Below are 57022 nucleotides of genomic sequence, written 5' to 3' on the forward strand. Positions count from 1 at the left end.
CGCAGCGCCTGGTTGGCCAGCACGGCGGCGTCGGCGCGGGCCCGGGTCGCCCCGATTTCCATGCGCGCGATGTAAGGGCTGCGCCGGCCTTCGTCCGCGGGCGCGATCAAGGTCAGCCGGCTGCGCGCGCGCGTCGCCGCCACGTAGAACAGGTTTTCTTCCTCGCGCGCGGCCCGCAAGGGATGGGGGAATTCGCCGACGGCCAGGAAAGGCAGGATGACGTGATCGAATTCCTTGCCCTTGGCCGATTCGACGCATTCGAGCAGCACCAGGTTCTTGCTACGGCGCGCGGCCACGAAGGCGTCGGCCGCGCCGATCCAGGCGGCGAAGTCCCGCAGCGAGCGGCCGGACGCCCGCGCCGCCGCGACGAAGCCCTGGACCGAGCGCGTGACCACTTCGGTGTCGTAGGGATGGACATACAGTCGCTGGGCCAGGTTTTCCACCGCCACGTCGGCGCAGATCCGCAGCAGCGCTTCGTGCGCGGGCGCGTCGTCCGGCAGGCCGCGCACATGGTCGACCGCGGCGGCCATGTGGCGGCGCGCGGTCTCGGCGCCCACGCGCTGGATCTGGTACTGGAAAAAAGTCTTGAGCAGTTCCGGCTGCTTGGCGATGTCGCGCTTGGCCTGTGCCAGTTCGTCGTCCGTCATCGGCACCTCGCCGAACAGCGCCAGGGCCGCGACGATGGCTTCGCGCACCGGCATGGCTTCCACCGTATGCAGGTTGTCCAGGGCGATCGCCAGCATGCCGCGCAGGAAAAGGATTTCCTCGCGCCGCAGGTAGCTGGGCATGGTCTGGGTGCGGTAGCCGATGTCGGCCTGCATCAAGGCGTTCTCGATGGCGATGGACTGGTGGCGGTCGCGCAGGAGGATGGCGCAGCCGTCCAGCGGACGCTTGTCCGCTTTCCAGCGCCGTAGCGCCGCGACGACCTGCGCGGCGCCGGCTTCGGCGCTATCTTCGTCAGGCGTTCCGCTCGGCGTTCCGTCCGGCGCGGCCGGCCCTGCATAGGTCAAGACGTCCAGGTCGGTCTTCACCGGCAGGCCCGAGCGCACCGGCTTGCGCTTGAACGCTTCCATGGCATGGGCCAGATGCGGCCCATGGCGCCACGTCACCGTCAGCGGGTAGTTCACCGTGGCCGGAAAGCGGGCGGCGAAGCGATGGTCCAGGTACTGTTCGTCCGCGCCCAGGCGCGAATGGATCACCTGGTCGCGGTCGCCCGCGCCGACGAAGTACACGCCCTCGCGCGCGAGCAGCGTCTCCAGCACGGTATAGGCGGCCTCGTTCAGGTCATGTAATTCATCGGCCACCACCAGGCGGCAGCCAGGCAGCGCGTCGGCGCATTCGGGAAAATCGCGCAGCAGGCGCGCCAGGTCGTAGGTGGCGTCCCAGGGACCGCGGAATTGCGGCGTTTCGCCGCCGTCCTGGCGCAGTCTTTCGAACTCCTGCGCCCACAGCAGGTCGGTGAGCGATATGCCGCGGTCTTCCGCGACGTGGGCCAGCGGCTGTTCCTCGTCCTCTTCGCCGGTCTCCAGCGCCAGCCGGGCCTTCAGGTTCAACAGGTTGTCCAGGAACTGGCTGACCGCGCTGTCGTGGGTGCGTATTTCCAATTGGTTGGCGTAGGCCGGATAGGCATCGGCCAGGCCCTCCAGCGCGTCGAGCGCCGGCGCCTTGAGTTCGCGCGCCGACAGCAGTTGCTCGGGCGCCTCGTCTTCCAGGCGGGTCAGCACCCGCTGCGCGAACTCGTCCATGGTGAGCACCGTCAACTGCGCCACGGTGGCGGCCGGCAGGCCGACTTCCTGAAGCCGGGCGCGCATCACCTGGCGGGCCTCCGGCGTGAACGTCAGCGCCAGGATGGCCTGCGGCGACAGGCCGCGGGCCAGGGCCTCGCCCACCCGCAGCGCCAGCGTGGTGGTCTTGGCGGCGCCGGCGTTCGCGTGCACCAGGCAGACGCGCTGGCGCGCCAACTGGATGTCGCGTTGCTCGGGCGTGGGGACCAGGCCGGCGGGGATGAATTGAGGCGTGGGACTGTCGGTCATCGGGGCAAGGGGTGTGCGGGTGGGGAAGGGCGGCTTGGCGGGCGATCAGAATTCCACGAACTTGCCGATCACCACGCCGCAGATGGTGGCCGACGCGTCGATTTCGATCAGGCGGGGGCCGGGCCAGTCCGGATTCAGCGCGCGCAGGTACTTGTGCTCGCCCTCGACGACCAGTTGCTTGAACGTGGCTTCCTTGGAGTCCTCGAAGCGCACCACGACGTTGCGGCCATGTTCGGCGGCGACGTCGGGATCGACGAAGATGATGTCGCCGTCCTGGAACTTGGGCTCCATGCTGACGCCGCGCACGCGTAGCGCGAAGGTGTGCGGACCATGGCGGCGCGGGCAGGCATGCCAGATGTCGGCGTCGCCAGGGGCGTAGTTGTCGATGACCTCGGTCAGCGCGCCGGCCTGGACCCAGGAGATCAGGGGCACCTGGCCCTGCATCGGCCGCGTTCGAGCCAGATCGTAGACCGGGGCGGCCGGTTCGACGCTGGCGGTTCCGTCGGCGGACACATCGGCGGTGAGCGCGGCCTGCCGGACGGCGGCATCGGCGGGCGCGGCCGGGGAGGGCGCGGGAATCGCCTGCCTGGGCGGCGCGGACGTGGGCGCTATGTGCATGGACGGGGATGGGGACGGCGACGAGGTGAGCGCCGCGCGCATGGCCGACGGCGTTGCGGGGAGTCGCTGCGGCGTCGTTCCGTCCGAACGCGGGCCGGCGTGGTCCGTATCCAGCCAGTACAGGCCCAGCCCGAAGGCCTGCTCCACCTTGCGCGCCGTGCCGTCGCCGATGTCCTTGGCGCCCGAGGCATAGCGGCTGACCAGCGAAGGCGTGGAATAGCCGAGCGCGTCGGCGGCTCTCGTCTGGCTGCCGCCGCACAGGCGGGCCACGACGTCGATGAAGTTCAGGCGGCGGATTTCTTTGGCGGATCGCATGGCGCGATTTGACCTCAAATTACCGAAAAGGTAAATACCCGGATGGGTAATTTTTAACTTGTTTTATGACCGTTAAGGTAATAGCATTTTTTCCTTGCCGGCGAAGACCCATGGGCGTTGCCGACGGCATTGCCGGCGTGGTGAACGGCGGACGCGGGAGGCCAGGACACGGAGATCGCCGTCTCCCTGGGCTGCGTGATGGAAGGCAAACAAACCCTGCCGGAAGGGCAGGCGAAAACAACGGATAAGGACCGGATGGGTAGAAGGGGCTGGTGATGGATGGTTCACTCAACGACAGCGTACAAATCGCCGCTTGGATCAAATGGGTCTTCGGCAGTGGAGCAATGGGGGCGCTGGCCTCGGGTTTCTTCCTGCTCGCCCGGCGCATGTGGCGCAGCGACCGGATCGACGCCGTGGACACCTCGGAGAGCACGCGCTCGACCAAGGCGCTGGGCGATCTCACCGTTTCCCTGTTCGAAGAGAACCGCAAGCTGCGGGCGGAGCTGGATCACAAGAATGCGATGCTCATCGCCGCTTACCGGGAGATCCTGGGGCGGGATCATGCATCCATGCCGGCGGCAACGGACGCGTGGGAGGCTGCGGAAGTGGCGGATGGGGCGGCCGGCACGCATGCCGCGCCTCCCTGAGCCGGGCGCCGGCCGGTCGGCGGCGCCGGTTCGCGGCCGGGATCGCGGCCGCGGCCATGTGGATCGCATGGGGACGATCCACGCGGCCGGCGTGGCGGGGTCAGTCCTGGCGGCTGGTCACTTCCACCAGGTGATAACCGAACTGGGTCTTGACGGGACCCTGCACCTGGTTGACCGGGGCGCTGAACACCACCTGGTCGAATTCCGGGACCATCTGGCCGCGGCCGAACGTGCCGAGGTTGCCGCCGTCGCGCTTGGACGGGCAGCTAGAGTGTTCTTTCGCCAGTTGAGCGAAATCGGCGCCGTTTTCGATGGCGGTCTTCAGTTCCTTGGCTTTTTCCTCGGTCGAGACCAGGATGTGGCGGGCGGAGGCGAAAGGCATGGTGTTCTCCTTCAAGATGGAAGGGTGAGAGTAACAAAAAAGGCCCCCACGCCGCGCCGCTGCACTGTCTCTGCGCCCAAAGGCGAGAATTTGCCCCGTCCCTATGTTCAGTAATTAATAATAGGTGCCTTATCAATGCGCACATCGTTGCGGCGTCGGAGGGTAGTCATGCAGTGGGAGCGTTTATTGACGCCGCAGCGGCTGGGCAAGCGGGCCGCGCCCGAGCCGCAGGATCCGCGCAGCGAATTCACGCGCGACAACGACCGCATCGTGTTCTCGTCGGCCTTTCGCCGCATGCAGGACAAGACGCAGGTCTTTCCCCTGGCCAAGAGCGACTACGTGCGCACGCGGCTGACCCACAGCCTGGAAGTGGCGTCGGTGGGCCGTTCGCTGGGCATGCGCGCGGCCGAGCGCATCCGGCGCGTCTGCCCGGACGCGGCCGCCGTGGTGCGGCCGGACGAGGTCGGCATGATCGTCGCCAGCGCCTGCCTGGCGCACGACATCGGCAACCCGCCGTTCGGCCACGCGGGCGAATCGGCGATCCAGGAATGGTTCAGCCGCGCGCCCGAAGGACGCGAATTCCTCTCCTGCAGCGGGATGAGCGCGGCCGAACGGGCCGACCTGGAGGCCTTCGAGGGCAATGCCCAGGGCTTCCGCATCCTCACCCGCCTGCAGTATCCGCAGCAGCGCGGCGGCATGCACCTGACGGCGGCCATGCTGGCGACCTTCGCCAAATACCCCGGCGCGTCGACGGCGGCCGACCCGGCGGGCGAGGCCGTGAGCCGCCACAAGTTCGGCTACATGCAATCCGAGGCGGACCTGTTCGAGGAAGTGGCGGCGATGACGGACCTGCCGCGCCGGCCCGGTCCCGTCGCGGCCTGGCATCGGCATCCGCTGGCCTTCCTGGTCGAGGCGGCCGACGACATCTGCTACCACGTCATGGACATCGAGGACGGCTACAAGGCCGGCGTGGTGAGCCATGAACAATTGCTGGCCCTGCACCAGCCCTGGCGCGACGCGCATATCGACGGCCGCGCGCAGGCCATGGGCACGGACGCGCAAAAGGCGGAGTTCTACCGCGCCAAGACCATAGGCAAGCTGATCGACGACGTCGTCGACCGGTTCGAGGCCTGCCTGCCCGGCATGCTGGACGGCAGCTTCGATCGCGAGCTGATGGTCGGCATTCCCCGGGCCGCCGAATTCAAGCGCTTCAAGGAGGTCGCGCGCGAACGCGTCTACCGCCACCAGGCCGTGCTGGAAATCGAGGCCTGCGGGTTCGAGGTCATCAGCGGGCTGCTGTCGGCCTTTCTCGGCGCGGTGGAGGACAACGCGGCGCGCGGCGAGCAGGGCCAGAGCGTGCGCACCCGCACGCTGTTGCACCTGATGCCGGGCGCGCACCGAGAGTTCGCGGCGCTGTCGCCCTACGAACGCGCCCTGTGCGTGACCGATTTCGTCTCCGGCATGACCGACACCTACGCGGTCGAGTTCTATCAACGCATCCGGGGGATCTCGCTGCCATGAAGCGCATCGTCGTCGGCCTCATCTTCTCGTTCCTGATGTTCTTCGTGGCGCTGTGCTTCTTCGGCGCCGCCCGAGGGAACGACACGCTCCATTTTCCCGGCATCGGCATCGAGCCCGCCGAACTGGGCAAGCTGCTGTTGCTGGCCGCGCTGCTCATCCTGCCCTTCTGGCTGACCTTGCAGATCGACGCCAGGCGCCGGACCCGCCTGACGCGCTACGCCATCCTGGCCAGCCTCGCCGTGCTGGCGTTCTTCCCGCTCCCGTTCCAGGGCGAGTTGCGGCACCCCGCGACGAATCGCGACGGCACGCCCATGATCGACCAGACCTTCAACGACGGCCGCCGGGTCCAGGCCTTCGACGGCCTGTTCGGCTACGCGCCGTTCTGGAACTCCTATTACGTGCGGCCTGCCCGCCACCCCGACTACGACCGCCGGAACAACGAGACCCGCGACCTGCAGGAAGGCAACGCCTTCTGGGGCAAGCGCACGAGCTACCGGCTCTATCCCGACAACGAGAAGGACGACCGCGAGTGCCGCGAGGCCGTCGCCTGGCATCTCCTGGGCTTCTATTACGACGATCGGAAAGACCGGCGGATGCCGTTCGAGATGTCGCCGAAGACGGATCCGCTTTGCCGTCCGGTGCAGGTGCCGGAGGGACTGGTGCGCCGGGACAGGCCCGTCATCGGGATCCCCGCCCTGCCCGGCGGCTGAGGTCTTCTAGCCGCCGCGGTACGCCACGTATCGGTCCAGGACCGCCAGCAGGAGCAGTCCGAGGACCCAGGCCGCGAGCACGCCGCGCGGGGGCAGCAGGCCGGGCAAGGCGGGCGTTTCGGCTTCGGGGGCGCCTTGGGCAACCTGGGCGGCATGGCCGGGCATGCCGCCATCGCCAACCACGCCGGCCGCACCAGTTACGCCGGCCGCGCGGTTGCGCAGGTAGGCGCGGTAGGCCGTGCGCTGCCAGCACCAGATGACCTGCGGGATGACGAAAAGGAAGTTCAAGGCATTGAGCGGCGCGCCCATCGCGCCCATGAACAGGACGACGAGCAGCGTCTGCGGCAGGTTGGCGGCGTCCCGCCATGAACCGGTGATCGTCATGGCGACGGTCGCCAGCAGCCCGATCGCGATCCAGAACGCGAAGTACCCCACCAGCCCTTGCCACAGCGCGATCGGGTAAATGAAGTCGCGCAGCGCCGCCTCCCGGTCCGCGGCGCTCGCCCCGGGCCGGCCCCGCAGGCGGCGGCGCCAGGATCGCCACCAGACCCGCCCCGCACCCAGCAGGCCGCCCAGGCTCAGGAATATCGTGAGGATCTGCGGGCCCCGATCGTCGTCGGGCTTGGGGGCGAGGAGGCTGTCCAGCAGGCCGCTCAGCGGACGGCCGTCCCACGTGTTCAGCAGCACGCCGAAGGCGAGCGCCACCGCGCAGGCGCCCAGCAGCCAGATCAGGATCAGCTTGGGCGCCAGCCGCTGGCGGGCGAAGGTGGGAGCGAAGAGGGCCATGGGGCCGTACTTTACCCCGCGTCCGGGTCCGGCCGCTTGGGTTAACCCTATAAGGGTATTTGCTGGCACAGCCAGACTTGTCCTTGCAGCAGTAATTACTTGTTTGCCAAGGCGGCGCCCGCAGGCCGATGATGATTTCATACGGCGGCGCATCACGTCCCCGTCCAGCGGACCGGTTCCCCTGGGCAAGCCGCCGCTCCACGTCTTCGAAACACGGCACAACATGGCAAACACGCAGGCAGCATGCAGGGCGGGCGTAGACATCGGTGGCACGTTCACCGACGTCGCGTTGGAATACGAAGGGCGGTTGTCCACCGCCAAGGTGCTCACGGACTACGAAAAGCCCGAGCGGGCCATCGTCCAGGGCTTGAAGCTGGCTGCCCAGGAAGCCGGCATTTCCCCGTCCCTCATCCGGTCGATCGTGCACGGCACCACGCTGGCGACCAACGCGCTGATCGAGCGCCGCGGCGCCAGGACCGCCTTCATCACCAGCGACGGCTTCCGCGACGTCATCGAGATGCGCAATGAAGGCCGCTTCGAGCAGTACGACCTGGCCATCCAGTTGCCCGCGCCGCTGATCCCGCGCCGCGACCGCTTCGCGCTGAAGGGCCGCCTGGACGCCAGCGGGCGCGAGCTGGTGCCGCTGGACCTCGACGGCCTGGACCGCATCATCGACGAGATCCGCGCCGGCGGCTTCACCAGCGTGGCCGTGGGCCTGATGCACAGCTACCGCAACGGCGCGCACGAGCGCACGGTGCGCGAGCACCTGCTGCGCGCGCTGCCCGGCGTGGCCGTCTCGATCTCCAGCGAAGTTTCGCCGCAGATCCGCGAGTTCGAGCGCTTCAACACCGTTTGCGCCAACGCCTACGTCAAGCCGCTGATGTCTTCCTACCTGAACCGCCTGGCCAGCGCGCTGGCGGAAGAGGGCATGCGGTGTCCGCTGTACCTGATCCACTCCGGCGGCGGCCTGATGTCGCTGGCCAGCGCGGCGGAGTTTCCCGTGCGCCTGCTGGAGTCGGGCCCGGCGGGCGGCGCCATCTACGCGAGCCACGTGGCCGCGCGCTACGGGCTGGACCGCGTGCTGTCCTTCGACATGGGCGGCACCACCGCGAAGATCTGCCTGATCGAGGACCTGAATCCCAAGACCGCGCGCACCTTCGAGGTGGCCCGCACCTATCGCTACAAGAAGGGCAGCGGCATGCCCATCTCCATCCCGGTGATCGAGATGGTGGAAATCGGCGCCGGCGGCGGCTCCATCGCCCACGTCGACGACCTGAAGCAGGTCCGCGTCGGCCCGGAAAGCGCCGGCTCCGAGCCGGGTCCGGCCTGCTATGGCCGCGGCGGCGAGCGGCCCACCGTCACCGACGCCGACCTGGTGCTGGCCAAGCTGGACGCCAAGCGCTTCGCCGGCGGCTCCATCACCCTGGATACCGACGCCTCGCGCAAGGCCATCGACGCGCACGTGGCCCGGCCGCTGAACGGCGAGACCGTGCAGGCCGCCTACGCCGTGGCCGAAATGGTGGACGAGAACATGTCCAACGCCGCGCGCATGCATGCCGTCGAAAGCGGCCGCGACCTCAGCGAGTACGCCATGATCGCCTACGGCGGCGCGGCCCCGCTGCATGCCGCCCGCCTCTGCGAAAAACTGGGCATGGACCGCCTGCTGGTGCCGCCGGGCGCCGGCGTGGGCTCGGCCATCGGCTTCCTGCGCGCGCCCTTCGGCTACGAGTCGCTGCGCAGCGCCGTGATGCGCCTGAGCCGCTTCGACGCCGAAGTGGTCAACGGCATGATCGCGGAAATGAACGAAGAGGTCTCCAGCTTCCTGCATGAGACCGGACACACCGGCGCCACGCTGCGCGAGCTGCGCGCCTACATGCGCTATGCCGGCCAGGGCTGGGAAATCCCGGTGTCGGCGCCCATGGCGGTGGTCGACCAGGCGGGGCTGGAGGTGCTGCGCGCCAACTTCGTGCAGGCCTATACCCAGTTGTTCGGCCATGAAGTGGCCGGGCTGGACGTGGAGGTGGTGAGCTGGTCGCTGTCGCTGCGCAGCGAAGTGCCGCCGCCCGAGCGCGTCAAGGCCAGCCTGGGCGAGGCCGCCGCCTCGCGCAAGGACTATCCGCCGATCGACAGCCGTCCGGTCTTCGACGCCAAGACCGGCGACTTCCTGGACTGCGCCATCTACGACCGCGCCAGCCTGCCGGTCGGCCTGCGCCTGGACGGTCCGCTGATCGTCACGGAAAAGGAAACCTCGTCGTATGTCAGCCCGGGCTACAGCCTGATCCTGCAAGAGGACGGTTGCCTGCTGATTCAACGTGCACAGAAGGAAGCTGCGTAATGAACGTGAGCAAAAAGGGCGCAACCGCCATCCGCGTCCGCGAACAAATCATGTGGAACCGGCTGATCGCGGTCGTCGAGGAGCAGGCCGTCACGCTGGTGCGCACGGCTTTCTGCACCAGCGTGCGCGAGGCGGGCGACCTGTCGGCCGGCGTCTTCGACGCGCAGGGCCGCATGATCGCCCAGGCCGTCACCGGCACGCCGGGCCACGTCAACTCCATGGCGGAGTCGGTGGGACACTTCGTCGCCAGGTTCAGCGGCAAGCTGTCGCCCGGCGACGTGCTGGTCACCAACGACCCCTGGATGGGCACCGGACACCTGCACGACATCACCATGGTCACGCCGGTTTTCCGCGGCGCGACGCCGCGCCTGATCGGCTTTTTCGCGTCGACGGCGCACGTGGTGGACATCGGCGGCCGCGGCTTCGGGCCGGACGCCGGCGAAGTCTACGAAGAAGGCATCTGCGTGCCCCTGATGAAATTCCACAAGGGCGGCGAAGTGAACGAGGACCTGATCGAGATCCTGCGCAGCAACGTGCGCGAACGCGACCAGGTGATCGGCGACTTCCATTCGCTGGTGGCCTGCAACGACACCGGCCGCCGCCGCCTGGAAGCCATGATGGACGAGTTCGGCCTGGACGACCTGCAGGAGCTGGCGGAATTCATCTTCGAGCACAGCGAACGCGCCACGCGCGAACGCCTGGCGGCCTTGCCGGCCGGCAGCCACGCGTACGAGATGCGCGTGGACGGCTACGAGCAGCCGATCGACCTGCGCGTCAGCGTGCAGGCCAGGGACGGCGCCATGTACGCCGACTTCAGCGGCACCTCCGGGCCCAGCCGCTACGGCATCAACGTGCCGCTGACGTACACCAAGGCCTATGCCTGCTATGCCTTGAAGTGCGCGCTGGCGCCGGACATTCCCAACAACTGGGCTTCGCTCAAGCCCTTCGAGATCACCGCGCCGGAAGGATGCATCCTCAACGCGCCGCGGCCCGCGCCGGTGGCCGTGCGCCACGTGCTCGGCCACCTGATCCCCGACGTGGTGCTGGGCGCGCTGCAGTCCTACCGCCCGGACCTCATCCCGGCCGAAGGCGCCAGCGCCCTGTGGAACCTGCAGATGCGCTTTACCGGCGTGCGGCCCGACAACAGCCAGTCGCGCCATGAAATGCTCATTTTCAACACGGGCGGCACCGGCGCGCGTCCGGCCAGCGACGGCCTGAGCGCGACGGCCTTTCCCAGCGGCGTGCACACCATGTCCTCCGAGGTCACGGAAAGCATCGGGCCCATCATCGTCTGGCGCAAGGAACTGCGTCCCGACTCGGGCGGCGCCGGCAAGTGGCGCGGCGGCCTGGGCCAACGCATCGAGATCGGCGCGCACGACGGCTATCACTTCACGCTGAACGCCATGTTCGACCGCGTCGCCTATCCGGCGCGCGGGCATGAAGGCGGCGGCAGCGGCGCGGCCGGCATGGTCGGCATGGACGACGGCGCCGTCATGCAGGCCAAGGGCACGCAACTGATCCCCGAAGGCCGCCGGCTGGTGCTGGACCTGCCGGGTGGCGGCGGCTACGGCGCGCCGGCCACCCGTCCGGCCGCGCTGGTGCAGCGCGACGTCCGCGACGGCTACATCAGCGAAGCGCAGGCGCGGCGGGACTATCCGCACGCCTTCGAGTAAACGGTAAACCGGCATGCCGGGAAGCGGGCCGGCCGGCCCGCTTCGTATTGCGTCCAAGGTCCGGGCACGGGGAGTGCCCGAGCATAAGGGGAACACGATGGCTATCAATGCAGCGCAGGCATCCAATGAGCTGCGGTTCAAGGGCGCGCGCGGCGGCTCGGACGCGGACGTCCAGGCCGCCGCGCCGCGCAAGGTCGGCAAGGAAGAATTGAATCGCGTCGTCCTGGCCTCGGTGGTGGGCAGTTTCGTCGAGTGGTTCGAATTCTCGGTCTACGGCTACCTGGCGAGCGTGCTGGGCAAGGTCTTCTTTCCGGCCAGCGCGCCCGGCACGCAGCTCATCGCCTCGCTGGCGGCCTTCGCCATCGCCTTCTTCGCGCGGCCGTTCGGCGGCATCATCTTCGGCCCCATCGGCGACCGGCTGGGCCGCAAGCAGGTGCTGACCGTCACCATCCTGATGATGGCGGTGGCGACCTTCGCCATCGGCCTGATTCCCTCGCACGACACCATAGGCATGGCCGCGCCCGTGCTGCTGGTGCTGCTGCGCCTGCTGCAAGGCATCTCGGCGGGCGGCGAGGGCAGCGGCGCGGCCATCTACGTGGCCGAATACTGCTCCGACAAGCGCCGCACGGCGATCACGAGCTGGATCGAGGTCGGCTGCATCAGCGGCTTCGCGTTCGGCGCCACCATCACCACGGTCCTCACCACCTTCTTCACCCCGGAACAGATCTTCGCCTGGGCCTGGCGCGTGCCTTTCCTGCTGGCCCTGCCGCTGGGCGGCATCGGCCTGTACATCCGCAAGCGCCTGGAGGAATCGCCCGCTTTCGAGGCGGTCAGCCAGAACAAGAAATCCCACGCCAACGCGGGCTGGAATTACCTGTTCTCCAAGTGCATGCGCCTGGTGCTGGTTTCCTGCGGCATCATCATCGTGACCAACGTTACGCTGTACACGGTCACCACCTACATTCCCACCTACCTGATCAGCACGCTGACGATAGACGCGAAGTCCGGCTTCCTGATGTCGCTGGGACCGCAACTGTTCCTCATCGTCATGATCCCGGTCATGGGCGCGCTGGCCGACCGCGTCACCCGCAAGCGCCTGATGCTGGCGGGCAGCTTCGGGGTGCTGGTTCTGGCGATTCCCTGCTTCAATATGCTGGTGTCGGGCGACTACGCGGTCAAGGTCGCGGCCTTGCTGGTCCTGAACCTGTGCCTGGCGTCGCTGCTGGGCTGCATCTATTCGATCATTCCGGCGCTCTTTCCCACGCAGGTGCGCTTCACCGGCATGGCCGTCAGCTACAACGTGGCGGTGGCCCTGTTCGCCGGCACCGCGCCCATGCTCAACGCCTGGCTGATCCAGCAGACCGGCAACAAGATGATGCCCGCCTATTACCTGATGTTCGGCGCGGTGCTGGGCATCGTGGCCCTGTTCTACAGCCGCGACAACACCGGGCAGCCCATGCCGGGGGACGAGCCGCGGCCGGAGTAGTTGGCTGGACTGGTTGGCTGGAGCCGCAGCCGCCGGCCCGCCTCCCTTCAGGCGTCGGCGTATTGGTCCGGCCGGCACTTCGACGCGTAGCCGACCACGCTTTCGGTGCAGACTTCCTCCAGCAGCCAGCGGGTGAACTGCATGAGGATGGGCGAGTGCCGGCGGTCCGGGCGCACCAGCAGGCTGAAGCGCGGGATGTGCCCGGCGGGTAGTTGCTTCAGCAGGTCCAGGCCGAAGGGCGCGACCAGGCGCCCGGCGTCGACGCCGCGCACCGCGTCCGCGTAGGAAATCAAGCCCACGCCCAGGCCCGCCAGCACGGCCTCCATCATGGCGGCGTGCGTATGCAGCATCATGATGGGTTGGGAAGGGCGTTGCGTCACGCCCAGCAGCTTGAGCGTGTCTTCCCACAGCGAATTGGCCACCAGCGGCACGACCACCGAGTGCTTGAGCAGGTCCTCGGGTTGTTCGACCGGCAGCCGTTCCAGCAGCCCCGGCGTCGCCACCAGCACTTTCAGGTCGTCGATCAACGGCGTTTCGACGAAATCGGGCGGCGCGCCGTAGCTCCAGTGGATGGCGGCCTCCAGCCCCTTGTTGTTGAACTCGTCCAGCTCCACGCCGATGGCCATGCGCACGTCGATGTCCGGCACCGACGACGTGAAGCGTCCCAGGCGGGGCACCAGGAATTCGGTGGCGAAATACGGGCTGACGTAGAGATAGAGCTGCTGCTTGGCGGTCGCCGGCTGGATGGCGTCCACGCCCTCGGCGAAACGGTCCAGCCCGTCGCGCACGTGCTTGTAGAACTGCTGGGCGGCGTCGGTGGGCGTCAGGCTGCGCGCGCTGCGCTGGAACAACTGCTGGTCGAGATGAGATTCCAGTTGCTTGAGCTGCAGGCTCACCGCCTGCGGCGTCAGGCAAAGCTCCCCCGCGGCCTGGCGTATCGAGCCGTGGCGCATCACCGCTTCGAAAATACGCAGGGTGTTCAGGGGAGGCAGGCGGTAACGCATGGTCGTGGCTGAACCTCGTCCCGCGTGGAGCGGGACTGGGACGGGAGTCGCGGATTACGGATTCCGATCATAGTCGGAAAATGTCCCGCGCCGCGGCGGAACAATCGCCGCGATTATCGGCGGGGCGGCGGGATATTCGTTCGTCCAGGCGCACAGGCAAAGGCCGGCGAGCCCGGTACATTGCGCGGTCCTGGAACTTTCGGAGGCTAGTCCCTTGCGTGCTATCGGTTCTTTCGGCGGGGTGAAGCGCGGGCCGGCCGGCTCCGGCGCCGACGCCGCCGTCCATCTTGCGCCGGCAATATTCAAGGACGTCCCGGGCGCCAAGGACGTCCCGGGCGGCGGCAGGAAATCGCTGGTCGCATGCCTGCTGGACGCCGTGGCCAGGCGCCCGGCATCGGTGTCGAAGACCTGGTCCCGGTATCGGGCGTGCGTCGGGGACCGGCATCCGCCCTGTCAACTGCGAACGGACGCCCGGGAGGCGTTGTGGGATTTCAGCATGGAGGAATTCCGCCGCGTGCTCGCCACGCTGGAAATGCGCGCCGCCGACGCCCGCCCGGTCCAGCGCGCCATGCTGCTGGCCGCCCTGGACATCTGGTGCGAGCTTCATCCGCTGCCGGCCACCCGGCAACCGGACGGCGGCATGGACACGCACCTCAGGCGCCACGCGCTGCGCGCCGTCCTCCAATCCCCGTTCCGCGAGGGGCGGGCGCCGCGGCGGGGCCGGGCGTCCTGAGCCGGCCTGGCCGCGTCCTCGCTTCCTTTCCGTTACTGCGGCGAGACCGTTCCGCGCAGATTGGCGCGTTCCACGGCCTTCTGCACCGTGCCGTTGGCCACCGATGCCTGCACGAAGTCCTTCACGAAATCCTGGCCGGCTTCGCGTCCCTTGGGCACGCCGATCGCGAAGTGCTCCATGCCCCAATGATCGGGCAGCACGCGCGAACCCGGCAGCTTGTCGCTCAGTTCGTACAGGATGGCGTCGTTGGTCGCGAAGGCGTCGATCCTGCGCTTGCGCAGCATTTCCACCGCCTGGGCCAGCGTCGGCACCGGCACCAGCCTGGCCTTGGGATAGAGCGGCTTCAGCTCCTCGCTCGTCGAACTGCCCTTGCTGACGCCGATGCGCAGGCCGCGGCGCTTCAGGTCGTCCAGTTTCTTCAGCCGCGAGTTCTTCACCACCAGCGCGCTCTTCTCCACGTCCAGCACCGTGGGCGAGAAGTCCATGGTCTGCGCGCGTTCCTCGGTCGCATTGGTGAAGGTGAAGTCGGCGTCGCCGTTGGCCACGGCCTGGAGGGCCTCGGCGTTGCTTGGGAAGACCTTGGGTTCGAAGGGCACGCCCAGTTTCTGCGCGAAGGCCTGGCCGACGTCGTAGCCCACGCCGCGCGGATCGTCGCCGTCCTTGCCGGCCACATAGGACGTCGGGCTGCCCTGGTACATCGCGACGCGCAGGGAACCGGTCGGCGCCAGCACGTGCTGGGTGGCGACCAGGCTTTGTTTGGCGGCGTCTTCCGGGTTGGTGTGGGCGCAGCCTTGCAGCAGCGCGGTCAGCGACAGGGCAATGGCGGCCAGGGTATTTCTTTTAAACATAATTTCTCCTAACGGCGTTGGGCGAGCATTCGTCGATGCGTCGGTGGCGCGGGGCTGCCCGGCATGGCCGCATGAAGGCTTGCGAGGGATGCCGGCGCCGGCGCGGGGGGCGCGCCGGGCGGGATGATACTGTTGTCCTGAAACAAATTGCTGACGCCAAGCTGTCCAAAAATAACGGCGTGGATACTAGTTGTATCCACGCCGGCGGGGAAACGCGCGGGAGAGGCGGGATCAATCCACCTTGAGATGGTTGTCGTCGATCAGTTTCTTGTAGACCTGGAGTTGCGACCTGGTGAGGTCGCCCAGTTCCTGGGGCGACGAACCGCGCGGCACCGCCCCCTGGGCGGCCAGCTTTTGTTGCACGTCGGGGTTGGCCAGGGCCTTCTTGATGGAGGCGTTCAGGCGGTCGACGATGGCCGCGGGGGTATTCCTGGGCGCGACGACGACGAACCAGGATTCGAAGGTGAAGGACACCGAGCCGGATTCCGACAGGGTCTTCACGCCGGGCAACTGCGCCAGTTCCTTGGCCGAGCACACGCCGATCAGGTCCAGCTTCTTGCCGTCGACCAGGCTCTTGACGGTGGGCAGCGCCTCGAAGGCCGCCTGGACCTCGCCCGCCGCCACGCCCACCGCGGCCTGCGACGCGCCCTTGTAGGGCACGTGCACGACGTTCAGGCCGTTGCGCGCGGCGAACAGGGCCATGGCGATGTGCTGGGGGCTGCCTATCCCGCCGGAGCCGTAGTGCAGCTTGCCCGGGGCCGCCCTGGCCGCCGCGATGAAATCCGCGGCGCTCTTGTAATGCAGGCTGGGGGTCGTCACCAGCCCCCATTCGAAAGTGGTCGCCAGCGAGATGGGCGTGAAGTCGCGCACGGGGTCCCAGGGCATGTTGGACTGCATGTTGGGCACCATGGTCAGGATGCTGTCGTTGTAGCCGCCCAGGGTGTAGCCGTCCGGCGCCGCCTTGGAAACGCGGTCGGCGCCGATGATGCCCGCGGCGCCCGGCTGGTTCTCGACGACGACCGCCACGCCCAGGTCCTTGGCCATTTCCTGGGCGACGAGCCGCGCGGCATTGTCCACCGCGCTGCCGGCCGCCAGCGGCACGATCATGGTGATGGCGTGGTCGGGATAGGCCGCTTGCGCCGCGGCCGCATAGGCGCCGGCCAGCGCGCAGGCCGCGAGCAATGCCTTGCGCAGGGTGTTCGCCAAGGTGTTCTTCATGGTGGATCTCCTCATGTTCTGTCTCCCCTCGTGCCGGGTCCCGGAAGCCGGATCGAATTGTCGGGACGCGGCGCTAGATCTTGATGTTGAGTAGTTTTCCGGCGTTGCCGTTGAGGATCGCGGCGCGATGGGCGTTCGACATGGGCGTCGCCAGCACCTGATCGACCGGATGTTGTTCCCAGGGAATGGGATGGTCGGTGCCCACCACGACCTGGCCGATTCCCACTTGCGAGATCAGGAAGTTCAAGGCTTCGGGCGTGAACACCATGGCGTCCACGTGGATCCGGCGGATGTACTCCGACGGCTTGTGCTTGAGGACGATGCCGGGGTCGCAGTTCGACGGCGACACGTAGCAGGACCGGTCCGAGCGCGCGGCGTACGATCCCAGGTAGCCGCCGCCGTGCGCGGCGAGGATCTTCAAGCGCGGAAACTTGTCCAGCGTGCCCTCGAAGATCAGGTGTTCCAGCGCGATCGTGGTGTCCAGCGGATTGCCGATCACGTTGGACAGCCAGCCGTTGCCCTGGAAGCGCTTGGCCAGTTCCGGGGTGCTTTGCGGATGGATGAAAAGCGTCGCGTCCAGTTCCTGCGCCTTGGCCCATACCGGATGGAAGCGCGGATCGGAGAAGGAGACGCCGCCCACGCTGCCGCCGATGGCCGCGCCGCGCAGGCCCAGGTCCTTCACGGCATGTTCCAATTGCTGGACCGCCAGGTCCGGAAACTGCAATGCCAGCGAGGCGAAGGCCGCGAAGCGTTCGGGATAGGCGTGGATCAGCGCGGCGAAGCGCTCGTTGTGGATCTTGCAGATGGCGTCCGCCGTGTCCCTGTCCTTGCCGTACCAGAACGGATTGATGGACAGGACCTCCAGGTCCACGCCCATCGCGTCCATCGCCGCCAGGCGGCCCGCGACGGCCGCCTTGTCGTCGGCGGGGATGAAGTGCTCCTGTACGCCCCGCACCGGCGGCAGCACCTTCTTCGCATCGTCGCCCATCAGGGCGATCGCGTCGTGAAAGTAGCAATGCGCGTGGGTGTCGATGACCTTCACCCGCTTGCCGTTGATCCTCAGGGCGGGCGGTGCCTTGGCCGGCTTCGCCGGTCCCGGCCCGGCCGCGCGCGCCGCGTTGCGCAGTCCGCAACCGCAGAACATGATGCCGGCGCTCGCGGTTCCGGCCAGAAATCCTCTGCGCGTCACCATCGCTGTCTCCTTTTTTCGATCCGCCGCCGGTCTGTGCGCCGGCGTCGCGGGGATGCGTCTCGTGGGGGTACGGGCCCTCTGCTGCTACGTCGTCTTCGGTATGGATGCAAGGGCGCGGCGCCTTGGGCGGCCGCGCCGGGACTACGGGAGCGGCGCGGCGCCGACGCTGCGCGCCAGCTCGTCCAGCGTCGCGATCAGTTCGGGGTGCAGCGGCACGCCGTGGGCGATGCGCTCGTCATACGTCATGGCGGACTGCTCTCCCGGCAGGCGTATCTCCTGCGCGCCGGGCAGCGGCGCCGAGGATTTCATCTGGGCCCAGATGTCGTCGATGCAGTCCTCGAACCGCGCCAGCGGCATGAAGGCGGAGACGTCGATGGCGGCCACGGCCTGGCCCGTATTGGTCACGCTCTTGAAATCCTTGTTGAAGTCCACCACGTCCCGGCCGAAGGCGGCGCCGTTCAGCGTGCCGGCCAGGACGCCGAACATCAGGGCCAGGCCATAGCCCTTGGGCCCGCCGATGGGCAGCAGGAAGCCTTCGTCCGAGCGCTTGGGGTCCCGCAGCGGCTTGCCGTCGCGGCCCACCATCCAGCCTTCCGGCATGGACTCGCCGCGCTGCGCCAGGGCCTTGACCTTGCCATAGGCGGCGGTGGTCGTGGCCATGTCCAGCACGATGGGCGGCCGGCTGGCCGCCGGCACGGCGATGGCGATGGGATTGGTCGACAGCAGCATGTCGATGCCGCCCCAGGGCGGCATGTGGTTGGCGCTGCCGACGGCCATGTAGATGCCGATCATTCCGTGCGCCAGCGGCATGCGGGCGTACAGGCCGGCCGGCCCGGCATGGTTGCTGTGGCGGGTGCCGACCCAGCCTATGCCCGAATGGCGCGCCTTCTCGATGGCGAGATCGGCGGCGCGCTTCATGACCAGGTGGCCCATCGCATTGTCGCCGTCGAGCAGGGCGGTGGCGGCGCGTTCCTCGACGATGCGCATGTCGGGATGCAGATTGATGCCGCCGGCGCGTATGCGCTTCACGTAGGCCGGCAGGCGGAACACGCCATGGGCATCGGCGCCGCGGGCATCGGCCTGCGCCATGATGCCGCCGACGGTCGCGGCGTCCTCGGCGGGCATGCCGACGGCGGCCAGGACACCGGAAATGAAACGCTGGAGGTCGGCGACGGGAATGGACGCCTGGCGGTCGACGTGCGAGCGGTTTGCGTTGGACGTGGTCATCTTTTTGTGTGGTTCGCGGCGGCGGGGCGCGCGCCCTTGCGCCGCGCGTCATGGCGGCCCGCGGCGGCGCCCGCGATCCCCTTCCGGACACGGATCGTCCGGTGCCCAGGCAGTATAGGAAGGCGGCGCGCGGAGAACTAATACCGTTTTCCACGCGGAGCCATAGCATTTTGATCTGGCTGGGCGGCGCCCGCGACCAGGCGGGTTCGCGGCAACCGCCCCGCGCGCCGGCGCGGCTACGGCCGCGTCATTCCACCACGCCGATCTTCGCGCGATTGCACAGCCACCAGCCGTAGGAGGGCGGCCACATCTGCCATTTGGGATCGGCATCCAGCTCTTGCGATGCGTGCAAGGCCCAATGCGGGTCGACCAGCGCCTGGCGGCCGACGGCGACCAGGTCGGCGCGATCCTCCGCCAGTATGGCTTCCGCCTGGGCGCCGTCCAGGATGGCGCCCACGGCCATGGTCGGCATGCCGACCCGATGGCGGATGGCGTCGGCATACTTGACCTGGTGGCCCTTGCGGATGGACTGGCGCTTGTGCACGAAATTCATGCCCGAATTCTCGGCGCGGATGCCGCCCGAGGAACAATCGATGAGATCCACGCCCAGCTTGCGCAGCGCGCCGGCATAGACATAGCTGTCTTCCAGGGTCCAGCCGTCGAGGCCGGGTTCGATGTCCGGGCGCCAATCGACGCAGGAAATGCGGAAGAACAAGGGCTTGGATGCCGGCCAGTTCTTGCGCACCGCCGCCGCGACTTCCAGGGGAAAGCGCATGCGGCCATGGATGTCGCCGCCGTACGCGTCGTCCCGGTCGTTGTTCACGGGAGAAAGGAAGGAGTGCAGCAGGTAACCGTGGGCGGAGTGGATGTCCAGGACCTCGAAACCGGCCTCGGCGGCGCGCGCGGCGGCGCGGCCGTAGGCTTCGACGATCTCGCCGATCTCCTCCACGCTCAGCTTGTGCGGCACGTTCCAGCCTTGCACCGTGCTGCTGCCGGTGGCGCTGACCGGTTGCCAGGGCGGTTCGCCGCGGCAGGCCTCCGTTTCGCCCAATGGGCCGAGGCCTTCCCAGGGCCGCTGGCGCGAGGACTTCGGGCCGGCATGATGAAGCTGCGCGGCCGGCAGCACGCCCATGGATTTCATGAAGGTGGCGATGCGGCGCAGGCCCGGTATCTGGTCGTCGGTCCAGAGCCCCAGGTCGCCGTAGGTGTTGCGTCCGCGCGGGTCCACCATCAGGGCCTCGGTCATGACGGTGCCGAAGCCGCCCACCGCGAAGCGCGCCAGGTGCTGGAAATGCCAGTCGGTCGCGATGCCGTCCTGTGCCGCCTTGTACATCTGCATGGGGGCCAGCACGGCCCGGTTGGGAAACGTGACGCCGCGCAAGGTGTAGGGGCTGAACAGCCGGGTTTCCTTCCTATCGCGATTGGTGTCGACGGCGGGGATGATCATCATCGGGCTCCGTAATCCATGGGGGGGGCGCGGTCTCAAGCCGGGCCGCGTCCTTTCATCAGGCGCCGGTCCTTGAATTCCAGCGCGGCGTAGACGGCCGGCATGAACCAGGGCGTGCCGTTGAAGAACGGGATCGACCTGGGCGGCCGGAAATCGAAGGCGGTCCGGCCGGCTTCCCGGTCGCCGAGCAACTGCGCGGCGGCCTTGCTGCCCAGCCAGCGCGCCCATACCACGCCCGACCCGCAGAAGCCGGTGGCATAGAGCACGCCGTCGCGGGTGAAGATGCGCGGGATCATGTCGCGGTGCATGGCGACGTAGCCGAACCAGCTATGCGACAGGCGCACCTCGCGCAGGCCGGGAAAGATGCGCGCCAGCTCCGTGCGCAAATGCGCGGTCGGCCAGGACGGGTCGCCGGAGATCGTGCCGTCGCGGCCGCCGAAAAGGATGCGGCTGCCGTCGGGCGAAGGGCGGTAGTAATAGCTGAGTTCGCGGCCGTCGCTCATCATCATGCGGCTGGGCATGAGCGTGTCCATGACTTCGGGCGCCAGCGGCTCCGTGGCGACGATGCGGCTGCGCACCGGCACCACGCGCCGCCGCAGCCAGGGATCGAAGCCGTTCGTGTAGCCATTGGTGCAAACGAGGACCTGGCCGGCGCGGATCGTGCCGGCGTCGCTGCGCACGTCGAAGGCGCCGTCGCGCCGCGCGATGCCCAATACCGCGCTGCGGTCCCGCACCAGGGCGCCGGCGGCCAGGGCCGCCTTCAGCAGGCCGGCGTGGAACTTGCCGGGATGCAGGCCGCCGATGTCCATGCGCACGTTGCCGCCGCGATAGAAATCCGTGCCTATGTATTTGTGCTGCTCCGCCGGCGGGACGGCGTAGGACTCGATGTCCAGGGTGCGCGCGAGGCGGTCGGCCTCGCGCGCGCCGGCCTCGTACTCGGCCGCCGTCATGGCGCCGGAAAAGCGGCCGACCAGCGCGTAGTCGCAGTCGATGCCCTCGGTTTCGATGAAGCGGCGCAGGTCCTCGCGCGCCGCCTTGCCCTCGGCGACGATGCCCTGCGCGCGCTCGCGGCCGAATTTGCGTTCCAGTTCGGCGAGGGGCGGACGGATATTGCCGCTGGTGATGCCGCCGTTGCGCGTGGATGCGCCTTCCCCCGGATGCTGGCGGTCCAGCACCAGCACGGAGCGGCCGGCGCGCGCCAGGACCAGGGCCGCGGCCAGGCCGGCGTACCCCGCGCCCACCACCAGCACGTCCACGGAAGCGGGCGGCGCGGCCTGCGGCAATGCGCTCAGCGGGGCGGCCTCCCACCAATAAGGCGTGCTCTTGGTCGCGAGTTCGGGCGGGTCGTCGTTCACGGCGTCTCCAGGACGATGGCAGGGGGTGTTCAGCGGCGGCGTGCGGCTTGCGGCTCAGGCCGCGGTCAGTTTCTCGATGCCGTACAGCTTGTTGATGACGAGCAGCGCGGCCACGGCGATCAGCATCTGGATGGTCGAAATGGCGGCGATGGAGGGATCGAACTGGTTCTGCATATAGCTCAGCATGACCACCGGCAGGGTGTTGGTGGAGGCGCTGCCGAAGAAGAAGGACAGCGGCAGGTTGTCCATCGAGATCAACACGGCGAACATGCCGCCCGCGAAGATCCCGGGCCTGATGGCCGGCAGCGTGACGAAGCGGAAGGTATTCCAGCGCGACGCGCCGAGCACGGCGGCGGCTTCCTCGATGTCGTGCGGCACGCTCCGGTAGACCGCCAGCACCGTGCGGGCGATGTAGGGAATGGCGACCACCGTGTGGGTGATCATCAGCGACAGGAAGGAGACGCCCAGCGACATCGCCGACAGCATGTACAGCAGCGAGAACCCCAGGACGATGGCCGCGACGGAGATCGGCGCCAGCAGGAAGGACGAGACCGCGCCGGCCAGGGGCGAATGGGAGCGCGCCGCCCACAGCGCGGCGGGCACGCCGAGGATGGCGCCCAGCAGCGCCGAGCCCAGGGCGATCTGCAGGCTGACTTTCAGCGACTGCATGAAGGGACCGTATTCGAATGCCACCCGATACCAGCGAAGGCTGAGCGCGTGTATGGGAAAGGCGATGTAGCTGGCGTTGGAGAAGGACACCACGACCACCACGATCATCGGCAACAGCAGGAAGATCATGAAGCAGAGGGTGTAGATGCCCAGCGCCAGGGCGGCGCGGTTGCGGCGTGGGCGCCGGCGCGGGGGGAGGACCGCATCGTTCATGTCGTCTTGCCTCCTAGGCGGATACCGTCCTGCGCCGGACGTAGCGCAACTGGAGAACCAGGGCAATGACCGAGCAGAACAGCAGGACATTGCCCATGGCCGACGCGAAGGACATGTCCTGCGTCAGCGTGAACTGCTGGTAGATCAGCAGGGACAGCGTGTTGACCTTGCCGCCGCCGAGCAGCAGCATGGTCAGGAAGCTGCCGTTGGTCAGCACGAAGACCAGGATGCAGCCGGTGGCGATGCCGTCCATGCTCAAGGGCAGCGTGATGCGGAAGAATGCCTGCAGCGGCGTGGCGCCGAGGATCTGCGCGGATTCCTCCAGGCGCCGGTCGACGCCCTTGAGCACCGCGGCGATGGAAAGGACCATGAAGGGCACGAGCACGTGGACCAGGCCGACGTACACCATGAGCTCGCTGTCGATGATGCGCAGCGGCTTGTCTATCAGCCCCAGTTGCATGAACCAGTTGTTGAACAGGCCCTTGCGCGCGAACAGCACGGTCCAGCCGAAGGTGCGCATGATGATGGACGTCAGCAGGGGCCCGATCAGGCAGAACACGATGAGCGGATTCCAGCGCCCGGCATGGCGCACTATGAAATAGGCGACCGGATAGCCGACGATCAGGCAGGCGACGGTGCTGATGATCGAGACCACGAAGGTCTCGACCACGATGCCGGAGTAGTAGGCGTCGGTGAACAGCTTCGCATAGTAGGCCAGGGTGAAGGCGCCGTCCGGCGACGTGAATCCGCGCGCCACGTTGCCCGCCAGGGGCAGCACGAAGAAGCCGAGCAGGAACAGCACCGCCGGCAGGGCCCAGGCCGGTCCGAGCTGGCCGACCAGCGACGCGCGGCGCGCGCGGACGGCGCCCGCCGCGGCCTGTGGGCCGTGGGAGGAGGGCAGGGAAGTCGCCATGGTTTTGCCGGATTGCGCGCTGACGGTCATAGGCGGTTCTCCGCGGCGGGGAGAACGATGGAGTATTGCGGCTTGAAATGGATGCCGACGATCCCGTCCAGGGGATGGTCTATCGGTTCGTCCTCATACACGTAGACCGGCTTGTCCGCGCCATCCACGTTCAGTTCATAGACGTAGTAGCTGCCGCGGAAGACGGAGGCGCGCACCCGCGCGGGGATGCCGCCGCCCATGGTGTCCAGGCTCATCCGTTCCGGACGCAGCGCGATGCGGATTCGCTCCCCTTCGCGCAGGCTGGCGGGAGGCGCGACGCCGACCACGGCCTGCGATCCGTCCAGGCGCACCGGCACCAGCCCGTTCGCGGGCTGGCCCACGACCACGCCCGGCAGGATGTTGGCCGTGCCCAGGAACTCGGACACGAAACCGCTTTGCGGACGCTCGTAGACCTCGATGGGCGTTCCCACCTGGACGACGCGGCCGGTCGACATGACGGCGATGCGATCGCTCATCGTCAACGCTTCTTCCTGGTCGTGGGTCACGATGATGGCGGTGATGCCCAGGTTCTTCTGGATCTCGCGCAGCTCGAACTGCATGCTTTCGCGCAGGTTCTTGTCCAGCGCGCCCAGCGGCTCGTCGAGCAGCAGGATGGCGGGGTCCGTCACCAGCGAGCGCGCCAGGGCCACGCGCTGTTGCTGTCCGCCGGACAACTGGTGGGTGCCGCGCTCGGCAAGATGCTCGAGCCGCACCATGCGCAGCATCTCCATCACCCGCTTCTCGATGTCCGCGGCGGGCCGCTTGTGCATCTTCAGGCCGAATGCCACGTTCTCCGCCACGGTCATGTGGGGGAACAGGCTGTAGTTCTGGAACACCATTCCCAGGCCCCGCTTGTGGGGCGGCAGTTCGGTGACGTCGCGCTCGCCGATATAGACGCTGCCGGTGTCGGGCATGCCGAAGCCGGCGATGATGCGCAGCGTGGTGGTCTTGCCGCAGCCCGACGGACCCAGCAGGGCCAGCATCTCGCCCGGCCGGACTTCCAGCGACAAGGGGTGCAGTGCCTGCAGGCCGCCGTAGCTCTTGCTGATCTGGTCGAGCCGCAAAGGAAGGGATTGCCGCATGTCAGGCCTCCGGGAGTTGGGATGGACGGGCGCCGGGACGGCTTATTTCCGCGCCCGCGCGGCGCCGTCGGGGGCTTCGATGCCGATGCGCTCGCGCATCTCCAGCCACCAGCCATAGGAAGGCGGCCACAGGGCCCAGCCCGGGTCCGCGCCCAGCGCCTGGGCGGCATGCAAGGCCCAATGCGGGTCGACCAGCGCTTCGCGGCCGATGGCGACGAGGTCGGCCTGGCCCTTGCGCAGGATCCCCTCGGCCTGCGGACCGTCGAGTATGGTCCCCACCGCCATCGTGGGCACCCCGGTCGCCGATCGTATGGCTTCGGCGTGGGGCACCTGGTAGCCGCGCGGCAGCTTGTGGCGCCGCTTGGCGTAGTCCATCATCGAGTTCTCCGCGCGGATGCCGCCGGAGGAACAATCGATCAGGTCCACGCCGCGGGCATGCAGTTCGCGCGTCAGGACGATGCTGTCCTCTATCGTCCAGCCGTCGGTCCGCGTATCGAGGTCCTTGCGCCAGTCGACGCAGGACAGGCGGAAGAAGATGGGCTTGCCGGCGGGCCAGTTGCGGCGCAGTTCCTCGGCGATTTCGAGGACGATGCGCATGCGTCCCGCCCGGTCGCCGCCGTAGCCGTCGTCGCGCAGATTGGCCACCGGCGACAGGAAGGAATGCAGCAGGTAGCCGTGGGCGGCATGGATGTCGATGAGGTCGAAGCCGGCCGCCTCCGCGCGCCGGGCGCCCGCGCCGTAGGCCCGCACCAGGGTGGCGATCTCGTCGACGCCGAGCGCCCGCGGCCGATGCCAGTGGCTCAAGGTCCGGCCCTCGCACGAGCTGACCGGCTGCCATGGCGCCTCGCCGCGCGCCGCTTCGGCCTCGCCCAGCGGGCCCAGGCCCTCCCAGGGACGCTGTCGCGCGGACTTCGGGCCGGCATGATGCAGTTGCGCCGCCGCCAGGACCCCTTCGCCATGCAGGAAGTCCACCAGCCGCTTCTGGCCCGGGATGTGCGCGTCCGACCAGATGCCGAGGTCGCCGTAGGTGTTGCGGCCTATCGGGTCGACGATGAGCCCTTCGGTCATCACCGTGCCGGCGCCGCCCACGGCATACTTCGCCAGGTGCTGGAAGTGCCAGTCGGTGGCCATGCCCTCGGCCGTCGCCTTGTACATCTGCATGGGCGCGATGACGATGCGGTTGGGAAAGGTGACGTCGCGCAGCGTGAAGGGACTGAACAGCAGGGTCTGGTTGCGGCCTTGCTCCTGCCCCTTGTCCTGCGCATTGTCCTGCGCATTGGCGGATGGCTTGTTCATCGTGTCGTCTCCCGGTCAGGCGGATGCCAGTTCACGCGGGCGCGCGACCGCGGGTAGTTCGGTGAAGCGGCGCGCGATCTCGTCGAAGCATTCGTAGATGTCGCTGCCGTCGTCCTCGCCGGCGGGCGGCGCATTGCCCACCGCGCGGAAGATCTGGTGCTTGATGAAGTAGCGCCAGGACACGGGCAATTGCGCCAGCAGGGCCGTCAGTGCCGCATAGCGCGCATGCGTCCAGACCTTTTCGTATTCGACGCGGGACGCGCTGTGGCCGAAGGTGGCCGGGGGAACCGGCTCGCGGATGCGCGAGGCCCGCAGCGCCTCGGTGGCGGCGTGGTCCACCACGAGGTCGGACCCCAGGACCACGCCATAGTCTTCCCGCGCGCTGGTTCGCGAAATGAAGCCGCGCGCCACGTCCTGCCGGACCAGGTCCGCCGGGCGCAGCAGCGGGTCGCCGTAGCCGCCGGCGCCGGGCCCCTGGATCAGGATGACGTCGCCGGGATCGCAATTCACGATGTCTATCGAACCCAGTTCCACGCATTGCGGCGTGTCGGGGTTGCGGGCGAAGCGCGACGGCTTGCCGGCCTTGCCGCCCGCCAGGCCCCAGGCCGCGAAGCGCGACCGGTCGCGATTGCGCGCCGTCACCATGGACTGCGGCGCGAAGAGCTGGAACTCCATTTCGAGTCCCGAGCCCCCGCGGTATCGGCCGGGGCCGCCGGAATCCTGCACCAGACCGTAGCGGCGTATGCGTATGGGCACCTCGGCCTCGTTGATTTCCACCGGGGTGTTCTTCAGGTAGGACATGTTGGCGCCGCAACCCTCGGCGCCGTCGCGCAGCGGACCGCCGCCGGCGCCGCCCGCCACCGGCCCGATGGAGGCCATGACCGGACGGCCGTCGCGCGTCGAGGTCTTGACGTTCATGATGGACATGCCGCTGCCGGGCGACGCGGGCATACGGTCCGGCACCACGCGGCAGAACGCGCCGATCGTCGCGACCTGGGACAGGTTGCACATCAGGCTACGCATGCCCACGGCGGCGGGCTTGACCGCGTTCATGACCGTTCCTTCGGGAAGGACGGCGCGCACCGGGCGCATCAGGCCGGCGTTCAAGGTAATGGTGGGATCCAGGCAGTACAGCGCATAGACCGCGCCCACCATGGCCAGCGAATGGCGTTCGTTGCCGCCGGTGGGCACGTTCATGGACGAGACCAGTTGCGGATCGCTGCCGGTGTAGTCCAGGGTCATCGTGTCGCCATGGATTTTCAGCGTCACGCAGACGCGCACCGGATAGCCGTTGGCCTGGTCCTCGTCGGCGTAGTCGGCGAAGAAGTACTCGCCGTCGGGCAGGCCGCGGATGACGCTGCGGGCCTGGGCGTCGGCATAGTCCAGCAGTTGCGACATGCCGGCGCGGAAGGCTTCCTTGCCGAAGCGCCCGATGACTTCGTGGATCTTGCGTTCGCCGACGTTGGCGCAGGCGATCTGCGCGTTCAGGTCGCCCCAGTTCTGCTCGGGCAGCCGCACGTTGGTGTTGATGATCTGCAGCAGGTCTTCATTGAGCTTGCCGTCGCGCATGAGCCGCATGGGCGGAATGCGCAGGCCTTCCTGGTAGCACTCGGTCAGGCTGCGCGACAGCGAGGCGGGCACGGCGCCGCCGACGTCGGTGTTGTGCACATGGTTGCCGACGAAGCACATCAGCTCGCCTTCCCAGAAGACCGGCTTCCACATGTGCAGGTCGGGGGCGTGGGTGGCGACGAAGCCGGAGTAGGGATCGGACACCACGCAGATGTCCCCTTCGCGGTAATCGAAGCGGTCGATGACGCCGCTGTAGTCCAGGCCCGTGTACCACGTCGCGCCGAAGGTCTTGGGCGAGGCCACGGTCAGGCCCTGGGCGGTCATCACCTGGCAGGAGAAATCCTCGGTCTCTTTCACGAAGGTGGAGTAGGCCGTGCGCATCAACGTCCAGCCCATGCTTTCGGCGACGGCGGCGCAGTAGTTGGCCAGGACCTGCAATGTCATATTGGTGTGCTTCACGCTTGCTCCCCTTCGGTAATGCGGAGATTGCCGTACGCGTCCACGCGGGCGGCGTAGCCGGGCGGGACGACGGTCGTGCAGTCTTCCTGCGCGACGATGGCCGGCCCGCCGAAGTATTGGCCGGGCTTGAGGTCGGCGCGCCAGTAATGCGCCGCGTCGTGCGGGGCGCCGTCCATCCATACCCGCACGTGGCCCTTGGGCGTGGCGGCGCTGCGGTCCAGCGCCAGGCGCGGGAATTCGGGCTTGATGGTCTTGCCCGAGATGACCAGCCGGATGCTGATGACCTGCACGGCGGCCTCGGGATCGGCGTGGCCGTAGAGGCGCTTGTGTTCCTGGTGGAATGCGTCGATCAGCGCCTGCATGTCGCCGCGGCGGATGGCGTCGACGTCCAGGCGCGTGTCTATCTCGAAACTCTGTCCGCGATAGCGCATCTCGGCAGAGGGAATCAGTTCGTAGTCGCCGCGATAGCCCTGGCCCTCGCGCAGCCAGTGGACGGCCCGCGCTTCCAGCGCGTCGAACTCTTCGGCGATGCGCGCCATGGAGGCCGGCGCCGCGTCCACGTAGACGGTGGAGAGAAAATCGTTCTTGACGTCGGCGATGAGGCCGCCCAGCGCCGACAGCACGCCCGGCGTGGTCGGGATCACGACTTCCTTCATGCGCAGTTCCCGCGCCAGGAAGCAGGCCAGCATCGGTCCGGCGCCGCCGAACCCGAGCAGGGAGAACTCGCGCGGGTCTATGCCGAACCGGGAAATCAGCGCCGAGGTATCGGTGTACATGCCGGAGACGGCGATATTGACGATGGCCTCGGCGGTTTCCTCGACGCTGCTCTTCAACTTCTCCGCCAGTTCGCCGACGACGCGGCGCGAGGCTTCGCGGTCGACCTTGACCGCGTTGTAGCCCAGGTCGGAATGGCCGATGGCGCCCATGGCGACGAAGGCGTCCGTGATGGTGGCGCGCGTGCCGCCCCGGCCGTAGCAGGCGGGGCCCGGGGTGGATCCGGCGCTTTCGGGGCCGACGCGCAACACGTTCTGGCCGTCCACCCAGGCGATGGAGCCGCCGCCTTCGCCGATGGAGCTGACCGAGACCGACGGGATATAGATCTGGAATTCGCCGATCAGCTCGCCCACGCCGTATTGGGGCGCGCCGTCGATGATGATGGCCACGTCGGCGCTGGTGCCGCCGATGTCCAGGCTCATGCAGCGGTCGATGCCGGCGACCTTGGCGACATAGGCCGCGCCGATCACGCCGGAGGCCGTTCCCGACAGGATCATCTGCACGCAGTCCTGCTTGCCCTGCTCGGCCGTCATCACGCCGCCGTTGGACTTGGTCAGGCGGGGCTCGCCGCGCACGCCGGCCTCGGCCAGGGCCTTCTGCAGGGATCCCAGATATTGGGCCACGCGTGGCTGCACATAGCCGCCGATCACCGTGGTCACCGTGCGTTCGTATTCCCGGATAATGGGCCAGGTCACGCTGGAGCAGAACACGGACATGCCGGGGGCCACCGAGAGGATCACGTCCTTGACGCGCATCTCGTGCGCCGGATTGCGGTAGGAATGCAGCAGCGAGACCACGATGCCGTCGGCCTTCGCCGCCTGCGCGGCCTTGACCGCGGCCTTCACGGCATCCTCGTCCAGCGGCTCCAGCTCCTCGCCCGCGGCGTCCAGGCGGCCCGGGATGCCGAACACCATGTCCCGGGGAATCAGCGGCTCGGGACGCTTGGAAAGCAGGTTGTACATATCGGCGATCTTCAGGCGGCCGATCTCCAGCACGTCGCGAAAGCCTTCCGTGGCGAACAGCGCCAGCTTCAGGCCCTTGCGCTGGATGACGGTGTTGATGCCCACCGTGGTGCCATGCGTGAAGTAGGAGATATCGCGCGGCTTGATGCCGTAGCGCTCCTCGGCCAGGGCGATGCCGGTCATCACCTCGGCGCCCGGCTGGTCCGGGCGGGAGAAGGTCTTCAGGCTCTTCAGTGTCTGCGTCTCTTCGTCGAACAGGGCGAAGTCCGTGAAGGAGCCGCCGATGTCGACGCCTATGCGATATGCCATCTTGCATTCCTCATTCGGTGGAGCAGCCCGGGAACGGGTTATCCGGACGTGCGATGTAACGGCGCCCATGCCGGCGTCCATGCCGGCGGACAGCGCGCGGCGCCTTGCGCCGGCGCCGCGGTCAGCGTCCGATCTGCTTGTTCCAGGCTTCCACCCACTGGTTCTGGAGCTTGTTGATCTCCACGAACGGCGGGAAGGCCAGTTGGTCGAACTTGGTGATTTCGTGCTCGACGGCCGGATCGAATTTCGCCTTGGAATTGCCCACGCCGTAGCGGATGCTGCTGCCGAAGCAGCCCTGGGCTTCGGCGCTCATGGTGAAGTTGGCGAACTCCATGGCCAGCGGGCGGGCGTTCTTGATGACCTGGGTCCAGGTCATGGCGGCCACCGCGCCGGGCGCCGGGCTGATATAGCCGAAATTGTCCTTGTTGCCGTCGTCGATGAAGGCCCAGGCGCGGCCGTCCCAATACATGGCCAGGTCGAACTCGCCGCTTTTCAGGCCGTTGAGCACCTGGTTGGGATCGGTCCAGAACTCCAGGTTCCCGCTCTTCTGCATCTTCTTGATGATGTCCAGGCCGGGCTGGATGTTGTGCTCGTCGCCGCCTTCGAGCTTGGCGAAGTTCCAGATATTGACGCTGGTGGATCCCGGGTAGTTGATGGACGGCATGGCCGCCGTCCAGTCGCCGGCCAGCGTGCCCTTGATGAAGTCCTGCCAGGACTTGGGCGGGTTCTTTACCGTCTTCTTGTTGTAGATGATGCCCATGGAGCCGTAGTTGTGCACCACGCCGTAGCCCTTGCCTATGTCGGCGAAATAAGGGGTGAGGTCTTTGACGTTGGGCGCGTTCTCCGGGGTAATCTTCTGGGCCATGCCGCGCTGGGCTACGTCGAAGGCATAGTCCGAAGGGATGAATATCACGTCGAAGGGCGGATGCTCGGGGCTGGCGGCGATCTGGTTGATCCATTGCACGGGTGTGCCCAGGACCACGTCCACCTTCTTGCCCGTGGCCTTTTCGAAGGCCGCGATGTCGCATTGGCGGAGGCTTTGTTCCCATTGGCCGCCGAACGCGGCGACCGTCAGGTCGGCCGCTGGCGCCGTGTGGGACAGCGTGGCGAGAAGAACGCCGGAAACTACGTACCCAACTCGTTTCGTGTGCATGAGCGACCCCCTGGGAACTGTTGTGACGCGGCTAAAATAATTTCACTGATTAAAAGAACGAGCAAGATTTTTTTAGTGGATTTCGGACTTCCGAGGGTAAACGAGAGGTGGGGGCATATCGGAATCCGGGCCAGAATGCGCTGGGAATCGCTATGGATAGATATCAATCAATTGAAAATAAAGGACAATTGGATGCCTTTCTGGTGCGTCGCAAAAAATCCGGTCCATGGCCGCGGCAGCTTGAAGGACCTTGTGATGGAGTCTGATAATTTCAATGAAAACCCGATTGAATTTCAATGGGCGCCATTGTTAAAATCCTCGCCCGCTACTCTGGGCGCCAGAGGTACCGTGTTGGATGGCTCGAACGGTGTCGCGCAATTCAAGCGGAGGACGCAGTCATCAGAGGAGAGGATGTGATGGATAACGAGAACATCGTGGCGCCCGAGGAAGCCGTCAGGGAGGCCACGAAGGAAGGCCCGTCGGGAGCGGGCAAGGGCGTGGGCGCGATCTTGCGCCGCCTGCGCATGGAGAAGGGTTGGACGCTGCAGGAACTGGCGCGCGCCTCGGGCGTTTCCGTGGGCATGATCAGCCAGATCGAGCGTGACCTGGCCAATCCGTCGGTGCGCGTGCTGACCGCCATCCGGCAAGCCCTCGGCGCGCCCGTGCCCGCCGTGTTCAGCGAAGTGGCGCCCTCGCGCGCAGGCGGGGAATCCGGGGATCCGGCATTCGTGCGGCGGGCGTCGCAGCGGCCTTTCCTGGAACTGGGTTCCGTGCGCAAGGAGCTGCTGACGTCCAGCGGACATCACCATCTGCAGATGATGATCCTGCACATCGAGCCCGGCGGGCATTCCGGCAAGACGGCCTTGAGCTATCCCGCGGAAAAAGGCGGCATGGTGCTGTCCGGCGAGCTGCTGCTCAAGGTCGACGGGCGCGAGGCGCGCTTGAAGGAAGGCGATAGCTTCGTCTTCGACAGCGCGCTGGCGCACAGCTTCAGCAATCCCACGGACAAGCCGACCCAGGTCATGTGGATCATCGGCAGCGTCCAGTTGGACCGCCATCTGTAGCCGTCCAGGCTATACCGCTAAGCCATATCACTTTGATCTGGCTCGTTTCTTGCCGAAATTGAAGACGCACAGGCGGTTGAGCCTGGCCAATTCCGCGAGCACGATCTCGCGCAGCGCCGCCAGCGCGGTGCTGGGGGCGCCCTCGATGCGGGTCGCCATCATCAGGTGGCGGTTCAACTGGACGCCGGACACCTCGGTGAGCGTGACGCTGGCGGCGCTGCGCGGCTCCTTGAACACCGACACCGGCATCAGCGTGCACCAGTCGCCCTCGTGCACCAGTTCGCGGATGGCGTCGACCGAATCGATTTCCGAGTGAATGTTCAGGTGCACGCCCATGGGTTGGAGCTGGCGTTCCACCACGGTGCGGTGCAGCGTGGTCATCAGCAGCGGGATGCGGGACAGTTCGGCCAGCGAAATGATGGGATCCATCTTCATGGACTTCGGCGTGGCCAGCGCGAACGGTTCGCCCACCAGCGGATGCAGCGCGAGCGGACGGCCCGCGCTGGCGCCCATGCTGGTGATGATGGCCATGTCCAGCATGCCTTTCTCCAGCATGTCCAGCAGTTCGGGCGTAAAGGCCTCGCGCACGACCAGTTGCATCCGGTCCAGCGTGCGGTGGCAGCGCTCGAACAGGCCGGGCACCAGCACGCGCGACAGGGTGGGGGACACGCCGAGGACCACGCGGCTTTCGCCGCTTTCCGCCGGCCCGGCCAACTGGCGCTTCACGCGCTGGGCCTCGTCCAGCATGCGCTGCGCGGCCTCGTAGAGCGTCACGCCGGCCTGGGTCAGGCGCACGCCGCGCGCGGTGCGCTGCAGCAGGGGCACGCCCATCTCTTCTTCCAGCGCGTGCATTTGCCGGCTGAGCGCCGGCTGCGCGATCGCGATGGCCTCGGCGGCGGCCGTCAGGCTGCCCGCGTCGGCGATCGCCACGAAGTATTTCAAGGTACGGAGGTTCACTGCCGCTCGCCTTAAAGGTCCATCGCAGAATGATATACCTGCCTGCCCATTCGGCATTGGACGCTGGCGGCGCCGGGTGTCTAGACTTTCAGGATTCGTGACCGCTGGCGGCGGGTCCGCCGCGCCACATATCCTGAATATTGACGAGGAGCACGCAGCATGACCCCCACCGCGCAAGCCCAGGCCCCGGCGCAGGCCGGCCTCAACAAGCCCCAGATCTTCCATCCGGACCAGATGAAGGCTTACGAGCGCGGCGGCGGCGCCCGCACCATTCCGCTGGCCAGCGCCTCCAAGGGCGCGGAAGCCTTCATCAACGGCATTACCGAATTCGGGCCCGGCGCCAGGATTCCCTTCCACTATCACAACTGTGAAGAGAGCGTCATGCTGCTGGAGGGCGACGCCATGTTCGACATCGACGGACAGGAATTCCACCTCAAGCCCATGGACACCACCTGGATCCCGGCCGGCGTCCCGCACCGCTTCCGCAACCTGTCGGAGACCGAGGGAATGAAAATCCTGTGGATCTACGGCTCGGTCAACGCGACCCGCACCTTGGTGGAGACCGGCGAAACGCGGCCGATCACGGCGGAGCACAAGGGCTGACGAGGAGGACGCCAGGCCGGTAGCGCATACCGGCTGCGGCGCAGGCCTTCGGCGCGTCGCCGCGCTACTTTACCGTCTGGATAACCTCGAAACCCTCGAATTCGGGGTGACCGAGATAGAGCGACCGGGTCCCGCCGCCGGCATTGCGATGCGCGGCGCGGAATGCCTCGGACCGCGTCCAGCCTTCGAAGGAGGCCTGGTCGGCCCAGACCGTGTGGCTCGAATACAGGACATGGTCCTCCTTCTTCGGGCCTCTCAGCAGATGGAACTCGACAAAACCGGGCACTTCCTTCAGGTGCGTATCCCGGTTCGTCCACAGTTGCTCGAACTCGAGCTCGGCGCCCGGGGCTACCTTGAAACGGTTCATGGCGATGTACATGGCGGGTGATCCTTGTCGAAACATGATGGCTACGCCACTGTACCCGACTGGGGCCGCCGGCCGCATCGCCATGGGTTCCACTTAAGGGGACTTCAATATATCTGAACTTGCGCCGCTCGAACGTCGCTACAGTGACTCGATCAAGCTGCCAGGAAGAGGATATCAAATGAGTGTCGAAGGCCGCATCGCCATAGTCACGGGCTCGTCGGGAGGCATCGGCGCGGCAACCGCGCGCGCATTGTCGGAAGCGGGGGCGACGGTTGTCGGCGTGGATGTCCGGGAACCGGCCGGCAAGGCGATGCGGTGCGCGGCGTTCCACCTCGCCGACGTCCGCATTCCGAAGACCTTCAGGGATGTCGTTTCGTCCGTTCTCGAACATCACCATCGCATAGACCTGCTCGTCAATGTCGCCGGCGTCGGATCCACGGGGCCGTCGGAGGGAATCAGCGAGGCCGAGTGGGATCGCGTGCTGGAAATCAATCTCAAGGGGACGTTCTTCTGTTGCCAAGCCGTAATCCCCGGCATGAAAAAACAAGGCGGCGGCAGCATCGTCAACATCGGTTCCGTCGTCGGCAAGAACGGCGGCAATGCGCGTTGCTGGATCGATCCCGATGAACAGTCGGGGGTATCGAACGCGGCGTACGGCGCCGCAAAAGCGGGCGTGCATCTGCTGACTGCCTACCTGGCCCGCGAACTGGCAGCAAGCCGGATAAGAGTCAACGCCGTTGCGCCCGGGCCCATCGCGACCCCCATGACGACGGTTTTCCCGGAGGCGCTTCGCTCCCTGATCCCGGTGGGAAGAATGGGCCAGCTCGACGACGTGGCAAATGCGGTGCTGTTTCTGGCCGACGGCAGGAATAGCTTCATCACCGGCGAAGTCCTGGATGTCAACGGAGGCATATGGTGTGACTGACCGGCAGCAGAACGTCGAGTGACGCGTGACGAACGACGTGCTTGAAATAAAACCAAAGAACGAGAGGAGCGGACATGAAAATCTGGTACCAGAGTTTGACTCGAAAGGATCGCTGGCAGGGCTATAACGTCGCCCTGCAGGCGTTACTCGACGCGGCCAAGGAGCCCGACACGACGATAGAAATCCACTGCGTAGAAAAGCGCGGCGGTATCGGAGACCAATTTCATTACCTTGAGTCCATTGAGGCGCAAGAGGTTCTGGAAAATGTCGAGCGCGCGGGCCGTGAGGGTTTCGATGCCTTCGTGATCGGCAACATCGGCGACCCCGGGCTGCGCGAGGCGCGGGAAATCGCCGCATTTCCCGTTTTCGGCCTTTGCGAGACATCGGTTCATCTGGCCGCGATGATGGGCGGCAACTTCGCCCTGGTGACGGGCAACGAAAAACATGGCGCGCGTATCGTCGACAATATCGGCCGCTATGGCCTGCGCGAGAAGCTGCATAGCGTCCGCACGATGTCGGTGGAGCGGTTGGTCGATCTCGAATCCGGCTTCGGCAATACCGCGGCGCGGGAGGCCCTGGTCAACACATTCATCGAGGCCGGCGAAGCCGCCGCGGCGGAGGGCGCGGAGGTAATCATCCCTTCCATCGGCGTATTGATGGTGCTGCTTTCTTCGCAGGGGGTGCACGCCCTGCGGCAGGGGACCGTGCCCGTGCTAAACGGTTCCGCCGCGCTGATAAAGATTGCGGAAAGCGCCGTCAAGCTCAAGAAAATCATGGGCGGCCAATGGACCAGTCGCCGTGCCCATTATGCACAGCCCCCGCTCGATCAGTTGGAAGAACTGCGCGGCGCCTACGGCGACGTATTCCTGACCATGTGAGGTTGCCATGACGACGCGCCGTTGCCGCAGCCGGCGCCGATTGATCCTCGGTGCGGCCGGAAGCCTTGCTCTCCTGGCGCTGCCGACACGGTCAGGCGCCCAATCCAATTATCCGGATCATCCTATCCAATTGATCGTGCCTTATGGCGCGGGGGGCGCCGTCGACATCCTGGCACGCTCCATCGGCGAACTGATGGGCATGCAACTGGGGAAGCCCATCGTCGTCCAGAATCGGCCGGGGGCGGGAAGCAATATCGGATCTCAATTAGTCGCGAGAGCGGCGCCGGACGGCTACACGTTGTTGATGGCATCGCCTGCCAATGCCATCAACCAATATCTGTATCCGAAGATGCCGTACGATGTCTTCAAGGATTTGGAGCCCGTCGGCCTGGCCGCGCAAATCCCCATCGTATTGGTGGCGGCGCCGTCCGTTACGGCCACCACCGTCGCGGACGTGATAAAGCGCGGCAAGGATCGCAAAAACCCGATAACGGTGGCATCGGGAGGCAGTGGTTCGACCGAGCATCTCGCCGCCGAGCTGTTCAAGATGCACACCGGCATCGAATTTACCCATGTCCCCTACCAGGGCGGGGCGGCCGCCTTTCCCGACCTGATGAGCGGGCGCGTCCAATTCATGTTCACCAACCTGCTGGGCGTGCTTCCGCTCATACGCGGCGGAAAGCTGAAAGTCATCGCCGTCGCGGACGATATACGTTCCCCGCTGATTCCGGACGTGCCCACATTATCGGAATCCGGTGTGCAGGGAATGAACGTGTCCGTCTGGTATGGATTCATGGCGCCCAAGGGCGTGCCCGGCGCAGTCGTCCAACGCCTGAACGACGCCATGCGCAAGGCGCTCTCCGATCCGGCGTTGAAGGATCGCTTGCAGCAAAGCGGCGCCCGCATCCTGGCCAAGTCTCCGAAGGATTTCGCCGTTTTCCTGAAAGCGGAATCCACGCGTTGGGGGGACGTCATCCGCACGGCGCATATCAAGCTCGAGTGATGTTCAACCGTAAATCGACGAAGGGCGCTCCTCACGCGAGCCAATCGGATGGTGCTCATCCTTATCGACTTGCGGAACGAGAGCTATGATCGGATTTCAACTCCCCGCGCGAGGTGGCCGGCGTGCATGCGACAGTTGGAATCGGAATCAATTCGCCTCGTTTTGACTTCGCGGATCTATGGCTGTTCGTCTGCGTCGCCCGGAGCGCCAGCCTCACGCTTGCCGCCGAGCGGGCGTGTCTGTCGCTTCCTGCCGCGAGCATGCGTATCAAGCAGCTCGAGACGGCGGTGGGCGCGACGCTGCTCTATCGTCGCCAGCGCGGCACCTCGCTGACGGCCGCGGGCGAATGCTTCCTGAAACATGCCGAACATCTGCTTCGCTACGCCGAAGAGGCTACGGCTGACATGGCCCACTTTGCCGATGGCCGTCGGGGGCATGTAATCATCTGGGCCAATACCACTGCATTCCGGGATTTCCTTCCCTCGGATCTGGTGGGTTTCCTGGCCGATCACCCTGAAATCGATGTCGAGCTTCGCGAACGTCCTAGCGCCGAGATCATTCGCGCGCTGCGCGATGGCACCATAGAGATCGGCATCGTCTCCGAAGCGGCGGATACGGATGGCCTGGAGGCCTTGCCTTACAAGGTGGATGAACTCGTGATGGCCGTGCCCGGGAATCATCCGCTTGCAGCGCGCAAAACGGTTCGCTTTTCCGAGTGCCTGGTATACGACTTCGTCGGGCTCGCGTCGGCCAGCGCCTTACAGACCTATGTCCAGGCAGCCGCCGTCTCCACCGGAAGGCCGTTGAGGCTCAGAATCGAAGTGGCGAGTTTCGACGATCTCGCGCATTTGGTCGGGGCCGGAATCGGCATCGCCGTCTTTCCGATCTCCATCGCCCGCCGGCTGGGCGACGCGATCCGCGTGCTCCAGCTTGACGATCCGTGGTCGATTACGGCGCTGAGGATCTGCCGGAACGGCAGCCGGAATATATCCGGGGCGGCGAACAGATTGGTGGCTTATCTTCAAAGCCGCTCGTCGCTGCCCGGCGGCGGGAAGTTGAAAATGGCCGGCGAAAGGAAGAAGTCGATCTGATGCGCCTGGGCGCAACACGAAGCGCTAGTCCGTGAGTGGCTCGAACGGCGTCCGCGCGCGCGGCTCCAGTTCATCGACGATGCGATGCAGCAGCGCGAACAGGTGCTGGCGTTCCGGCTCGGTCAGGGGCGCCATCTGTTCGGCGTAGGTGGCCTCGGCCATCTTCGCAGTCTGATTCAGGGCGCGCCGGCCCGCGGCCGTCAGGGTCAAGGTGCGCTGGCGGCGGTCTATTTCCGCCTTCTTGCGGGTGATCCAGCCGCGGGCTTCAAGCGCCTGGACGATCTGCGACACGGTGACCTTGTTCATGCCTATGGCCTTGGCCAGGTCGCCCTGGTTGACGCCGTGCAGGTCATGCAAGGCGATCATGACGGAGTACTGGGCCGGCGACAGCGACAGCTTTTCGAAGTTCGCCTCGAAGATGGCGACATAGATCTGGTGGGCGCGCCGCAGCAGGAAGCCGGGCCGCGAGTAAAGCTGGGAGAGTCGTTCGACGTGCTGAGCGGGCATGGATGTGGATAATTGAGGCGCCATGGCGCGGGACGGCGGATTCTTCGCGGTGTCCGGTGCAGGACCCGTCGCCGCGCCGGCTGCCTCGGGCTGTATGAGGGAGGGCGTCAACGGGCCCGCCATCAGGGAGCCCGATGGCCGCTTAGCTCCGCCCCGTCCTGCGCGGACAAGGCCCGGTAGCGGGGCATGGCGGCGCAGGCAAACAGTGCGACCAGGACGAACGCCGCCGAGAAATCCGAATCGGCGGGCGTAGCGCGGGCGCATAGGTTAGCAGACCACTGCACGGCGAGCGCCGACAGGGAGATGCCCAGCATGATGGCCAATTGCCAGGCCATGGTGTTGAGGGTGGTGGCCGAGGCGATTTTCTCGCGGGGCAGATCGGCGTAGGACACCGCGGTCAGGGCATTGAACTGGACTGCCCGGAAGAAGCTGGCCATCGAGACGAAAGCCGTGATGCCGACCAGGCCCCAATGCGGCAGCGAGAAAAGGGCGCAGCCGGCCAAGGCCGCGGCGCACATCAAGCCGTTATAGCAAAGTACGCGGCGGAAACCCCAGCGGCGCAACAGCCGGGTGGTCTGCGTTTTGGTGAAGAACGCGATCGAGCCGCTGATCAGCAGGACGATGCCGCTTTGCAGGGCGGTGTAGCCCAGGCCCAGTTGCAGCATCAGCGGCAACAGGAAAGGCAACGCGCCGTAGCCGACGCGAACCAGGGATCCGCCCCAGAAACCGGCGGCGAAAGTCGGCAAGCGCAGCAGGCGGAAGTCCAGCATGGGCGACGCCAGGCCACGGAAGCGGCGGACGTAGAGCCAGACGCATACTGCGAAGGCCACGGCCAACGCGGCCAGCATGGGCAGGCTGGCGCCATGCCGGGCCCGTTCGATCATCAGGATCAGCAAGGCCAGCGCGGCCCCCGCCAACAGCCATTCGCGCACGTCGAAGGTCAGGTCCGCCCGATGATGCAATTGCGGCATGATGCTGCGCGCGGCCCACAGGCCGGCCAGGCCCACCGGCACATTGATCAGGAATACCCAATGCCAGGACAGATAGGCGGAGAACAGGCCGCCCAGGGGCGGTCCCAGCATCGGGCCCACCATGGCCGGCGTAATGAACCAGGCCAGCGCTTCGACCAGTTGCGCCTTGCTGGTGGTGTGGACGATGGCCGTGCGGCCCACCGGCACCATCATGGCCGCCGCCACGCCCTGCAATGCGCGAAACAGTGCCAGCGTGGCCAGGCTGGGCGCCATGGCGCACAATACCGAGCTCGCGGTGAACAGCCCCACCGCCCAGGAAAACACCGTGCGCGTGCCATGCCGCGCCGCCACCAGTCCGCTCATGGGCACGAACACCAGCGAGCACAGCAGATAGATGGTCATCGTCAGGTTCAAGCTCAGCGGATCGACGCCGAAGTCGCGGGCGATGTCCGGGATGACGGGGCTGATGATGGTGGCGTCCAGTTGCTCCATGAAGTACGCCGAGCCGACCAGGATGGACAGGGGCCGGAAGCTGGTGTCCTTGGCAAGCGTCGCGGCGGCGCCGGCTGGATGAGCGGGGGGAGCGATGGGAGCCGGGTCGCGGGGGGATGAGGACATGTATCTGGAGCCATGGAAAAGAGGAATCGCCCGCCATTTTGCGCGCTTGGGCGACCGCTCAAAAATGACGATAGTAAATAAGCTAACAAATTAATGAGCGTTTGATAGTTAGCCTGCTGACGATACGATGCCTAGCATATCAGTCTGCATCATGGAGCGGGTCATGGCAACTTTCGAACTGGCGACGCCGGAGTGGCTGGCGCGGCACATCGGGCAAGAGGACATCGTCCTGGTCGACACGCGGCCGGTGGCCGAGTATTGGGCCGGGCATATTCCCGGCGCGCGGCATCTGGATCCGTCTCTGTTCTCGGTCCCGCGCACCGATGGTCCTGCGCTGGCACGCCTGCAGGCCGTCCTGACGTGGAGTCTGTCCGCGCTGGGAATCGCGCCGGGATCGCGGGTGGTGGTGGCTGGCGCGCAGAACGAGGTCAACGCCGCCCGGGTGGCGTGGGCGCTGGCGTACGCGGGGGTCGAGCATATCCTCTTGCTGGACGGCGGTGTCGACGCCTGGACGGGCGAGCGGGTGACCGCCGCGCCCGCCGTCACCGCGACACCCTTCACGGCGACGCCGCAGTCCGCTTATCTGGCGACGGCGGAAGAAGTGCTGGCTGCCGTGCGGCAGGCCCAACCCGCTGGCGTGCGCGTCATCGATGCGCGTTCCAGGGAAGAGTTTGCCGGCCAGCGCAGCAACGCCGGCCGCACGGGCCGCGTGCCGGGCGCGCGCTTCTGGGATACGAGCCGGGAACTGGCGGCCGATGGCCGTTTCGCCGCGGCCGCCCAACTGGCTCCCGCTGTCGAGGATGTCGTGGCCGCCGATGAGCGCGCCATCGTCTATTGCGGCGGTGGCGGACGCGCGGCCCGTACCTTCATCGCCCTGCAACTGGCAGGGCATGCCGGCGCCGCGGTCTATCCCGCGTCCTGGAACGAATGGGGCACTTCCGACAAGTTTCCGGTGGAATCCACGGCAGTCTGATCGCCATTCGAGCGCCATCCAGCACCATCCATATAGAGCAAGGGAAGCAAGACATTATGTACGGCATCGTCGTCGACAACGACAGACTCGACCGGATCCAGCCGAAGATTCTGGACATGACCCGCTATCTCGCCAGCGCCTCCGAGGCCGACGGCGTGACGGTGACGCCTTACTCGCCCACGGTGGGCGCGCGCGTGAGCGGGCTGCGCATCGACGGCAATGGCGACGTCGCGCCGGGGGTGCGCAAGCTGCTGTACGGCGCTCTGCTGCGCTATGGCTTCCTGAGCTTCGAACCGGGCACGGTCGGGGTGGAGCACTTCGAACGCCTGGTCTCGCTGTTCGGCAAAGCCAAGTTGATGAACACGCCGTACACGCCCAAGACGGGAAAAAGCGGCGAGCTGAATACCATCGATGCGTCGACCAAGAAAACGCGCATGAACTACATCTGGCATATGGACCAGGTGTTCCAGCCCACCTCGCCACCCTACACGGCGCTGCTGGGCGAGACCATGCCCGCGCTAGGCGGCGATACCTTGTTCGCCAATGCAACAGCGGCTTATGACTTGCTCGATCCGCTGTTGGTGTCCTACCTGGAAACGCTGACGGCGGTTCACGACGCCGATACGATGGGCTATCTGACGCTGGCCTATCACGACCTTGAAGCACGCGCCGAGCAGCGCCGCAAGTATCCGCCCATCGAAGTGCCGTTGATCCGCACGCACCCGGAGACGGGCCGCAAGCAGATCTTCGTCAACGAGCTGTACACGCATCGCATCCTGGGAGTCAGCCGGCGCACCAGTACCGCGTTGTTGGACATCCTGTTCGATGCCCTGAGTTCACCGGAGGTGCAGGCGCGCCATCGTTGGGAGAGCGGCACGGCCTTGATCTGGGACAACCGCACCGTCCAACATCGCGGCGTACCGGATTTCGGCGCGCAGAAGCGAGTCATGCACCGGGCGCTGGTGCTGGCCGGTTGAGATCATTCTTTCCATACGCAGACACGAAATGAATCGCAGAGATTTTCTACAACTGGCGGGCGGCGCGATGGCTGCCAGCCTGCTGCCCGGCGCCACATATGCCGCCGACGCGCAAGACAGGAAGAAAGTACGTATCACGCTGCCTTCGGCGGGCAGCGCGGGCTCGGCCTGGCGTCCGCTGGTCGAGCGCTACAAGCTGGATCAGGATCTGGGCATCGTCCTCGACTGGGTGACGGCGGACCCCGGCAAAATGCAGGTGCAGTTAAGCGCCGGCTCCCTGGATGTGGGCGTCTTCGGTTCGGTGGGCCTGGCGACGCTGGCCAACCGCGGCAGCGACATCGTACTGTTCGGCCCCGCGCTGAATAACCATGGCCGCTGGATCGTGAAGGGGGACAGCGCCTACAAATCGCCCAAGGACCTGATCGGCAAACGCATCGCCACTACCGCCGAAACCAGCGAGACTTACCAGCAAGCGCGTATCGCGGCATCGCTGACGGGCCTGGATCTGAAGAAGGATGTGAAGGTGATCTTCGGATCGCCCACCGCCAACCTGGCGCTGTTCGAACGCGGCGACGTGGATGGCATCATCACCTTGGAGCCCACCGCCACGCGCCTGGTGGGCCGTGGCGCGCGCGAGATCGCTCGCGTCGCCGATATCTGGAAGGAGGCCACGGGCCAGGCGGACGATCCGTTCCTGGTCGGCCTGGCGGCCAGCAAGGGCTGGTATGAGCAGAACAAGGCCACCGCGGCGAAGCTGGCGACGCTGTTCGAGCGTATTGGCGCCACCATCGCCCAGCATCCCGAAAGTCTCAAGCCCATCGCCGCCGAGCTGGGCCTGAAGGCCGACGAGACGCAGGCCATCGAGCTCTTGCCCCAGCGCTTGGCGCCGACGTATTCGACCAAGTGGGACGCCAGCGTCTTCGCTACCATAGACAAGCAGATCGAAGTCGCGGTGAAACTCGGCCTGCTGGACGCGGTGCCCTCGCGCAAACTCTATGTGAAGGCTTGAATGCGCTCCGATAACGCGATTTTGCAAAGCGCCGATGCCGCGGTTGCGGCGGCGCCCAAGGCGCGCGGCGCCGCCGCCTGGCGCTTGCGCGCCTTGCTGGCGCGCGCGTGGCCGCCGGTGCTGTTCTTCGTACTGTTGACCGCGTGCTGGGAAGCCATGGCGGTGTGGCTGCATTCCCCCCTGGTGCCGGGCTGTGGCGCCATCGTGCGTGAGCTGGTGGAGATCGTGCGCAGCGGCTTCGCGTTTACCGAGATCGGCGTCACGTTCCTGCGCATGTCCCTGGGCTTCCTGTTGGCGCTGCTGTTCGCCTTGCCGGTAGGCATTCTGACCGCGGTGTCGCGCAACGCCGAGCGCTTTTTCGAGCCGGGGGTGATCCTGGGGCTGACGGTGCCGGGCCTGGTCTGGGCCTTGTTGTGCGTGATCTGGTTCGGTGTGTCGCTGGCGTCGCCGGTGGTGGCCGTGGCCTTGGGCGTGCTGCCCGCGATGGTGATTTCCGTGCACCAGGGCGTGCGCTCGCTGGAGCAGGAGCGGGTGGAGATGGTGCGGATCTTCCGTCTGCCGCCGGCGCTGGTGCTGCGCAAAGTGTGGCTGCCGCTGCTTTACAGCTTCATCGTGTCGGGCTGCCGCATCGGTTTTTCCATCGCATGGAAGGTCATCGTGCTGGTGGAAATTTTCGGTATGTCCGATGGCGTGGGGTATCAGCTTAACTCCAAGTTCAGCACCCAGGACGTCGAAGGCGTCATCGCCTGGACCTTGGCGTTCTGGATCGCCATGCTGGCCGTCGAGCATGGCATCTTCCGGCCGCTGGAAGTCCATGCCAATCGCTGGAAGCGAGGGAATGCGCGATGAGCAGCAATATTCAACTGCGTGGCATCGCCAAGCGCTATCCGTCCTTGGGCAGCGCCCCCGAACGCACGGTCTTGACTCAGGTGGACCTCGACGTTCGCGCGGGCGAGCTGCTGGCGCTGGTCGGACCCTCCGGCTGCGGCAAGTCCACGCTGCTCAATCTCATCGCGGGACTGGATCTGCCTACGCAAGGGGACGTGAAGTTCGACCGGCCGTTCCAGGGTATCAACCTGGGCGTGGTGTTCCAGCAGCCGCGGCTGCTGGATTGGCTGAGCGTGGCCGAGAACATCGGCATCGTGCTGGCGGGCCGCAGCAAGGACAAGGAAGACGTCGCGCGGACCGTACGGCAACTGCTGCAGCGCGTCGAGCTGCCCGAGCATGCCGAGGCCTACCCACAGTTCCTGTCCGGTGGCCAGCGCCAGCGGGTGTCCATCGCGCGCGCTTTCGCGGTGCAGCCGGATGTGTTGTTGCTGGACGAGCCTTTCAGCGCCTTGGACGAATTGACCGCCCGGCGCCTGCGGCAGTTGCTGCAGGCCATGTGGCTGTCGGGCGAGGGCCCGCGGCCCACCGGTGTGCTGGTGACCCACAACATGCTGGAAGCGGCCCTCCTGGCCGACCGCATCGCGGTCATGGGCGGATCGCCCGCCGGGATCGTGCGCATCATTGACGTCGACGTACCGCGCCCACGCGACCCCGACGATCCGACGCTGTTCGAGGTGCACAGGCAGGTAATGCAGTCGCTGCAAGGCTGAGCCTGTGGAACGCCTTTATTCCTTTACGTACTGGCTGGGGGGAACCGGCAGGCCAAGGTTCTCCCGAAGCGTGCTGCCCTCGTACTCCGTGCGAAACAGGCCGCGCGCACGCAGCACGGGCAGAACGCCGGCGCTGAAATCGTCCAGTCCGCCCGGAAAGTAGGGCGGCAGGATATTGAAGCCATCGGCCGCCCGCGACTCGAACCACTCCTGCAGGGTGTCGGCGATGGTCGCGGCCGTGCCCACCAGCAACAGGTGGCCGCGCGCCGCCGCGACGCTCATGGCCAACTGCCGCAGTGTCATGTTTTTGCGATGCGCCAGATCCAGCAGCAAGGTGGTTCGGCTCTTCATCGCTTCGCTTTCCCCCAAGGTCGGCGGCAATGGCTCATCCAGCGGCAGTCCGGAGATATCGTGGCCTATGAAAAATGACAGCAGGGGAATGGCCTCTTCGATGGCGACGTATTGTTGCATGGCGTCGAATTTCCCTGCCGCCTCCTCTTCGGTGGCGCCCACGATCGGCACCACGCCGGGCATGACCAGCACGTGGTCGGGATTTCTTCCCGCGGCCTGCGCCCGGCGCTTGACCTCGCCGTAATGCTCTCTTGCGGTGTCGAGGTCGTACTGCGCGCCAAAGGACACATCCGCATACCTGGCGGCCAGGTCCAGGCCCGGGCCGGATGCGCCGGCAACGATGGTGATCGGGTAGCCTTGCGGCGGCCGGTTCAGGTTCAAGGGGCCGCGGACAGAAAAGTGCCGGCCCTGATGATCGAGCCTGCGCATTTTCGTGGCATCAAAATACACGCCGCTTTCCTTGTCCCTGGGAAAGGCGCCTTCATCCCAACTGTCCCACAAGCCGCGGACCACCTGGACGAATTCCGTCGCGCGCTCGTAACGCTGCGCGTGCGGCACCTGGGCTTGCCCGCCGAAGTTGCCGGCGGCCTCTTTGCTGAGCGTGGTGACCACGTTCCACGCCGCGCGCCCGCCGCTCAGGTGATCCAGCGACGCGAACATGCGCGCCAGATTCATGGGTTCATGGTAGGTCGTCGACGCCGTAGCGGCCAAGCCTATGCGCCGCGTGACGCCGGACAGCGCGCTGAGCAGGGTAAGCGGCTCGAAACGGCTGACCACGGACGGGGTTGAAGTGGCATCGCTGCCCGGCACGTCCGGGAAGAAGATGAAATCGAACTTCGCTGCCTCCGCGCTTTGCGCGATCTCCCGCATCAGGCCGACGTCCTCGCCACCCGAACGGGCTTGCGGCAGGCGCCAGCCACCCTGGTGATAACCGGCGTGCAGGACAAACAATCCGAGTTTTATCTGCCGTTTCATTTCTTGCTTGAGCGACATTTCAGTTTCCCACCAGGTTCTTTCCAATGCCGCCAGCCACCTGGACGCCGGGATCGACGTCCAGCAGATCGAACAGCGTGGCCTTCAATCCGGAGAACGCCGGGTCGACCCGATTGCGGGGACGCGGCAGGGGATTGTCCACGATGCGTTCAATGCGTCCTGGATGGGCCGCCATCACCACGATGTGGTCGGACAGGTAAGCGGCTTCTTCGATGTCGTGCGTCACCAGGATCATGGTCGCGCCCGAAACCCGCCAAAGCGCCTGCATTTCGTTTTGCAGCTTGAGGCGCGTGAAGGCGTCCAGCGCGCTGAAGGGTTCATCCAGCAGAAGCAGGCTGCGCGAACCCATCAGCAGGCGCGCGATGGCGACGCGCTGCGCCATGCCGCCGGAGAGTTGTCCGGGGAATTTGTCGCCGATATCGGGCAGGTTCACCCGCGCCAGTTGTGCGCGGGCGCGCGTCTTCAGCATGATGGGGCCCAGTCCTTCGTTGACCGCGCCCAACACGACGTTCTGTTCCACCGTCAGCCAGGGGAACAGGCGATGTTCCTGGAACAGCATCCCGCAGGCCGCCTGCGGGCCGTCGACCGTGTGCCCGTCGATATCGATGGCGCCTCCGTGGCCCGGTTCCAGTCCCGCGATCAGCCGCAGCAACGTCGACTTGCCGCAGCCGCTCGGGCCGACCAGGGTGACGAATTCTCCGGGGCGAACCTGAAGGTCGATATTCGACAACACGTCTTGCGGCGAGCCGGCATAGCGTTTTGAGACATCGCGCAGGCGAACCGCTGGCGCGACGGGGAGTTCCTTGGATCGGTCCATGCTAGTCAAGCCATGCTCCCCCGTTCAGACCGCCGAGGCGCGGCGCCAGCGCAGCAGGCGCGCTTCCAGCGGCGCCAGCAGACCGTATTCGAGTATGGCCATGACCACAGCGAAGCAGAGGGTCCAGGCCAGGACGCCGGCCACGTTCTGCGCGCCGAACTCGCTGTTCAACTGGAAACCGACACCGCTGGACAGGCCGAACATTTCGACCAGCACGATGACCTTCCAAGCCAACGACAGCGCCAACCGGGCGCCGCTGAACACCACGGGCAGCAAGCCGGGCAGCCACAGGCGCCGCAGCCGTACGCCCAAGGGCAGGCGCAGCATGGCGGCCACTTCCAGCAGTTCGGCGTTGATGGACCGCACGCCTTGGATCAGGTTCAGCGATATCGCGGGCGCGATGGAAATGGCGACGGCGACGGCCGAACCCACCATGCTGATGCCGAACCAGATGATGCACAGGATGGCCCACACCAGGCCCGGCACCGTCAATCCCACGATCAACATCGGTTCGAAGAAGGCGGCAAGGCCGCGGCGGCGTCCCATGCCCAGCGCGAGCACGAACGCGCAGAGAAAGGCCAGGACGAAGCCTGACGCCACCCGGCCGAGCGTGGCCAACATGTTCTTGACCAGTTGGCCGCTGCCGATGATCTTGATGGTCTCCTGCCAGATATCGCCAAGGCCGGGCACCAGTGGGCTGCGCGCCACCGCCGCCATGGCCTGCCATCCCAGCAACAGGCAGGCGACAGCGGCGAATGCATACCACGCCCGCGGGATGGCGGGAGCGAGCGCACGCGTCATGCCAGGTACTCTTGACTGAAGATCGGCGCGGCGGGACGGGACGCCAGCAGCCCATGCTGGACGGCCAGGTCCAGTTGCTTGTCGATATTGCGCGCCACGCTGTCATCCCACTCAACCGACGTGATGTCGGCGATCCGCTGGGGCAGCAGTTCGATGGCCCTTGTTTCGGAGGCGGGCACGCCCAAGGCGTCCAGGAAGGCTGGCTGGGTGACCAGCTCCGGGTTCTGCACGATCAGCCGGTTTATGCCGAAATACGCCTTGGCGATGGTTCTCGCGGCAGCCGGATAGCGCTTAAGCCAAGCGTCGCTGGATGCCCAGCCCACCAGGAACAAGGACTTGTCGCCCGTCGCTTCGCGCCACAGGTCGCCGACCTTGGCGATTTCGCGGGCGCCTTTGGCGACCAGCCGTGTCGAGTTCGGCTCGATGGCGATGATTGCGTCGGCATCGCCGCGTTCGAACAGGGCCAGGCTGACCAGGGCCGGCCCATAGCTCATCTGGAAGTCTTTTTTCAGATTCAAGCCGTGCAGGGCAGCGGCGAGTTCCGCCTGCCGCACGGTGTCCGTATTGATCGGCAGCGTGGCGACGCGCTTGCCTTTCAGGTCGTGGATGGTTTTGTACGGGCTGTCGGCGCGCACGATCCAACTGGAGTGATTCAGGTCGAAAGGCGCGACCAGTTTGAAGTCAGCCCCTTTTTGATTGGCCTCGGCAACGCCCAGGGCGCCGTAGCCGCTGAAGTTCAGGGCGCCGGACAGCAATTGCAGTTGCATCTGGCCAGGGGCGCTGCCGATGTATTCGATGTCCAGGCCGGACGTATCGATTTCCTTGGACTTCAGCAGCAGAGGATAGAGGGCCGACGTGCTGCCTTTGTTGCCGGCCAGCAGCGTGACTTTGGTGAGTTCGGCCGCCAGGCTGTCCAGGTTGCGTACCGACAGCGTCCCGCCGGCGGCGGCCAGCACGGCCGCCTTCAGCAGCGCGCGGCGCAGGGGTGAAGACATGATCGGTTCCTTTCGTGCGGCTCAGAGATTGAAAGTGCTGTCATTACGTTCCAGCTCGCGCCGGAACGCTTGCCAGGTGCGCTCCGTGTACGTGCCGCCGACGCCACGCCAATAGACGGTGGCGGCCTCCGCCACGACCGCTTCGGCCGGCCGCCGCAATGCGCCGCCCCCAGCCTGCGCGGCGATCTGGATGCCACAGGCGCGCTCGAGGAAGTACAGGTGATGGAAGGCCTCGCCGATGCTGCCGCCCGCGGTCAACAATCCGTGGTTGCGCAGGATGAGAATGCGGTGCTCGCCGATGTCGCGGATCAGCCTGGCCTGCTCTTCCCGATTGAATGCGAAGCCCTCGTAGTCGTGGTATGCCACATGGCCGTGGAAGCGCGCGGCTTGCTGGGACAGATACGTCAGCAGGCCGTGCTCCTGCGCGGACACCGCCACCCCCGGCGTCGTGTGCGTATGCAGGATGCAGGTAAGATCCGGCCGCGCGCTATGGATGGCGCCGTGAATGACGTAGCCGGCCAGGTTGTGGCCGCGTCCGAGCGGGTCGTAGAGCACATTGCCTTCGATGTCGATCCGTACCAGGTTGGACGCGCTGACTTCATGGAAGGTCAAGCCATAGGAGTTGATCAGGAAATAGTCGTGTATCCCGGGGATGCGCGCGGAGAAGTGCGTGAAGATGTGGTCGGTCCAGCCGAAGCGCGCCGCGAGCCGGTAAGCGGCCGCCAGTTCCTCGCGTACGGCCCATTCCGCTTCGCCCACGGCTGCGCGCACTTCGCGCGCATCTGGGAATACGATGGCTTGTGTAGTCATGCTATGTGACGCTCCAGTGTCATGCCAGGGCCACGCCGTCATGGATAGGCGCGTCCGCGGCTTGCTTATCGAGAATGCCGGCCGCGGTCGTCGTGGATTTCGCGTAGCACTTCCGGATGCGCGGTGATGGCCGCGTTGGTTTGGGCGAAAGCGCGAGCCAGCCGCGTGGCGACCGTTCGATTCGCCTCGATCCAGCTTCGTTGCGCAGCCAGGCCGACGAGGAAGGGATCGGCGCTGTCGCCCGTGGCCTCGCGTCCTGCGTCCTACAGGACCAGTTGTTCGTACTGGTCGCGCTGCAGGTCCAGGTCCCAGGTGCCCATCCACTACGCCGTGTAGGCAAAGCGGCCTTCGTCCATGGGGCGGCTGTGCGCGTAGCGGAAGAACTGGTCGCTGATCTCGTGCGGTTCGATGCGGCCGCGGATCGGGGCGGTGATCAGGTGATGCTTGTACGCATCGCGGTTGGCCTGAATGATTTCGGTCGCTTCGTTCACGGCGGCCAGATAGGCCTCGCGTACGTCCTGCGGCAAATCCGGCGAGATCACTTCGGCGCCGCGATAGAAATTCACGCCTATGATGTGCGCGCCTTCCTTCAGCGCCAGGCTGACATAGGGCTCCATCAGGGACGCCGCGCGCAGTGTGCCCGCCTTCAACTGTTCATAGCGCACGTAGGGCTCGCCGACGTGCTCCAGCACGACCTGCTCGCGCGGCAGCGCACCGTCCAGGAATTGCAGGGCGGTGTAGTGGGAGCCCGTGAATTCATTGATGCCGATGGGCACGCCGGCCAGGTCGCGCAGTTCCTGGATCGCGGGATCGAAAGACAGGATGACCTGGGCCACGACCGCCGGACGCAGGGCAAATACGCGGCTGCCCCGTTCGCTGCGGTCGGATCGGTCCAGCCCCGCCCACTCGCACAGGTTGTAGGCGTCGGCCTTGCCGCATTCGTACAGCGACTCCTTCTGCCGTTGGAAAGCGTCCTTGCTCGATGTGACGGGATCGTGCTTGTCGACGAACTGGACATGTAGGCCGCGTTTCTGGAAGAGACCTTGCTCCAGGGCGACCGTGATGGGCAGATCGAAAACGGGAACGTTAGGGGCGATGCGAAGCGTGTATGGGCTGGTCATGGCGGAATGATTTGCGGACTAACCAAAAATAGTTAGTGGGCTGTCTATTTCGCATACTAGGATTCTTCGTGCGCAGCCAGCCAATACCTTTTCCTCATGAATTAATGCGAAGGTGAGTGGCGCCCTGGTCATGGCCATCCAAGAGATTGCACATACGCGGGTGCTTTATGGATTCTCTTCGGCAAGAAGTCGGCGTTGGACTTCGAAATTTGGCGTTTGGACAACGTTGCGGCCATCGCCGCTCACGCCCCCGGGGGGGAGAGACCGCGCGCTCTACGCCGGTGTTGGCGAAATCCATACGTTCTTCAATGAAGAACGCGCACCGTCCGGATCGAAGTCCAGTCCATGCACCCTGCGGTTGTAAAGGGTATAGAACGGGGCGTCCATTAGCGGAAGCAGGGGTAGGTCTTGCATGGCCAGGCGTTGAACGTCGCCGAACAGCTTGATCCGCTTGGCAGGATCAAGCTCACGTTGATAGGCCTCGATGGTACGGTCCATGTCGGCACTAGCGTATCCTGTCGCGGAAATGTAAGGAACGCCGCGGGAGACAGCTTTGGACCAGTACAGCCGCGTGAGCCCCATCTCCGGATCGAACAGCGTCGAGAAACCGTTGATGATGATGTCGTAGTCGTAGTTGGTCCAGATCTTCTTCACGTAGCTGGGCGCTTCGGATGAGACGGGACGGATCTCGATGCCGACCTTGCTGAAATTTTGTCGCAGGTATTCTCCCGCCTGGACGAAGGCGGGGGCGCTGGGCGATAGATCGAGTTGCAGTGAGAAGCGGATGCCGTTCGACTTGCGAGGGTAGCCGGCCTCGTCTAGAAGTTTCTCGGCCAGCGCCGGATCATAGGCGTATTCGGGCTTGTCTTTCGTGTAGTAGCGCTTCAGCGATTTTGGAATGGGACCATCCGAGCGCGCGCTCAGTCCATACCAGACGGTGTCGATGAGCCCTTGCTTGTCGACCGCGTGTGCAAACGCCTGCCGGACTTTGAGATTGCCAGTGATCGGACGCTTTAGGTTGAACATCAGATAGTAGATCTGCGCGTTATAGGAGTAGCCGCGTTGATCCAGCACCAGATTCTTGTTCTTGCGCAGGCGTTCGACGTCCGAGAACGGTACCCCTGCGAACGGCAGGTATAGGATATCCCCCGTCTCCAGGGCAGCTGCGCGGCTAGCCGGGTCGGGAATGTCGCGGAAGATCACCCTATCCAGATAAGGTCTGTCCGGATCCCAGTAATCGGGATTGCGCTCAAGTTCGACGTACTGGCCTTTTTTCCAGTCCTTGAAGCGGAAGGGACCGGTGCCTATGGGCTTGCCATTGTGTGGATTGGTCCGCACATCTGTACCTTCGTACAGATGCTGGGGAATAATCTGGGCTTCTACCGCATTCAACGTATTCAGGATCACGGGCGCGGGGCGGGACAAACGCAGAATCGCGGTGTGCGCGTCGGGCGTTTCGACGTCCCGGACGGCACTGAACGTGATACGCGCACGCGGATGCACTTTCTTCAGCACCTCCAGGATGCTGTAGCGGACATCCGCTGAAGTGAAGGGATGACCGTCGTGCCATTTGACCCCTTCGCGCAACTTCAGGGTGATCGCTAACCCATCGGACGACGTATCCCATGACGTCGCCAATACCGGTTGCGGGTTCTGGTCATCGTCGTAAGTCAGCAGTCCGTCGAATATGTTGGCGGACACCGCGGAGTTGGCGTATTGATTGTTGAAAGTGACATTCAGCGTATTAGGCGGGGGAAAGATCGCGGCGATCAACGTGCCGCCGCGCACCGGCTTGGCGTCGGCGCTTGCCGTTTGCGCGAACGACGGCGTATTCGCTATCAAGGGAGAAAAAATGGCGGCTTGCAGCAGGCGGCGGCGCGAGACGTCGGCTGCATTTTCAGGTTTGGACATGGCGAAGCTCCGTATTGCGGGGAGAAAAACTAATGAGTAAAGGCGTCGAACAGGTCCGCGACATCCGGCACGTCCTCTACAGCCAACAGGTGGTCTACGAGTTCACGCGCGCGGGCATGCCCGATATCCAATCCTTCGACGAGTGCAGCGGCCGCCTTTGCGCGCACGGCGTGCTCATCGATGGATCCGTCCGCGGATGATCCGGGCAGCCGGGACACGGTGATTCCAGTGGTTTTACCGTCCGTAAACTGCAGGCGCAGGGTCGCGGGAGCCATCGTGCCCACGCCTTCCTTGCGAACGACGACGCGCTCGATCAAGGGCTGCAAGGCAGGGTCGAATACCGCCGCTGGGGTAATCTGCGCGACGCCGAAAACGCCGTAATGTAGCGCTGCCGCTACCGCATACTGGGCGCAGAACTGTCCTGTCACTTCCGCGTTGGCGTCGGTCGAGTAGGGCGCGCCCACGAGTGCATGCATCTCTTCCGTGATTGTGAGCTCGACGCGCACGATGGTCTTGGTGTCCAGACAGCCAGGGCCGGCGCGGTTGGCGAGCTGCACGGCAGCCTCGATCGCGGCATGTGCCCGTCCGCAGGCCGGGTAGTGCTTGTACGTGGTCTGCTCCAGCAGGTAGACGCGACCCAATCCCGCAAGGACCCGCGCTGGATCGTGGCTGCCGTAAAGCGCGAACAGCCCATGTCGACCCTCGAAGGTCTCATGCGGACCTGTGATTCCGGCCTGGGCGAGCAGCGCGCTCTGAACACCGGCGCGCGCTGCAAAGGCGGACAGGAGCCGCTTGCTCAACGCTCGTTCGATGTGACCTTGCTGTGTTCCGGCCACTTGGCCAAGTGCGATACCCAGTGCTGCCGCCGTGCCCCTGGCGTCGAGGCCAAGCAGTCTTGCGGCCGCCGCGGCTGCGCCGAATACGCCATAGACCGACGTGCGGAACCAGCCGCCCGGCGCTTGGCCAGCGTGCGCGAGCCGGTAAGCCAGCTCGGATCCTGCCGCGATCGCCGCCATCAGGGCCGCACCGCTGGCGTGAACGAGTTCCGCAACCGCGAGGGCCGCGGGGATGACCACGGCATCAATATGGCTGGCATATGGGTTGAGGGAGTCAAAGTCCAACGCGGCCGCGTAGCTCCCGTTGTGAAACGCCGCGGCAGCGGGCGGAACACGCAAGCCACTGCCGTTCCAAAGCAGGCTCCGAGGCGATCCGCCATCGGCCTCGGTCAGTGCGGATACTGCGCGCATCCCTTCGGAGCGACGTGCAGCCCAAGCTACGGCGACAGTATCCAGAAGGCTGTAGCGCAGCGATCGCCGCGTCGGCTCAGGAAGGCTGGCGGGATCGGAGCCGGCCAGCCACGCCACGATTGATGTGAGGTTTCGGTTCACCGCGCTGCCCCCGTCGGCTGTAGCCAGACGTCGGCGAGCGCCGAGCGTGCCGCGTCCGGTCCCGTCTCTAGTCCGCGGACGCGTTGATTGGAGAAAGTGAAGAACGGCGAGTCCATGATCGGGAGCAACGGCAGATCGGCGCCCAACTCGCGCTGGAGCTCACGGAACAGCGCTTGGCGTTTTGCGGGGTCCTGCTCGCTGCGGTAAGCCTTGACGATGCTGTCCGTCCGCGCACTGGCGTATCCGGACGCGTTGACATAAGGAACTCCGCGCGACGCGCCTTCGGACCAGATGATGCGGGTCAGGCCCAGTTCCGGGTCCAACATGATGGAGTAGCCTTGGATCAGCATGTTGAAGTCGTACTCCGTATAGATCTTGCGGATGTACGTGGGCCCGTCATAGCGCTCGATGTTCAGCGCGATGCCTACCCGCTTGAGATCCTGCCTGATCATCTCCGCCGCTTGCACGTAGGCCTCGGTCGACGGAGAAGGCGTAAAGCTGATCTTGAAGCGTTCGCCGCCCGCTTTTCGCGGCACGCCGGCCTGGTCCAGCAGCGCCTCGGCCTTTGCTGGATCGTAGGGATAGGTAGGCTTGTCTTCCGTGTAGAACTGCTTGAGCGAGCGTGGGATGACGCCATCCTCGCGTTGACTCAAGCCGTACCAGACCGTATCGATCAGGCTTTGGCGATTGATCGCATGCGCGATTGCGCGCCTGACCCTGACATCGGAAATATGCGGACGGCGCAGATTGAATTCAATAACATAGATCTGTGCGCTGTATTCGTAACCGCGCGATTCGAAGCGCAATTGGGGATTCTTGCGAAGACGTGCCACATCGGAATAGGGGACACCGGAGTAGGGCAAATAGTGCAGGTCGCCGACTTCAAGCGCTGCCGCCCGGCTCGCGCCGTCGGGGAGCGAGCGGAAGATCACCCGATCGAGATAAGGTTTGCTCCCTTCCCAGTAATCAGGATTCCGTTCCAGCTCGATGTATTCTCCCTTCTTCCAATTTTTGAAGCGGAAGGGACCCGTGCCGATGGGTCTGAGATTGTAGGGATTGGTCCGGACGTCGGTCCCTTCGTACAGATGCCGCGGGATCAGTTGGCTCTCCGACGGACTCAAGGCGTTCATGATGACGGGGGCAGGCCGAGAGAGCCGGAGAATCGCCGTCAAGGCATCCGGGGTCTCGACGCTGGTCACCGGCGCGAAGGTGATACGTCCGCGTGCATGAACCTTTTTCCACACTTCCAGGACGTTGTAAGCGACGTCGGCCGAGGAGAACGGCGTGCCGTCATGCCACTTCACGCCCGAGCGTAGCCTGAAGGTGATGGCCAACCCATCCTGCGACACATCCCACGCGGTAGCGAGCACGGCTCGCGGCTTCTGATCCTCGCCATAGCTCAGCAGGCCGTCGAAGATATTGGATGACACCACCGCGTTGGCGTATTGATTATTCACCGCGACGATCAGCGCCGAAGGTTCCGGATGCACGGCGGCGATCAGCGTGCCGCCGCGCACGGGCTGATCTGCCGCGTCATTTTCCGTCGCCGCTGCGGCCAAGCTGGCCAGGCGCGGCGGAAGGCCCGACAACGCACCGGCGACGGTCGTCATGGCAAGGAGACGTCGTCGCAGGGGGGCTGGCACTGCCGGATTCTTGGGGGTTACAGGCATGGTGGAGTCAGAGAAATCTGTCGGCGGGATGGGCCTGTCCATGCGGGCCCCATTTCGGTTTGGCGAAGAGACGCTCCACCATGGGTTTGAAAAAATTGAGCGGCAGGCTTTCATAATCCGGGTCGAAGGAGGCGCCGTCATAGCGGTCGCAGAACTCCGCGACGCTGTCGAACCACGGATGGTCGCGGTATCTGTCGCGAGCGTTCCGGTCCCGGCCTGTGAAATGAAAGAAGTAATAGCCTTGAAAGATGTTGTGCTTCTCGACGATCCAGTGGTTCTGCGGGGAAACGAAAGGCTTGAGCACCGCCGCGGCCAGGTCGGCGTGGTTGAACGAGGCCAGCGTGTCGCCGATATCGTGAAGTAGCGCACACACCACATACTCTTCGTCGCGGCCATCACGGTACGCCCGGGTGGCTGTCTGCAAAGAGTGCTCATAGCGATCGATGAGAAACCCTTCGGTGTCGCCCTTGAGCAGTTCCAGATGGGCCAGCACCCGTTCGGGCAAGGCTCGCTTGTAGCCCGCGCGTCTCGCGAGCAGGATGTCGGAATCCGCTTGGTTACGATCCTTCATATGGCGAAACGAGACCGTTGCGGTCAGTAGGCTTGCGTCGCTCGGAGATGCCTCCGGAGCGGTGGTGTGTTGCGTCATGATCGGTTCCAGAGGAAGTCAGGCGTTGTAGCCCGGAAAGTCACGATCTGCCTTGCGGCGGAAGGCCGCCCACTCGTGCTTGGCCTTGGGCGACCAATGGCGGTCCGAGTAGATGGTGCGGCCGCGTTCGATGCTGGCGCGCACCACCTCGGCATCGACGTCGTGTAGCTTCAGGCCGCCGGCCAAGGCGGCCACCTGGATGCCGCAGGCCCGTTCCGTCCGTGCGATCAACGCGAAGGCTTCGCCGATGCTGCGGCCGGCTGCAAGCGTGCCGTGATTGCGCATGAACAGCACCGAGCCATCGCCCAATTGTTCGGCCATACGGGTCCATTCCTCGCTGGGCAGGCGCGAGCCGCGGTAGTCGTAGTAGCGCACCCGGTTCAGCAGTAGCATGGCATTCTGTGAAATAGGCAGGAGTCCGCCCTCCTGCGCGCCCACCGCGGTACCGGCCACTGAATGCAGGTGCATGATGGCCTGGATATCTGGCCGGGCCGTGTAGAGCGCGCCGTGGATTTCATCCGCCGCCGGATTCACGCCGTTCGGGCTGGGGCTGAGCTGATTGCCGTCAAGGTCGATCTTGACCAGGCTGGACGCCGTGATTTCCTCGAAGAAATAGCCGGCGGGATTGACGAGATAGTGATCCGGCTCTCCCGGGACCCGTAGGGAGAAGTGCGTGCCAAGCAGATCGTGCCATCCGTATTGCGCCGCCAGGCGATAGGCGGCGGCAAGGTCGACACGGGCGTCCCATTCCTGCTGGGAGCAGGATGCGCGCACGGAGGAGGGCGTGGAAGTCGCGGAGGGAAGTGCACTCATGGAAGCTCCTGTTCTAAAGGCTGGGGCAGATTGAGGTTGGCGGGGATGGGAAGGCCAAGGTGGTCACGTAGGGTCTTTCCTCGATAGGCATGCCGGAAACGGCCGCGCCGCCGCAATTCCGGCACCAACTGGTCCACGACATCGTCGAGCGCGGCGGGCAGCCATGGCAGCATCAGGTTGAACCCGTCGGCGCCGTCACCGTC

At 65.9% G+C, this 57022-nt stretch carries 52 protein-coding genes (2 of these 52 cut by a window edge); 18 read left to right on the top strand and 34 right to left on the bottom strand.

Translation table 11 applies throughout. From position 1 onward, the window contains the following. Both CAL29_RS01240 and CAL29_RS31920 read right to left on the bottom strand, forming a co-directional pair. Positions 1–2033, bottom strand: the 5' portion of a protein-coding gene (locus CAL29_RS01240; RefSeq protein ID WP_094851195.1) for a UvrD-helicase domain-containing protein. It extends 220 nt beyond the left edge of the window; the window shows 2033 of its 2253 coding nt (coding positions 1–2033); the start codon lies at positions 2031–2033; its stop codon lies off the left edge, out of view. Between the two features lie 45 nt (positions 2034–2078). Beyond that, positions 2079–2966, bottom strand: a complete 888-nt coding sequence (locus CAL29_RS31920; RefSeq protein WP_256977110.1) for a LexA family transcriptional regulator — start codon at positions 2964–2966, stop codon at positions 2079–2081. Between the two features lie 275 nt (positions 2967–3241). On the opposite strand from CAL29_RS31920, the gene CAL29_RS01250 reads away from it, so the two are divergent. Beyond that, on the top strand, positions 3242–3613 hold the full coding sequence (locus CAL29_RS01250; RefSeq protein ID WP_143277580.1) for a hypothetical protein: 372 nt from the start codon (positions 3242–3244) through the stop codon (positions 3611–3613). Between the two features lie 100 nt (positions 3614–3713). On the opposite strand, the gene CAL29_RS01255 is transcribed toward CAL29_RS01250, so the two are convergent. Continuing rightward, positions 3714–3995, bottom strand: a complete 282-nt coding sequence (locus CAL29_RS01255) for a peptidylprolyl isomerase (RefSeq protein WP_094851197.1) — start codon at positions 3993–3995, stop codon at positions 3714–3716. Between the two features lie 168 nt (positions 3996–4163). On the opposite strand from CAL29_RS01255, the gene CAL29_RS01260 reads away from it, so the two are divergent. Both CAL29_RS01260 and CAL29_RS01265 read left to right on the top strand, forming a co-directional pair. After that, on the top strand, positions 4164–5516 hold the full coding sequence (locus CAL29_RS01260; protein WP_179283864.1) for a deoxyguanosinetriphosphate triphosphohydrolase: 1353 nt from the start codon (positions 4164–4166) through the stop codon (positions 5514–5516). Next, positions 5513–6226, top strand: coding sequence for a hypothetical protein (locus CAL29_RS01265; protein WP_094851199.1), 714 nt, complete (start codon positions 5513–5515; stop codon positions 6224–6226). The genes CAL29_RS01260 and CAL29_RS01265 overlap by 4 nt, the downstream gene beginning before the upstream one ends. Positions 6227–6232: 6 nt before the next feature. On the opposite strand, the gene CAL29_RS01270 is transcribed toward CAL29_RS01265, so the two are convergent. Then, positions 6233–7012 (bottom strand): hypothetical protein, encoded by a 780-nt coding sequence (locus tag CAL29_RS01270; protein ID WP_094851200.1) that lies wholly within the window; start codon positions 7010–7012, stop codon positions 6233–6235. Between the two features lie 223 nt (positions 7013–7235). Between CAL29_RS01270 and CAL29_RS01275 the strand changes: the two genes are divergently transcribed. The 3 genes from CAL29_RS01275 (at position 7236) to CAL29_RS01285 (ending at position 12506) form a co-directional block, all read left to right on the top strand. Next, entirely contained in the window at positions 7236–9347 is a 2112-nt protein-coding gene (locus CAL29_RS01275; RefSeq protein WP_094851201.1) for a hydantoinase/oxoprolinase family protein, read from the top strand. After that, on the top strand, positions 9347–11020 hold the full coding sequence (locus tag CAL29_RS01280) for a hydantoinase B/oxoprolinase family protein (protein ID WP_094851202.1): 1674 nt from the start codon (positions 9347–9349) through the stop codon (positions 11018–11020). The genes CAL29_RS01275 and CAL29_RS01280 overlap by 1 nt, the downstream gene beginning before the upstream one ends. A gap of 97 nt (positions 11021–11117) precedes the next feature. Then, the gene (locus CAL29_RS01285; protein WP_179283865.1) at positions 11118–12506 is read left to right on the top strand and encodes an MFS transporter; all 1389 of its coding nucleotides are present in this window, start codon (positions 11118–11120) and stop codon (positions 12504–12506) included. Positions 12507–12553: 47 nt separating this feature from the next. Here the strand turns inward: CAL29_RS01285 and CAL29_RS01290 are convergent, their stop codons facing one another. Continuing rightward, positions 12554–13510 (bottom strand): LysR substrate-binding domain-containing protein, encoded by a 957-nt coding sequence (locus CAL29_RS01290; protein WP_094851204.1) that lies wholly within the window; start codon positions 13508–13510, stop codon positions 12554–12556. A 214-nt stretch (positions 13511–13724) separates the two neighbouring features. Here CAL29_RS01290 and CAL29_RS01295 point away from each other — a divergent pair, with 214 nt between their 5' ends. Next, complete coding sequence (locus tag CAL29_RS01295) at positions 13725–14243, top strand: hypothetical protein (protein WP_143277581.1); 519 nt, start codon at positions 13725–13727, stop codon at positions 14241–14243. Positions 14244–14275: 32 nt separating this feature from the next. On the opposite strand, the gene CAL29_RS01300 is transcribed toward CAL29_RS01295, so the two are convergent. The 13 genes from CAL29_RS01300 to CAL29_RS01360 form a co-directional block, all read right to left on the bottom strand. Next, entirely contained in the window at positions 14276–15091 is an 816-nt protein-coding gene (locus CAL29_RS01300; protein ID WP_094851206.1) for a transporter substrate-binding domain-containing protein, read from the bottom strand. Positions 15092–15322: 231 nt separating this feature from the next. Beyond that, positions 15323–16309 carry a Bug family tripartite tricarboxylate transporter substrate binding protein gene (locus CAL29_RS01305; RefSeq protein ID WP_256977111.1) on the bottom strand — a complete coding sequence of 329 codons (987 nt, stop codon included), beginning with the start codon at positions 16307–16309 and terminating at the stop codon, positions 15323–15325. 73 nt (positions 16310–16382) lie between these two features. Further along, positions 16383–17501: an amidohydrolase family protein gene (locus CAL29_RS01310; RefSeq protein WP_094851207.1), complete on the bottom strand. Its 1119-nt coding sequence runs from the start codon at positions 17499–17501 to the stop codon at positions 16383–16385. 141 nt (positions 17502–17642) lie between these two features. Beyond that, positions 17643–18728: an Ldh family oxidoreductase gene (locus CAL29_RS01315; protein ID WP_094851208.1), complete on the bottom strand. Its 1086-nt coding sequence runs from the start codon at positions 18726–18728 to the stop codon at positions 17643–17645. Between the two features lie 247 nt (positions 18729–18975). Next, a complete protein-coding gene (locus tag CAL29_RS01320) occupies positions 18976–20178 on the bottom strand; it encodes an NADH:flavin oxidoreductase/NADH oxidase (protein WP_256977113.1) in 1203 nt (400 codons plus the stop codon). A gap of 32 nt (positions 20179–20210) precedes the next feature. Continuing rightward, a complete protein-coding gene (locus CAL29_RS01325) occupies positions 20211–21530 on the bottom strand; it encodes an NAD(P)/FAD-dependent oxidoreductase (RefSeq protein ID WP_094851209.1) in 1320 nt (439 codons plus the stop codon). Positions 21531–21584: 54 nt separating this feature from the next. Further along, positions 21585–22412, bottom strand: coding sequence for an ABC transporter permease (locus CAL29_RS01330; protein WP_094851210.1), 828 nt, complete (start codon positions 22410–22412; stop codon positions 21585–21587). A 13-nt stretch (positions 22413–22425) separates the two neighbouring features. After that, on the bottom strand, positions 22426–23355 hold the full coding sequence (locus CAL29_RS01335) for an ABC transporter permease (RefSeq protein WP_256977115.1): 930 nt from the start codon (positions 23353–23355) through the stop codon (positions 22426–22428). Beyond that, positions 23352–24437, bottom strand: coding sequence for an ABC transporter ATP-binding protein (locus tag CAL29_RS01340; RefSeq protein ID WP_094851211.1), 1086 nt, complete (start codon positions 24435–24437; stop codon positions 23352–23354). The genes CAL29_RS01335 and CAL29_RS01340 overlap by 4 nt, the downstream gene beginning before the upstream one ends. A gap of 42 nt (positions 24438–24479) precedes the next feature. Further along, positions 24480–25733: an oxidoreductase gene (locus CAL29_RS01345; RefSeq protein ID WP_094851212.1), complete on the bottom strand. Its 1254-nt coding sequence runs from the start codon at positions 25731–25733 to the stop codon at positions 24480–24482. 15 nt (positions 25734–25748) lie between these two features. Next, positions 25749–27761, bottom strand: a complete 2013-nt coding sequence (locus CAL29_RS01350; RefSeq protein WP_444979143.1) for a hydantoinase B/oxoprolinase family protein — start codon at positions 27759–27761, stop codon at positions 25749–25751. Beyond that, complete coding sequence (locus tag CAL29_RS01355) at positions 27758–29806, bottom strand: hydantoinase/oxoprolinase family protein (RefSeq protein WP_094851213.1); 2049 nt, start codon at positions 29804–29806, stop codon at positions 27758–27760. Before CAL29_RS01355 ends, CAL29_RS01350 begins: the two co-directional genes overlap by 4 nt. Before the next feature lie 121 nt (positions 29807–29927). After that, positions 29928–30959, bottom strand: coding sequence for an ABC transporter substrate-binding protein (locus tag CAL29_RS01360; protein WP_094851214.1), 1032 nt, complete (start codon positions 30957–30959; stop codon positions 29928–29930). Between the two features lie 416 nt (positions 30960–31375). Here CAL29_RS01360 and CAL29_RS01365 point away from each other — a divergent pair, with 416 nt between their 5' ends. Continuing rightward, positions 31376–32023 carry a cupin domain-containing protein gene (locus tag CAL29_RS01365; RefSeq protein ID WP_094851215.1) on the top strand — a complete coding sequence of 216 codons (648 nt, stop codon included), beginning with the start codon at positions 31376–31378 and terminating at the stop codon, positions 32021–32023. 27 nt (positions 32024–32050) lie between these two features. Here the strand turns inward: CAL29_RS01365 and CAL29_RS01370 are convergent, their stop codons facing one another. Next, positions 32051–32980, bottom strand: coding sequence for a LysR family transcriptional regulator (locus tag CAL29_RS01370; protein ID WP_179283866.1), 930 nt, complete (start codon positions 32978–32980; stop codon positions 32051–32053). 159 nt (positions 32981–33139) lie between these two features. Here CAL29_RS01370 and CAL29_RS01375 point away from each other — a divergent pair, with 159 nt between their 5' ends. Beyond that, on the top strand, positions 33140–33583 hold the full coding sequence (locus tag CAL29_RS01375; RefSeq protein WP_094852642.1) for a cupin domain-containing protein: 444 nt from the start codon (positions 33140–33142) through the stop codon (positions 33581–33583). 64 nt (positions 33584–33647) lie between these two features. On the opposite strand, the gene CAL29_RS01380 is transcribed toward CAL29_RS01375, so the two are convergent. Further along, a complete protein-coding gene (locus CAL29_RS01380; RefSeq protein WP_094851217.1) occupies positions 33648–33962 on the bottom strand; it encodes an antibiotic biosynthesis monooxygenase family protein in 315 nt (104 codons plus the stop codon). Positions 33963–34128: 166 nt separating this feature from the next. Here CAL29_RS01380 and CAL29_RS01385 point away from each other — a divergent pair, with 166 nt between their 5' ends. The 4 genes from CAL29_RS01385 (at position 34129) to CAL29_RS01400 (ending at position 37847) form a co-directional block, all read left to right on the top strand. Further along, positions 34129–34875, top strand: a complete 747-nt coding sequence (locus CAL29_RS01385; RefSeq protein ID WP_218831790.1) for an SDR family NAD(P)-dependent oxidoreductase — start codon at positions 34129–34131, stop codon at positions 34873–34875. A gap of 74 nt (positions 34876–34949) precedes the next feature. Then, a complete protein-coding gene (locus CAL29_RS01390) occupies positions 34950–35753 on the top strand; it encodes an aspartate/glutamate racemase family protein (RefSeq protein ID WP_094851218.1) in 804 nt (267 codons plus the stop codon). Positions 35754–35760: 7 nt separating this feature from the next. Beyond that, positions 35761–36756, top strand: coding sequence for a Bug family tripartite tricarboxylate transporter substrate binding protein (locus CAL29_RS01395; protein ID WP_094851219.1), 996 nt, complete (start codon positions 35761–35763; stop codon positions 36754–36756). A gap of 122 nt (positions 36757–36878) precedes the next feature. Further along, entirely contained in the window at positions 36879–37847 is a 969-nt protein-coding gene (locus CAL29_RS01400; protein WP_179283867.1) for a LysR family transcriptional regulator, read from the top strand. Positions 37848–37871: 24 nt separating this feature from the next. On the opposite strand, the gene CAL29_RS01405 is transcribed toward CAL29_RS01400, so the two are convergent. Together CAL29_RS01405 and CAL29_RS01410 are read right to left on the bottom strand one after the other, a co-directional pair. Then, entirely contained in the window at positions 37872–38354 is a 483-nt protein-coding gene (locus tag CAL29_RS01405; RefSeq protein WP_179283868.1) for a MarR family winged helix-turn-helix transcriptional regulator, read from the bottom strand. Between the two features lie 122 nt (positions 38355–38476). Continuing rightward, on the bottom strand, positions 38477–39943 hold the full coding sequence (locus CAL29_RS01410) for an MFS transporter (RefSeq protein ID WP_094851222.1): 1467 nt from the start codon (positions 39941–39943) through the stop codon (positions 38477–38479). 163 nt (positions 39944–40106) lie between these two features. Between CAL29_RS01410 and CAL29_RS01415 the strand changes: the two genes are divergently transcribed. The 5 genes from CAL29_RS01415 to CAL29_RS01435 are packed head-to-tail and all read left to right on the top strand — an operon-like array spanning position 40107 to position 44500. Continuing rightward, complete coding sequence (locus CAL29_RS01415) at positions 40107–40916, top strand: sulfurtransferase (protein ID WP_179283869.1); 810 nt, start codon at positions 40107–40109, stop codon at positions 40914–40916. 56 nt (positions 40917–40972) lie between these two features. After that, complete coding sequence (locus CAL29_RS01420; RefSeq protein ID WP_094851224.1) at positions 40973–41893, top strand: TauD/TfdA dioxygenase family protein; 921 nt, start codon at positions 40973–40975, stop codon at positions 41891–41893. Between the two features lie 28 nt (positions 41894–41921). Then, a complete protein-coding gene (locus CAL29_RS01425; RefSeq protein WP_094852644.1) occupies positions 41922–42902 on the top strand; it encodes an ABC transporter substrate-binding protein in 981 nt (326 codons plus the stop codon). Further along, on the top strand, positions 42903–43751 hold the full coding sequence (locus CAL29_RS01430) for an ABC transporter permease (protein WP_094851225.1): 849 nt from the start codon (positions 42903–42905) through the stop codon (positions 43749–43751). Next, entirely contained in the window at positions 43748–44500 is a 753-nt protein-coding gene (locus CAL29_RS01435; protein WP_094851226.1) for an ABC transporter ATP-binding protein, read from the top strand. Before CAL29_RS01430 ends, CAL29_RS01435 begins: the two co-directional genes overlap by 4 nt. Before the next feature lie 15 nt (positions 44501–44515). On the opposite strand, the gene CAL29_RS01440 is transcribed toward CAL29_RS01435, so the two are convergent. The 12 genes from CAL29_RS01440 to CAL29_RS01495 form a co-directional block, all read right to left on the bottom strand. Beyond that, entirely contained in the window at positions 44516–45844 is a 1329-nt protein-coding gene (locus tag CAL29_RS01440) for an LLM class flavin-dependent oxidoreductase (protein ID WP_094851227.1), read from the bottom strand. A 1-nt stretch (position 45845) separates the two neighbouring features. Then, complete coding sequence (locus CAL29_RS01445) at positions 45846–46661, bottom strand: ABC transporter ATP-binding protein (protein ID WP_094851228.1); 816 nt, start codon at positions 46659–46661, stop codon at positions 45846–45848. A gap of 24 nt (positions 46662–46685) precedes the next feature. Beyond that, a complete protein-coding gene (locus CAL29_RS01450; RefSeq protein WP_094851229.1) occupies positions 46686–47462 on the bottom strand; it encodes an ABC transporter permease in 777 nt (258 codons plus the stop codon). Further along, positions 47459–48457, bottom strand: a complete 999-nt coding sequence (locus CAL29_RS01455; RefSeq protein WP_094851230.1) for an ABC transporter substrate-binding protein — start codon at positions 48455–48457, stop codon at positions 47459–47461. Before CAL29_RS01455 ends, CAL29_RS01450 begins: the two co-directional genes overlap by 4 nt. 21 nt (positions 48458–48478) lie before the next feature. Then, positions 48479–49267 carry a class II aldolase/adducin family protein gene (locus tag CAL29_RS01460; protein WP_094851231.1) on the bottom strand — a complete coding sequence of 263 codons (789 nt, stop codon included), beginning with the start codon at positions 49265–49267 and terminating at the stop codon, positions 48479–48481. Between the two features lie 323 nt (positions 49268–49590). Continuing rightward, positions 49591–50388 carry an ABC transporter substrate-binding protein gene (locus CAL29_RS01465; RefSeq protein WP_094851232.1) on the bottom strand — a complete coding sequence of 266 codons (798 nt, stop codon included), beginning with the start codon at positions 50386–50388 and terminating at the stop codon, positions 49591–49593. Positions 50389–50661: 273 nt separating this feature from the next. After that, the gene (locus CAL29_RS01470) at positions 50662–52299 is read right to left on the bottom strand and encodes an ABC transporter substrate-binding protein (protein ID WP_094851233.1); all 1638 of its coding nucleotides are present in this window, start codon (positions 52297–52299) and stop codon (positions 50662–50664) included. A 29-nt stretch (positions 52300–52328) separates the two neighbouring features. Continuing rightward, the gene (locus CAL29_RS01475) at positions 52329–53687 is read right to left on the bottom strand and encodes an MmgE/PrpD family protein (protein WP_179283870.1); all 1359 of its coding nucleotides are present in this window, start codon (positions 53685–53687) and stop codon (positions 52329–52331) included. Further along, positions 53684–55297 carry an ABC transporter substrate-binding protein gene (locus tag CAL29_RS01480; RefSeq protein ID WP_094851235.1) on the bottom strand — a complete coding sequence of 538 codons (1614 nt, stop codon included), beginning with the start codon at positions 55295–55297 and terminating at the stop codon, positions 53684–53686. The genes CAL29_RS01475 and CAL29_RS01480 overlap by 4 nt, the downstream gene beginning before the upstream one ends. 67 nt (positions 55298–55364) lie before the next feature. Next, positions 55365–55928 carry an HD domain-containing protein gene (locus CAL29_RS01485; RefSeq protein WP_094851236.1) on the bottom strand — a complete coding sequence of 188 codons (564 nt, stop codon included), beginning with the start codon at positions 55926–55928 and terminating at the stop codon, positions 55365–55367. A 96-nt stretch (positions 55929–56024) separates the two neighbouring features. Continuing rightward, entirely contained in the window at positions 56025–56819 is a 795-nt protein-coding gene (locus CAL29_RS01490; RefSeq protein ID WP_094851237.1) for a class II aldolase/adducin family protein, read from the bottom strand. Further along, a protein-coding gene (locus CAL29_RS01495; RefSeq protein WP_094851238.1) for an LLM class flavin-dependent oxidoreductase crosses the window boundary here: on the bottom strand, positions 56816–57022 show its final stretch. It continues 1146 nt past the right edge of the window; the window shows 207 of its 1353 coding nt (coding positions 1147–1353); the start codon falls outside the window, past its right edge — the gene reads right to left on this strand; its stop codon occupies positions 56816–56818. Before CAL29_RS01495 ends, CAL29_RS01490 begins: the two co-directional genes overlap by 4 nt.

It is taken from the genome of Bordetella genomosp. 10 (genome assembly GCF_002261225.1).
Classification (GTDB): domain Bacteria; phylum Pseudomonadota; class Gammaproteobacteria; order Burkholderiales; family Burkholderiaceae_B; genus Bordetella_C.

Coding starts and splice junctions, on each gene's coding strand:
- CAL29_RS01260 (WP_179283864.1), top strand. CDS start 4,164: ATGCAGTGGGAGCGTTTATTGACGCCGCAGCGGCTGGGCAAGCGGGCC.
- CAL29_RS01390 (WP_094851218.1), top strand. CDS start 34,950: ATGAAAATCTGGTACCAGAGTTTGACTCGAAAGGATCGCTGGCAGGGC.
- CAL29_RS01415 (WP_179283869.1), top strand. CDS start 40,107: ATGGCAACTTTCGAACTGGCGACGCCGGAGTGGCTGGCGCGGCACATC.
- CAL29_RS01410 (WP_094851222.1), bottom strand. CDS start 39,943: ATGTCCTCATCCCCCCGCGACCCGGCTCCCATCGCTCCCCCCGCTCAT.
- CAL29_RS01490 (WP_094851237.1), bottom strand. CDS start 56,819: ATGAGTGCACTTCCCTCCGCGACTTCCACGCCCTCCTCCGTGCGCGCA.
- CAL29_RS01335 (WP_256977115.1), bottom strand. CDS start 23,355: ATGACCGTCAGCGCGCAATCCGGCAAAACCATGGCGACTTCCCTGCCC.
- CAL29_RS01380 (WP_094851217.1), bottom strand. CDS start 33,962: ATGTACATCGCCATGAACCGTTTCAAGGTAGCCCCGGGCGCCGAGCTC.
- CAL29_RS01430 (WP_094851225.1), top strand. CDS start 42,903: ATGCGCTCCGATAACGCGATTTTGCAAAGCGCCGATGCCGCGGTTGCG.
- CAL29_RS01340 (WP_094851211.1), bottom strand. CDS start 24,437: ATGCGGCAATCCCTTCCTTTGCGGCTCGACCAGATCAGCAAGAGCTAC.
- CAL29_RS01360 (WP_094851214.1), bottom strand. CDS start 30,959: ATGCACACGAAACGAGTTGGGTACGTAGTTTCCGGCGTTCTTCTCGCC.
- CAL29_RS01440 (WP_094851227.1), bottom strand. CDS start 45,844: ATGTCGCTCAAGCAAGAAATGAAACGGCAGATAAAACTCGGATTGTTT.
- CAL29_RS01480 (WP_094851235.1), bottom strand. CDS start 55,297: ATGACGACCGTCGCCGGTGCGTTGTCGGGCCTTCCGCCGCGCCTGGCC.
- CAL29_RS01290 (WP_094851204.1), bottom strand. CDS start 13,510: ATGCGTTACCGCCTGCCTCCCCTGAACACCCTGCGTATTTTCGAAGCG.
- CAL29_RS01420 (WP_094851224.1), top strand. CDS start 40,973: ATGTACGGCATCGTCGTCGACAACGACAGACTCGACCGGATCCAGCCG.
- CAL29_RS01355 (WP_094851213.1), bottom strand. CDS start 29,806: ATGGCATATCGCATAGGCGTCGACATCGGCGGCTCCTTCACGGACTTC.
- CAL29_RS01470 (WP_094851233.1), bottom strand. CDS start 52,299: ATGTCCAAACCTGAAAATGCAGCCGACGTCTCGCGCCGCCGCCTGCTG.
- CAL29_RS01405 (WP_179283868.1), bottom strand. CDS start 38,354: ATGCCCGCTCAGCACGTCGAACGACTCTCCCAGCTTTACTCGCGGCCC.
- CAL29_RS01435 (WP_094851226.1), top strand. CDS start 43,748: ATGAGCAGCAATATTCAACTGCGTGGCATCGCCAAGCGCTATCCGTCC.
- CAL29_RS01425 (WP_094852644.1), top strand. CDS start 41,922: ATGAATCGCAGAGATTTTCTACAACTGGCGGGCGGCGCGATGGCTGCC.
- CAL29_RS01270 (WP_094851200.1), bottom strand. CDS start 7,012: ATGGCCCTCTTCGCTCCCACCTTCGCCCGCCAGCGGCTGGCGCCCAAG.
- CAL29_RS01300 (WP_094851206.1), bottom strand. CDS start 15,091: ATGTTTAAAAGAAATACCCTGGCCGCCATTGCCCTGTCGCTGACCGCG.
- CAL29_RS01265 (WP_094851199.1), top strand. CDS start 5,513: ATGAAGCGCATCGTCGTCGGCCTCATCTTCTCGTTCCTGATGTTCTTC.
- CAL29_RS01365 (WP_094851215.1), top strand. CDS start 31,376: ATGGATAACGAGAACATCGTGGCGCCCGAGGAAGCCGTCAGGGAGGCC.
- CAL29_RS01255 (WP_094851197.1), bottom strand. CDS start 3,995: ATGCCTTTCGCCTCCGCCCGCCACATCCTGGTCTCGACCGAGGAAAAA.
- CAL29_RS01460 (WP_094851231.1), bottom strand. CDS start 49,267: ATGACTACACAAGCCATCGTATTCCCAGATGCGCGCGAAGTGCGCGCA.
- CAL29_RS01465 (WP_094851232.1), bottom strand. CDS start 50,388: ATGACCAGCCCATACACGCTTCGCATCGCCCCTAACGTTCCCGTTTTC.
- CAL29_RS01315 (WP_094851208.1), bottom strand. CDS start 18,728: ATGACCACGTCCAACGCAAACCGCTCGCACGTCGACCGCCAGGCGTCC.
- CAL29_RS01320 (WP_256977113.1), bottom strand. CDS start 20,178: ATGATGATCATCCCCGCCGTCGACACCAATCGCGATAGGAAGGAAACC.
- CAL29_RS01310 (WP_094851207.1), bottom strand. CDS start 17,501: ATGGTGACGCGCAGAGGATTTCTGGCCGGAACCGCGAGCGCCGGCATC.
- CAL29_RS01445 (WP_094851228.1), bottom strand. CDS start 46,661: ATGGACCGATCCAAGGAACTCCCCGTCGCGCCAGCGGTTCGCCTGCGC.
- CAL29_RS31920 (WP_256977110.1), bottom strand. CDS start 2,966: ATGCGATCCGCCAAAGAAATCCGCCGCCTGAACTTCATCGACGTCGTG.
- CAL29_RS01345 (WP_094851212.1), bottom strand. CDS start 25,733: ATGAACAAGCCATCCGCCAATGCGCAGGACAATGCGCAGGACAAGGGG.
- CAL29_RS01330 (WP_094851210.1), bottom strand. CDS start 22,412: ATGAACGATGCGGTCCTCCCCCCGCGCCGGCGCCCACGCCGCAACCGC.
- CAL29_RS01455 (WP_094851230.1), bottom strand. CDS start 48,457: ATGTCTTCACCCCTGCGCCGCGCGCTGCTGAAGGCGGCCGTGCTGGCC.
- CAL29_RS01250 (WP_143277580.1), top strand. CDS start 3,242: ATGGATGGTTCACTCAACGACAGCGTACAAATCGCCGCTTGGATCAAA.
- CAL29_RS01285 (WP_179283865.1), top strand. CDS start 11,118: ATGGCTATCAATGCAGCGCAGGCATCCAATGAGCTGCGGTTCAAGGGC.
- CAL29_RS01385 (WP_218831790.1), top strand. CDS start 34,129: ATGAGTGTCGAAGGCCGCATCGCCATAGTCACGGGCTCGTCGGGAGGC.
- CAL29_RS01395 (WP_094851219.1), top strand. CDS start 35,761: ATGACGACGCGCCGTTGCCGCAGCCGGCGCCGATTGATCCTCGGTGCG.
- CAL29_RS01450 (WP_094851229.1), bottom strand. CDS start 47,462: ATGACGCGTGCGCTCGCTCCCGCCATCCCGCGGGCGTGGTATGCATTC.
- CAL29_RS01375 (WP_094852642.1), top strand. CDS start 33,140: ATGACCCCCACCGCGCAAGCCCAGGCCCCGGCGCAGGCCGGCCTCAAC.
- CAL29_RS01275 (WP_094851201.1), top strand. CDS start 7,236: ATGGCAAACACGCAGGCAGCATGCAGGGCGGGCGTAGACATCGGTGGC.
- CAL29_RS01280 (WP_094851202.1), top strand. CDS start 9,347: ATGAACGTGAGCAAAAAGGGCGCAACCGCCATCCGCGTCCGCGAACAA.
- CAL29_RS01305 (WP_256977111.1), bottom strand. CDS start 16,309: ATGAAGAACACCTTGGCGAACACCCTGCGCAAGGCATTGCTCGCGGCC.
- CAL29_RS01485 (WP_094851236.1), bottom strand. CDS start 55,928: ATGAAGGATCGTAACCAAGCGGATTCCGACATCCTGCTCGCGAGACGC.